Below are 57,671 nucleotides of genomic sequence, written 5' to 3' on the forward strand. Positions count from 1 at the left end.
ACGCCGGGCCACCGCGCGGCGGATCGCGGCCGGCGGCGCCGCCCATGCCGGCGCGTCGGACGTCCGGCGCACGCCCGCGCTGTCGGAAGAAAAGCGCATCGCCGCGCAGCGCATCGCCCACGAGCTGGTCGCGCGCATCGGCACCCTGCAGGCGCTGGGGCTGGGCTATCTGTCGATGGACCGCGCCACCCCGACGCTGTCGCCGGGCGAGCTGCAGCGGCTGCGTCTGGCGACCCAGATCCGCTCCAATCTGTTCGGCGTGGTGTACGTGCTCGACGAGCCCACCGCCGGCCTGCATCCGGCCGATGGCGAGGCGCTGCAGCACGCCCTGGACGAGCTCAAGCGCGCCGGCAACAGCGTGTTCGTGGTCGAGCACGATCTGGAGATGATGCGCCGCGCCGACTGGCTGGTGGACATCGGCCCCGACGCCGGCCAGCACGGCGGTCGGGTGCTCTACAGCGGCCCACCGGCGGGGCTGGCGCAGGTGCGGGAGTCGCGCACCGCGGCCTATCTGTTCGCGCAGGATGGCGCGCCAGGACGCGCGCCGCGCGTGCCGCTGGGCTGGCTGGAGCTGCGCGGCGTCCACCGCAACAATCTGCACGGCCTCGACGCGCGCATTCCGCTGGGCGTGTTCGGCGCGGTCACCGGCGTCTCCGGCTCGGGCAAGTCCAGTCTGGTGAGCCAGGCCCTGGTGGACCTGGTATGCCGCCATCTGGGCCACGAACCCGAGTCGGAAGCGGCCGACGGAGACGCCCCTCGGCCGGATGCGGTGGAACCGACCGCCGGCAGGATCGCCGCCGGCGCCGACGCGGTGCGCCGCCTGGTCGTCGTCGACCAGAAACCGATCGGCCGCACGCCGCGCTCCAACCTCGCCACCTACACCGGGCTGTTCGACCATGTGCGGCGGCTGTTCGCCGGCACCCGGCAGGCCAAGGCGCGCCGCTACGATGCCGGGCGGTTCTCGTTCAACGTCGCCAAGGGCCGCTGCGACACCTGCGAGGGCGAAGGCTTCGTCAGCGTCGAGCTGCTGTTCATGCCCAGCGTGTATGCGCCCTGCCCGACCTGCCATGGCGACCGCTACAACGCCAAGACGCTCGAGGTGCGCTGGCAGGGCCGCAACATCGCCGAGGTGCTGGCGATGACCGTGGAGCAGGCGCTGGCGTTCTTCGAGGCCGAGCCGGCGGTGGAGCGCCCGCTGGCGCTGCTCCAGGCGATCGGCCTGGGCTACCTGCGCCTGGGCCAGCCCGCGACCGAACTGTCCGGCGGCGAGGCGCAGCGGATCAAGCTGGCCACCGAGCTGCAGCGCGGCCGGCGCGGAGGCACCCTGTACGTGCTCGACGAGCCCACCACCGGCCTCCACCCGCTGGACGTGGACCGGCTGATGGCGCAGCTGCATGGCCTGGTCGACGCCGGCAATACCGTGCTGGTGGTGGAGCACGAGATGCGCGTGGTGGCCGATGCCGACTGGGTGATCGACATCGGCCCAGGCGCCGGCGAGGACGGCGGCCGCGTCGTCGCCGAAGGGCCGCCGCGCATCGTGGCCGCCGCCGCGGGGAGCCGCACCGCGCCGTACCTGCGGCAGGCGCTTCGATAGCGGCGCGGCACGCGCGAGGCCAATGCGCCCGCCCGGCCTCACGCTGCCGGCACCCGCCGAAGCCTTCAATGGCGTCCGACGGTCGACGAACCGGAGAACCGCGTGCCCCAGTCCCCAGCAGCACCCGCCCTGCTCGATGCGATCGTGGTGGGCGCCGGCCCGGCCGGCCTGACCGCCGCCACCTACCTGCGCCGGTTTCACCGCGACTGCCTGGTGCTCGATGCCGGCGACAGCCGCGCGCGCTGGATTCCCGAGAGCAACAACTGTCCCGGCTTTCCGCAGGGGGTCGCCGGCGACGAGCTGTTGCGGCTCATGCGCGAACAGGCGCAGAAGTTCGGTGCGCGCTTCGAGCACGCCGAGATCGACGCGATCGGGCGCGAGAAAGGCGGCCTCGTGCTCTCCGCCGGTCCGCGGCAGTGGCGCGCGCGCTGCGTGATCCTGGCGACCGGGGTGGCCGACACCCTCCCGGAAGCGTCCTGGACCGGCGACGCGGTGGCCTGCGGGGCGCTGCGCCTGTGCGCGGTCTGCGACGCCTGGGAGGCCACCGACAGCCGCATCGGCGTCTACGGCCCGCTGGCCGGCATCGCCGCGCACGGCCTGTTCCTGCGCAGCTACTCCGAACACGTGACCTTGCTGCCCACCGACGCGGACAGCGGTACCGACGAGGGCGCTGCCGAGGCCCTGCAGCAGGCGCGGGACGCCGGCATCGCGATGCTGCCTGCCGGCGGCAGCCTCGAATTCGACGGCGAGCGCTGCAGCTACCGCAGCCCCGACGGCACCGCGACGGGGTTCGACAGCGTCTACCCCTACCTCGGCGCGCGCACCAGCGCCGGCATCGCCGCGGCGGCCGGAGCCGAGCTGACCGACGATGGCACCCTGGTGGTGGATGCGGGGCAGATGACTTCGGTGCCCGGGCTGTACGCGATCGGCGATGTGGTCAGCGGGCTCAACCAGGTGTCGGTGGCGGTGGGGCAGGCGGCGATCGCCGCGACCCGGATGCACGAGCGCCTGCCGTTCGCGCCGCGCGTGGCCGGAGACGCGAAGTGAACCCGGCCGCCGGCAAAGCGGCCACGCGCTCCTGGACCGGACCCGGCCGCGCGCAGGATCGCGACCGCCCGCCCCACCCGGCCGCGGGGCCACGCGGCCACGGGTGCGCCGCAACGAAGGACCGCCGATGCGCATCGGCCTGATCTCGGATACCCACGGGTTGCTCCGACCCGAAGCGCTCGCGTTCCTGCGCGGCAGCGACCACATCGTGCACGCGGGCGACATCGGCGCGCCGGAGGTCCTGGACGCGCTGGCGGACGTCGCGCCGCTCAGCGCCATCCGCGGCAACGTCGACTCGGGCGCATGGGCCGCCGCGATCCCGGAGACGCTGCGGCTGGAACTCGGCGGCACCCGCCTGCTGGTGCTCCACGACCTCAAGCAGCTCGAGTGCGATCCGGCCGCCGAGGGCATCGAGGTGGTGGTGTCCGGGCATTCGCACCGGCCGCGGATCGAGGAACGCGGCGGCGTGCTGTACGTCAATCCCGGCAGCGCCGGCCGGCGCCGCTTCAGCCTGCCGGTCAGCGCCGCCGAGCTGGTGGTGGCGAACGGAAAGCCCACACCCCGCATCGTCGAGCTTCTGTAGGAGCGCGCCATGCGCGCGAAAGCCGGCGCGGTCGGCCAGGTCCGGGATCACCGCCGATCCGGCCGGAGCCGATCACGCACGCCCAGCCTCTATCGCGTCGATCCTCCGGCCGCACCGGAGCCGGCGCCGTCGCCCGCGCCGGCGGGCGCCTCCGGCACGTACACCATGCGGCCGTCGGCCAGACGGTAGGCGACGCCGGCCTTGGTGCCCTCGCCCTCGCCGATCTCGCCGCTGGACTGGTACTCGCGCAACTCCTCGCCGTCCTTGACCAGCATCCGCATGTCGGCCTGGCCCGGGTTCTCGATCACCATCACCGACTTGTCGGAAAACGGATTCAGTGGATTGCTGACGATGACGATCATCAGCACCGCGATCACCACCAGGAACAGGTCGACGAGGTTGACCACCGACAGGATCGGATCGTCGTGTTCGTCGGTCTCGAGGAATCGCATCAGGCGACAGCCCCGTCCTGCACCGACTGCGCGCGCTCGATCGCCACCAGCTCCTGCAGCAGCCAGCGCCGGCGCACGGTCAGGACCAGGAACGCGATCGAGGCGCTGACCAGGGCGAGGATCACCGAGGAGAACGCGACCACCAGATGCTCGCCGACGCTCGCCGCCTCGTTGCGGGTCAGCGCCATCAACGCCGGGCCCATCGGGATCATGGTGGCGACCAGGCCCAGCATCGGCGCGCTGCGCGCGGTGATCCGCAGCCATTCGAGCTGGCGCATCACCCACAGCTCCATTTCCGCCGAACTGGCGCCGGTGGCGGCGTGGTGCGCGGCCAGCGCGGAGCGGTAGCCATGGCCGCGGCGCTGCCACGCCTCGACCGCGAACGCCCCCAGAGCGATGAAGCTGTAGACCAGCGCCAGCACGACGAGCACCAGCACCGGGACCAGGAAGACGTGCGCGAGGTGGTAGAGGGCGGATTCGAAACCGTTCATGGGGAGCTCCGGGAAAGACGGGGAAGACGGGCCTGGCGCCAGCCGCCGAGGCCGGCGCAGGCGAGCAGCAGCAGGCCACCGAGCCAGGGCTGCCAGGGCGGTTCGGCCGACGCGGCGCGCACGACCTCCTGCATGACGCGGCCGCGCACGGTGGCCGGCTCGGCGGGATCCGCGGGGTCTGCGGTGGGGGGCTCCGGATTGGCGTCGGGCGCCAAGGCCTCCGCCCGCGTGGGCGGCTGGGCCGCCGCCGGCCGCGGCATGCCCGGGTCCAGCCCGAAACCGCCCGCGACCTGCTCGATGAATTCGCGGGTGATGCGCGCGCCGGCATCGGCGCCGAGTTCGGCGGTCAGCGCCTGCCAGCGCTGCGCCAGCTCGCGGCGGGTGCGCTCGTCGGCCTGCCAGTAGCCCTTGCGCACCGCCTCCATCATCCGCTCGATCAGCTGCGCCTGCGCGGTCGGATTGTGCTGTTCGAACCAGGCGTCGATGCCGAGTTCGCGTTCGTCGCGCACGTAGGTCTCGTGCAGCGCCTGCCACTGGTCGGCGCGCACGGTGCCGGGCGCGGTGGCCTGCCAGCCGAACAGGTTGTTGGCGACGTCGAGCACCTGCAGCGTGCCGGCGTAGCCCTCCTGCTGCATGGCGCCGATCCACTGCGGGTTGAGGTAGCGGCTGCGCAGCTCGGCGGACAGGAACTCGGCGGCGGTGGTGGTGCGCGCCGTCGCGGTGCGCAGGTCGCTGACGTACAGCGCCGGCGTGCTGCCGTCGACCTCGCGCATCGCCATCGACAGCCCGCCCATGTACTCGAACACGTGGTCGGTGTTGAGCACGCCGTACACGTTCGAGGAGCGCGGCAATACCACGCCATCGGTGCCGGCGAGATGATCGGCCAGCAGGTTGGCGTCCCCGCCGCCGGACGCGCCCCAGTCGCCGCCGCCGTAGCCGTACTGCATCCGCGCCAGGAACTGCGCGGCCAGCGGCGCCTCGTCGTCCCAGCCGGTCGAGTCCATCACTTGGTCGGCCAGGTCGGTGCCGTAGTCGCCCGGGGCGTTGCCGAACATCCGCAGGCGGGAGAATTCGGACGCGCGCGCGGCATCGACGCCGCGCGCCACCAGCGCCGCCGCGATCCTGCGGCTGTTGGCGGCGATCGCGTTGCCGGGCTCTTCCAGGCGCGCCAGCTGCTGCAGGGCCGCGTCGAGCTTGTGCATGAATCCGTCGAACTGGTCGCGATAGCTGCCGGTCACCTGCACCACCACGTCCACGCGCGGGCGCCCCAGCTCGGCCTGCGGCACGATCTCGATCCGCTCGACGTCGCCGCCCGCGCTCCATACCGGGCGCAGGCCGGCCGCGTGCAGCACCTGCGCTTCGACCACGCCGAGGTGGCGCACGGTCTCGACCGACCACATCACGAAGGCCAGCTTGTCCGGCGCGGCGCCATCGTGGGTCTGGCGATGGGCCGCGAGCAGCTGCTCGAAGGCCTCGCCGCCGGCCTGCCAGGCCGCGCGGGTCGGGATCCGGTCCGGATCGAACGGATACAGGTTGCGACCGCTGGGCACCTCGGGATTGCGGACCGGATCGCCGCCCTCGCCGGGCCGCACGAAGCCGCCGCGCAGGCCTGCCAGCAGCGCCTTGATCTCGCCGGTCTGGGCCAGGCGGCGGTCGCTGGCGATCGCGCGTTCGACCTGTTCGCGCAGCGCCGGATCGCCGATCCGCTGCGGCGGCTCGCCGTCGCGCAGATAGCGCCGCAGGAACCGGTACGGCTCGCTCTCCTGCAATCGGGCGAAGTCCTCGGCGAAGACTTCCTGGGGATCGAGGCCGAGCGCGGCGTAGTAGTCGTCGCCCAGCTGCTGCATCACCGTCGAGAGGCGGTGCTCCGGCGCCGCCGGGGTCCCGAACACGTGGAGGCCGAGCGGGATGGCGCTGCGCGCGAGCTGGTGCAGGTGGTCGTGCAGCGCGACGAAGAACTGCTCGAAGTCGGCATCGATGGCGGCCTCCTGCCAGCCGATGTCGGCGTGCAGGTTGCGGGCGATGGCGGCGTCGCGCAGGCGGCGCATCGCGGCCTCGCGCACCGGACCCGGCTCGGTCATCTGGTATTCGTGCACCAGGTGGTGCAGATCGCGCAGTTCGTCGTAGAGGCCGGCCGGCGCGAACGCCGGGGTCTGGTGGCTGACCAGCACCGCGCGGCCGCGGCGCTTGGCCTGCACCGCCTCGCCGATGTTGTCCTGGATGTACGGGTAGAACACCGGCAGGTCGCCTACCACCAGGTTCGGCCAGTCGAAGGCCCACAGGCCGCGGTCCTTGCCCGGCAGCCATTCCTGGGTGCCGTGGGTGCCGAAGTGGATCAGCGCGTGCGGGTCGTGCTGCTGGCGCAGCCACAGGTAGGTGGCCAGGTAGGCATGCGCCGGCGGCACCGCGCCGTCGTGGGTGGCGGTTCCGTACTCGCCGGCGCGCGGCGGCTGCGGCAGCACCGCCAGCCCGCCGAGCCGCCAGCGCGGGATCGCGAACGCGCGTACGCCGTCGACCGTGATCACCGCACGGCTGTCATCCGGATCGCCCCAAGTTTCCAGCAATGCCTCGCGCTGCCGGGCCGGCAGCGTCCGCAGCCAGCGCTCGTAGGCGGCCAGCGGCAGGGTGGCGGCGAGATCGCGCTCGACCAGGCCGGGCAGGGTCTCGGGCCGGTACCAGCCGGCGAGCATCGCCTGGCCGGCTTCGATCACCTGCGCCTCCGTGGACGCGTCGACCGGATATTCGGCAGCGGCGAGCGCTGCGGTCACGTCGGCCACGCTGCGCGGCAGGTTGAGCTGCGAGGCCGACAGGTTGCGCTCGCCGTGCGGGTAGTTCCAGAACATCAGCGCCAGGCGCTTGTCGGCGGCGGCCGTCGCGCGCAGCCGCGCCAGCGACGCGAGTTTGTCGGCCAGCAGTTCGACCTGCTCGGGGATCGGCACCGGCTCGCCGTCCTCCACCGCGGCCAGCACCACCGGATCGCTCATGCCCCAGCTCTCCGGCACCGCCAGCAGGGTGGCCATCGCCGCCGCGCTCATGCCGCTGGCCTCGCCGCGCCAGGATTCCACGGTACTGCCACGCGCGGTGGACGCGATGAGTGCCGGTACGTCGAGGGCGGTGAAATCGCGCAGGCGCCGCTCGCCGTTGCCCAGGTGGGTGAGGTTGACCAGGGCGGCGATGTCGGTGTCGCGCAGGCCGTCGATCAGTCCGTCCGGATCGTTGCGCTCGAACCAGAGCGTCACCGGCACCAGTCCGCGCGCCTCGCTCGCGGCGATCAGCGCGTCGACGTCCCTGAGCTGCATCGACGAGAGCGCGTGGCTGGAGATCACCAGGGCGACGCGCGCGCCATCGGCGTGGCCGCGTTGACGCTGCCAGCCAAGATAGTCGTCCAGGCTCGAGAACGGCTCGGCGGCCTCGGGGTGATAGTAGCCGGTGGCCGGCATCGGCACCGGCGGCGGCACCGACGCGAGCGCCTCGTCGCGGTGCCAGCGGCCGAGCCAGTCGAGCATGCGGCGGAAATTGGTTTCGCCGCCCTGCTGGTAGTAGCCGGCCACCTGCCGCGCCTGCGCGGGTTCGATTCCGTCGAAGCCGAGCGGGCCGCCGCCGATCGCGATCCACGGCGTGCCGAGCTCGTCGAGCGCCGGCGCGATCAGCGCGCGCACGCGCTCGGCATGGCTGGCCACCGGCGTGTCGACGATCACCAGCCCGCTCGCGGCCAGCCAGTCGCGCGGCTCGCCGGGCGGCGGCCGGTCGACCGACAGGTACTCGAACCGCACGCCTTGCGTGCGTCCCCACCGATCGATCTTCAGCGTCTTGCCGGGTAGGGTGAAGTCGGTGGTGACCACGGTGACCCGCAGCGGTTCGGCCGCCCGCGCCGGCCCGGAACACGCCAGCACGACCACCAACAGCAGCCAGCGCAATGCATCGGCCACGTCAGAAGTCCAGGTCGAAGCCGAGGTAGTAGCTGCGCCCCCGCTGCGGGTAGGGATACTGCAGGTCGATGCTGTCCTGGCGCGCGTCGCCGATGTTCTCGACGCCGCCGCGCAGGGTGAGCGCGCTGCCGATGCGGTAGCTCAGGTCCAGCGCGTACAGCGTATCGGCAGGCACCTCGATCGCCGGGCCGCGGCTGGGGTACTCGAGCTGGCTGCCGATGTATTCGGCGCGCAGCCGCGCGGTGAACGCGTCCACCGGGGTCCACGCCAGGGTCGCGGCGCCGCTGTGGTGGGAGCGCATCTCCAGCTTGCGGTCGGCGTCCTCGTCGCGGGCGTCGAGGTAGGTGTAGTTGCCTTCCAGCGCCAGCGTGGCGGTCAGATCGACCGCGCCGGCCAGCTCGATGCCGGCCAGGTGCGCGCGGTCGACGTTGCGGTAGGTGCGGATTTCCATCACCCCCGGCTGCCCGCAGCGCTCCACGCAGACGATCTCGATCAGGTCGCGCAGGCGATTCTCGAACGCGGTGGCCTGGGCGTGCCAGCGTTCGCCGCGGTACTGCGCGCTCAGCTCGTAAGTGGTGCTCACTTCCGGGCGCAGTTCGGGGTTGCCGAACAGTTCGAGCAGGCCGGCGATGCTGGCGTAGTACTCGGGCGACAGCTGCTTCAGCGTCGGCGCCTTGAAACCGCGGCCGGCGCCGCCCTTGAACACCCAGCCATCGCGCTCGTGCACCAGATAGGCGCGCGGGCTGTGCTGCCCGCCGAAACGCTGGTGACGGTCGTAGCGGTCACCGAGCACCAGCTCCCAGCCGTCGGCCAGTGCGATCTCGTCCTGCAGGAACACCGCGCGGTGGATGGTCTGGTCGCTGCCGGCGGTGTTGACCAGCACGTCCTCGAGGGACTCGCGGCGCCATTCGCCGCCGACGGTGACCCGGTGGCGCTCGCCGAACGTGCGCGCCAGGTGCCCGTCGGCGATCTCGTCGCGCAGGTGCTGCGGTCCGGTCGGATTGCCGGGGGCGCGGTGGTTGATCTTGTCGAGGCTGGCGCGGCTGAGCCGCAGCCCGCTTTCGCCCCAGCCCCAGCGTCCGCGGTGCGACAGCGCCCACTGTTCGCGATCGACCTCGTCGCGCGATTCGTAGATGTAGGGATTGCTGCCGCTCTGCAGGCCGTGGCGCACCCGCTCCTCGCGGCCGCCCAGCCAGCGCAGGTCGACGCGGTGGAACTCGCCCGGGGTCCAGCTCAGGGTGGCGCTGCCGCTGTCGGCGTCGCGCGCCTCGCGGCGGCTGGTGCCCGGGACCAGCGGATCGGGCGTCTCGTCGATCCGGCTGCGATCGGCCACCATGCTCAGGCCGAGCGTGTCCGCCACCAGCGGACCGCCGGCGTAGACCGCGAACTGCCGGCGGGAGCCGCCGTCGGCGGCCGGCTCACCGGCGTTGGCGCGCAGGCTGCCGCGCCAGGCGTCGGTGGCGCTGCGGCTGATCACGTTGACCACGCCGCCCAGCGCGTCCGAGCCGTACAGCGAGGACATCGGCCCGCGCACGATCTCGACCCGCTCGATCGCCGCGGCCGGCATCCAGCCCAGGTCGTAGTCGCTGTGGGCGATCGCGCCGATCGAGCTGTTGACCCGCATGCCGTCGAGCAGGGTCACGGTATAGCTGGGGTCCATGCCGCGCACGCTGACGCCGCGCCGGTCCAGGCCGATGCCGCTCAGGCCGATGCCGGGCTCGCCGCGCAGCGCTTCGGCCAGGTCGTAGACCGGCCGCGCCGCCAGCTCCTCGCGGGTGATCACCGACATCGAGGCCGGCGCGGTGTCCAGAGTGCGCTCGCTGGCTGTGGCGGTGACCACCACTGCATCGAGGTCGGTGGCGCCCGGGGCCGCCGAAGTCTCGGCGGAGGCATGGCCAGCCAGGGCGGCGGCCAGCACGAGGATAGAGAGGGGGAAACGACGAATGGTGCTGGAGCGAGCTGCGACGTGGGCGAAGGGCATCAAAGGGCCGGGCAATCATGAGTGATGTTATAATATATCGCTAATCTGCCCCGAAGGGGATGCGGGCGAAGGGCGAACGTCATACCCCCGAAAAGGCATGCCCCAATCCGGACATGGCGCTCGAACGGAGTAACCAGACGCCCGCCCTGGACTCAGGCCTTCCAACGCCTCGGGGGGCGGCCGTACTCGGCGAACTCCTCCACCTCGAACGACGCGCGAGCCATTCGGCCGGCTGGCCGATCTCCAGCGCTTCGGTCGCGGGCGTCGGCGGCGGGACTGGCACCCGTCGCAACCGTGGCGAGACATGGCGACCGCGTTCCGGCCGGTGCCGGCCGGCGCGGCCGGCGGATGCACGACGGAGGCGGGCTTCCTGCTACACCTGCGTGCATGACCAGCCTCGGCCGCTGCTACGTCTACGTGCTGCCCTGCACCTGGGAGGACCACTGCAAGGTCGGTTTCTCGCGCGACCCGCTCGGCCGCATGCAGGGCCTGCACCGGCGCTGGTTCGAGTTCTTCGACCTGGCCGGTGCCGCGCTGGTGGAAACCGAGACCGTGCGCGACGCCCGCGACCTGGAGCTGGAACTGCGGCGGCCGCTGGCCGCGCACCGGGCGCCGGCACCGCTGACGGTGCGCAAGCAGGCCGCCGGCCACACCGAATGGCTGCGCGGCGCCGCGCAGCCGCTGCAGCGCGCGGTCGCCGATCTGGCGCGGCGCGGCCACGTAGTGCACGCACCGCCGAACGAGTGGCTGCGCACCGCCCTGCACGCGCGCAGCGACCAGCTCTACGCCTGGACCCTGGCCCAGCTCTCGCCGGACGAACTGCAGCGCCTGGCCGGCCCCACGCCCACCCAGCAGCTGGTGCGCGACACCCTGGACGCGTATGCGGCCCTGGAGATCGAGGTGGAACCGCTGCTGCCGACGGAAGTGCTCGGCTGGTACCGCGGGAGCTGAGGCCTTGCCCCCGATCGCGCGGTGCTGGGATCCCGCTCCGGGATCGGGTTCGGCCGCCGGTGCTACCGGCGAGGTCGCCGGCAGGCGCGGGTGCCGCTATTCGGCGCCACGGCGGTAGTAGGCGCGCGAATCGCCCTGTTCGACGCTGAGCGCCCGCACCTTGCCGTGCGCGTCGCGGTGGAATTCGTACTGGAGGGTGGCCGCGGCGAAGCGGGTGGGGGACAGCGGCTGCAGGGTCCGCGGTTCGTCCTCGTCCGGCAGCCGGATACGCATCGCGCCGTCGGCGATCGCGACTTGGACCGTGTCGGTGTCGAAGGAGTCGGCCAGGTTTCCGCGATGATCCATCGGCGCCGCGGCGTCCAGCCGATAAATCCCGACGTAGTCGGCATAAATGGGCGCATGCAGATCCAGGTCGACGGTACGGACCAGCGGATTCACGCCCAGCCCGATCGCATCGGAGAGCGCGTTGCGGATCTCGCGGTGCAGCGCGTAGCCATTGGCGCCGTTGGTCAGGATCGCGAAGCCGTCGCCCGTTTCGAGATATCCCTCGATCCACGCGTGATAGCTGTCGTTGGCGCCGCCGTGGTGAAAGATCCGGGTGGCGCCGGCGCCCTCCAGCCGCGGGCCCAGGCCGTGCGGGCTGGGCGCGACTTCGGTCATCATCTGCCGGGCGAGCGGTTGCGGCAGCAGCCCGTCCGCGCCGCGGTAACTCCGGATCAGCGCGCCGACGAAGGCGCCAAGCTCGTTGGCACTGGTCCACAGGCCGGAGGCGGCCTGCTCGGGGAATGCTTCCCAGCCGCGCGGCAGGGCGGTCGGCGCGCCGTCGCGGTCGTGCGCCCGGGCGATGTTGCCGCGCTCCGCCGGCAACGGGCTGAGGAAGGTGCTGCGATGCATGCCCAGCGGATCGAAGACCTGCGCACGCGCGACCGTCTCCAACGGCTGGCCGGTGACGTCCTCGATCACCCGTTGCTGGACCATCGTGCCGCCGCCCGAGTAGTCCACCTTCAGGCCCGGCGCGTGCTGCAGGCGAATGGGCGCGTTCTTCGCCGGCGACGTACCGTCCAGGATCTCCGGCAGGCTCGGCAAGGGCTCGCCGGGCAGGAAGTCCTTGAAGCCATGCACCGTCAACCCGGCGGTGTGCGACATCAGCATGCGCAGCGTGACCGGCGCGTTCGCGACGCCCGGCAACGGCGCGACCCGCCACCCGCGCAGGTCGTCGTTGACGTCGCGGTCGAGGTCGAGCCTGCCGTCGGCGACCAGCCGCAGCGAGGTGGCCGCAGTGGCGATCTTGCTGATCGAGCCGACCGAGAACAGGGTGTCGGCATCGACGGCCTCCTGCGTGCCGGCCCGGCGCACGCCGAAGCCCATCGCCTGCATCACCTGGCCGTCTTTCAGCACCGCGATGGCCACGCCCGGCACGCGGTGGTGCGCCATGCGCGCCTGCAGCGACCAGCGCGGCAGGGGCTCGCCGACCTTCATCAGGTTCGAGCGCAGGCCGTGGGTCAGTACGGCTTGCAGCCCGACCGGTGCAGGCTCGCGTTCGCGGTCCTGCGCCTGCACGCCGGCCGCGGCCACCAAGGCGCAGGCCGCCATCAGCGCCGGGAGGATCCCGGCGTGCATGCTCGTTTTCATTGCGGGATCCCTCTGGTGGACGCTGCGGACCTGCGGACCACTGCGGCCGGGCGGCCGGTCAGCCGTTGCCCGGCACCGCGCCCCGGCCGATCAGGTACTCGCGCACCTCGCGGCCGCGCGCTTGGTTCAGGGGCGAGCGCCACTGGCCGAAGTCGGCGCGCACACCGAGGTTGACGTCGGCGCCGTGCGCGACCAGGCGCTCCACCACCGGCAGATGCCCGTGGCGCGCTGCATTGATCAGCGCGGTCTCGTCGCCCGGGACGATGGCATCGACGCTTGCGCCCGAGTCCAGCAGCAGCGCCACGGCTTCGCGGTGCCCGCCCATCGCCGCCATGATCAGCGGATTGCCATCGCCACGCGCCGGGCGGTTCACGTCGGCGCCCATGCGCAGCAGCGCGGTGATCATCGGCAGGTCGCCGGCCCTGGCGGCGGCGATCAGCGCGGTGCCGTCGCCGGGCACCACGGCATCGATGTCCGCGCCGCGCCGCAGCAGCGCCCGTACCTCGTCGAGGCGGCCACCGCCGGCCGCTTCCACCAGCAACCGGGCGTCGGCCATGCGCAGCGACGCGGGGACTTCGTCGTCCGGCGCGCCCATTCGCGGCGTGGCCGCCAACGTCAGCGTCACGCTCGACGCCAGCATCAGGCCGAACAGGAGCAGTGCGGGCTTGCCCCGCGGCGAAACAGCATGCTTGTCCATTTCCAGGAGTCCTTCTATGCGTTGGTGCAGGCCCGCGCGGCCGGCAAAGATGCCACTGGCCAGCACGAGGGGATCGGGAAGCAGTAGCGCCTGCTCGGCGCTGCGCAGCAGCGAGTTCGCGTAGTGCCGGCCCACGCCGGTGCGCGCGGCGGCGAACGCGTCGCAGGCCATCTCGCGCGCCAGGTCGAGCCGCGAAGCGATCAACCGCAGGAACGGGTTCCACCAGTAGACGGCGACGAGTACGTGCTGGACGAGCGACCACGCCATGTCGCCGCGCCGCACGTGCGCGATCTCGTGGCGCAGCACGTCGCGAAGCGCGGCCTCGGACAGTTCGGCCACCAACGCCCGCGGTACCAGGATGCAGGGGTGCGCCAGGCCGACCACCATCGGGCTACGGATGCCGGTGGACACCCGGACGGTGGCGTTGGCGGGCAGTTCGCTGCGGACCAGGCGCTCCAGGTGGGGCGAGCTGCGCGACGTATCGCGCAGGCGCCGCGCCCGATACCAACCTGCCCACAGGCGCCCTAGGCTCCAGAGCGTTCCCAACACCCACGCCAGCAGCACGATCGGCTGCAACCCTGCCAGCATTGCGCGCGTGGGCAGTGCATCGCCCGCCACGACGGATGCAACGGTGGTTGCGCGTGCTGCCGGCGCAATGGTTGCCAGCGGCGCGTTCGCCGTCGGGCCGGCTGTCGACGCGTCGCCCGGCAGCAGCACCGCCAGCGGCGAGACCGCCGCCAGCAGGAGAACGCAGAGCCACATCCACGAACGCGCCCGTGCGCTTGGCCGCCGCAGCCGGAAGACCAGCAGCGCCAGCAGCAGGAGCACCGCGCTCTGCCAAAGGTGCTGCACGCCGATGGCGACGACGACCTCCGGCCAACGATCGCTCATTTTCGCTTCCTCGGTCTGGGGGCGGCGTCCACCCGGTCCTGCAGGGCCTGCAGCTCGGCCAGATCGAGATCGTGTTCCTCGATCAGGTGCTGGGCCAGCACGTCGGGCGAGCCGCCGAAGAACTGCCGGAGCACATTGTTCAGCGCCTGCCGGCGCGCCTCGACGCGACTGATCGCGGCGCGGTAGACGAAGGCGCGGCCCTCGGTGCGATACGCCACCAGCCCCTTGCGCTCGAGCACCTTGAACATCGTCAGCACGGTGGTGTACGCCACCGGCTTCGTCTTCGACAGCTCCTCGGCCACCTCGCGCACCGAAGCCTCCTTGCGGGTCCAGAGCACCTCCAGGATCGCGCGCTCGGAGTTGGTCGGCGTGGGCGAGGTGGGGCGGGCCATCGGAGGGTCCTACTAATTCGTTAGTTGGTGGGCGGACGGTAGCGGAGCCGTGCGACGCTGTCAACTAAAGAACTAGTAGTCGCCCATCCGACATCGTCAGCCCTGGCGGACCCTCGGGCGCGACGCTCCGGGATCGCGCGGCCGCGCGGGCCGGGCGCGGGGTCAGGACACCGCGGCGCCGGGCGCCTGCTGCGGCTCCGGCGCGTCCGGATCGTTACCGCAGCTGACCAGAACCGGTTCCTCGATGGCGCCGGCGGCCTGCAGGTTGCGCAGCGCCAGGATCGCGGTGGCGCTGAGTTCGCTGCCCTGGCGGAGCAGCATGGTGCCGCGGGTGCTGGCGATGTCGCGCTCCACCCGCCAGCCCGGCATCAGCTCGCGGATACGCGCCAGCCGCGGGCCCTCGTGGATCCGCAGGCGCAGGCTGCCCAACGCCTTGACGATGTCGGCCGGGATTTCCGGTTCGAGCATGCGCACGCCCTCGATGGCGCTGGCCGCCGACTCCTTGCGCGACAGGCCGCGCACCAGATGCAGCGCGGCGCGCAGCAGTTGCGCGCCGCGCACGACTTCGTCGGGCTCGGTGTAGGGCGGCGGTGCGGCCTGGTAGCGGACGATCCGGGCCACGGCGCCCAGGCGCGGGATCTCGGCCAGCAGCCGATGCCCGACCTCCGGGTGCGATTCCACCAGCCGGCGCTCCTCTTCGGTCAGCTCGCCCCCGGCCAGGTCGCGCTGGAGCAGGTCCACGGGCACGCCCACGCAGCCGACATGGCTGAGCGAGGCGGCCACCCGCACCGCCCAGCTGTCGGTCCAGGCCAGCCTGTCGGCGACATGGGCGACGCAGGTCTGCAGCAGTTCGGAGCGGTGGAACGCGCCCGGCGCCACCATCGACAGCACCTCGGTGAGCATGCGGATGGTGCCGGCCAGCGTGGTCTCCAGCAACTCGCGCTCGACCAGGATGCGCCGGTGCAATCGCACCGCCTCGTGCAGGGTGGCGGTGAGCTCGTCGGTGGGGCAGGGCTTGCGCAGAAAGCGGAAGATGGCGCCTTGATTGATCGCGGCGATCGCCGACTCGGTGTCGGCCTGACCGGTCAGCAGCACCCGCACCGTGTCCGGGGCACGCTCGCGCGCCAGCCCGAGGAACGTCGCGCCGTCCATCGCCGGCATGCGCATGTCGGACATGACGACGTCGAACGGCGGTGCGCCCGCCATCGCCGCCAGGCCGGCCTCGCCTCCGCCGGCGGTCACCACCTCGAACTGGCCGAACAGGTTGCGCTGCAGCGCGGCGAGCAGGTTGGGCTCGTCGTCCACGCACAGGATCCGCGGCAGGGCCGTCTCGCTCACGACCCCACCCCTGCGGCCTCGATGGGCAGGCGCACCACGAACGTGGTGCCCGCCGCGGCGCCGTCTGCGGTTTCGAAGAAGAGCGCGCCGCCGTGCTTCTCGACCACGGTGGAATAGGCCATGGCCAGACCCTGCCCGGTGCCCTTGCCCACCGGCTTGGTGGTGAAGAACGGATCGAAGACCCGGGTGCGGATGGCTTCGGGGATGCCGGGGCCGTCGTCGGCGACGCGGATATCGACGTGGCGATCGCCGAACCGGCGCAGCGAGATCGCGATCCGGCCCTTGTCGCGCTCCCCGGGCACCAGACTGTCGGCGATGGCGTGCGCGGCGTTGACCACCAGGTTCAGCAGCACCTGGCCGATCTCGTCGCGCAGGCAGCAGACCTCCGGCACGTCGCCGGCGAAATCCGTCTCCAGTTCCGCCAGGTACTTCCACTCGTTGCGCGCCACGGTCACCGCGGTCTCGACCAGCGGACGCAGGTCCACGCGCTCCTTCACGCCCGCCGAGGGATGCGAGAACCGCTTCATCGCGCCGACGATCGTCGAGATCCGCTCCAGCCCCTCCAGCGACTGGTCCAGCGCCTCGGGCATCTGGCTGCGCAAGAAGTCGAAGCGAGTGCGGCGGACCGCGGCCTCGAACGCCTCCACCGGCGCTTCCAGGCCGCCGCGGCCGCGCGCGGTGTCGATCACCGCCAGCGCGGCGGCCAGCACCTCGTCGACGGCGTCCATGCCCTTGCGGACGAAGGCGACGTTGTCGCGCACGTACTGGGCCGGGGTGTTGATCTCGTGGGCGATGCCGGCGGCCAATTGGCCCACCGACTCCATCTTCTGCGCCTGCAGCAGCGCGGCCTGGGTCCTGCCCAGCTCGGTCAGCGCGCGCTGCAGCTCGTGCCGTTCCTCGCTCAGCTCTCGGGTCTTCATCGCCACGATCTTGCCCAGCGCGACGTTCTGCTGCAGGGTTGCCAGCGGCGAGGCGGCCGAGTCGTCGCGCGCGGTCACCCGCTTCTTCAGCACCGCGATCACCTTGTCGCGCGCGGCCAGCTTGCGCTGCAGGCCGGCCACGGTGGAGGCGGCATCCGTGGACGGCCCTCCCCCATCGGGCGTGTGGACTGGCGGCGCGGCAGCACGCTCCACGCTCACGCTCCGATCGCCACGCCGGTGAAGGTCTGGTTGACGTGCAGGCCGTTGAACTGCTCGCCGTAGGTGGAGAAACCGAACACGTTCTGGGCGGCCATGAACGCGCCCACGCGCCCGTCCATGCCGCTCTGCTCGAAGCCGACGCGGCGCAGGATGCAGTCGCAGCCGATCACCAGCGCCGGGTCGGGCACGCTGCGGCGCACCTCGGCGAACGCATGCTCCAGGGTCTGCATCGCATCCACCGCGCGCCCCACCGAGACCACCATCGCCTCGTCCACCGCGCAATAGCAGGTCAACGACAGATCGTCGTTGGCGCGCAGGATCGAGCGCACGTAGGGCTCGCCGGCGATGGTCAGCAACAGCGGATGGGTGGAGAAGACGGCGGCGTCCAGGTCGGCGACCGCCACGCCCACCGCTTCCGCATACGCCAGTGCCGCCGGCTCGCCGTCCAGCTCGAGGATCGTCCGCGTATCCGGATCCGCCCCGGTGACCACCAGCTCGACCTCGCTGGGCACGAAGTGCTGGAACTTGAAGATGGCGAAGGGGCTGCGGCACTCGAACAGCGCCAGCACCGCCGCATCGGAGAGGAAGCGGCCGTCGTGGTAGACGTGGGTGCGCTCGAACTTCAGGTTGTCGCCGGCCGAGCCGCCGATCAGCGGAATGTTGCCGGTCATCTGGTACAGCGCCGCGGCCAGGTGCTCCTCGCAGGTCGAGAGCCCGTCGACCAGCAGCAGCGCGAACCATTGCGCGGGCCGGGACTCGGTCATCGCCTGCACCGTGGCGGCCGCGACCGCCGCCTGCGCCTGCAGGTCGGACAACGGCGCGATCAGCAGCGGATGGACGTCGATGGCGCCGCCGCGCACGCCCGCAGCAAGGATGCCGCTGGCCTGGAACCCCCGCGCGCCGAGCTGACCGGCCGAGGTGCAGCCGAGCACCGGGCAGGCGAACGCGGCCTTGATCGCCGGCCCGAGCGCGTCGAGGTCGTAGTCCGGATCGCAGAAGAGCAGCACCGCATCGAGCGCCGCGTCGCCGAGCTGCGCGGCCAGGTCGCGCACGGCGGCGGCCGCGTTGCGGGACGAGGTCTCGGCATGGGTGACGCTGAGTGCCATCGACGGGTTCCGGGGTGTCCTGGAATCGATAGCGGCCGCGGCGGCCGGGGATTGAGCCGGGCTGGATCCGGCCCGCGCCCGCACGGCCCGTCTCTTTGCCCCCTCCCCTCGTTCCCGCCACAATACGGGGCTCGCATGCGCACCCGCTGCCAGCCGGCTGCCCGCGGCGGCCGGCCGCTGCGAACCCGGTTGCCCGTCCGCCCCGGCGCTCGCGGCGCGCCCTCCTTCCGCCTGCAGGAATCCCGACGCCCCATGTCCGATACCCCCAAGATCATCTACACCCTGACCGACGAAGCCCCCTACCTGGCCACCCAGTCGCTGCTGCCGATCGTCTCGGCGTTCGCCGCCACCGCGGGCGTGGCGGTGGAGACCCGCGACATTTCGCTGGCGGGCCGGATCATCGCCCAGTTCCCGGAACGGCTGACCGCGGAGCAGCGCATCGGCGACCACCTCGCCGAGCTGGGGAAGCTGGCCACCGCCCCGGAGGCCAACATCGTCAAGCTGCCGAACATCAGCGCCTCCGAGCCGCAGCTGAAGGCGGCGATCCGCGAGCTGCAGGGCCAGGGTTTCGACCTGCCGGACTACCCCGATGCGCCGAAGGACGACGACGAGCGCGACATCAAGGCGCGCTACGACCGGGTCAAGGGCAGCGCGGTGAACCCGGTGCTGCGCGAGGGCAATTCCGACCGCCGCGCACCCGCGTCGGTGAAGGGCTACGCGCGCAAGCATCCGCACCGGATGGGCAAGTGGAGCGCCGACTCGAAGACCCACGTGGCGCACATGGCGGACGGCGACTTCTACGGCAGCGAGCGATCCGCCACGCTCGAGCGCGCCGGCAGCCTGCGCATCGAACTGCGCCATGCCGACGGCGAGCGCACCGTACTCAGGGAGTCGGTGGCAGTGCAGGCCGGCGAGATCGTCGATGCGGCGGTGATGCGCCGCAGCGCGCTGTCGGCGTTCGTGGATGCGCAGATCGAGGACGCGAAGGCGCAGAACGTGCTGTTCTCGCTGCACCTGAAGGCGACGATGATGAAGGTCTCCGATCCGATCATCTTCGGCGTGGTGGTGGAACGCTTCTATCGCGAGGCGCTCGAGACGCACGCCGCCGCGCTGGCCGAGGTCGGCTTCGACGGCGACAACGGCATCGGCGACCTGTACGCCAAGCTCGACAAGCTGCCGGAAGACACCGGACAGCGGATCCGCGCCGACATCGACGCGCTGTACGCGCGGCGCCCGCGCCTGGCGATGGTCAATTCCGACAAGGGCATCACCAATCTGCACGTACCCAGCGACGTGATCGTCGACGCCTCGATGCCGGCGATGATCCGCGACTCGGGGCGGATGTGGAACGCCGACGGCGAGCTGCAGGACACCAAGGCGGTGATCCCGGACCGCAGCTACGCCGGCGTATACCAGGCCGTGATCGACGACTGCAGGGCCAACGGCGCGTTCGATCCGGCCACCATGGGCAGCGTGCCCAACGTCGGGCTGATGGCGCAGAAGGCCGAGGAGTACGGCTCGCACGACAAGACCTTCCAGGTCCCCGCCGACGGCACCCTGTGCGTGACCGACCAGGACGGCGAGGTCGTGTTCGAACATGCGGTGGAGGCCGGCGATATCTGGCGCATGTGCCAGACCCGCGACGCCCCGGTGCGCGACTGGGTGCGGCTGGCGGTGGAGCGTGCGCGCCTGAGCGCCACGCCGGCGGTGTTCTGGCTGGATGCGGCACGCGCCCACGACGGCCAGCTGATCGCCAAGGTCGAGGCGTACCTGAAGGACCACGACACCAGCGGCCTGGACATCCGCATCCTTTCCCCGGTGGAGGCCACCAGGTTCTCGCTCGAGCGCATCCGCCGCGGCCAGGACACCATTTCCGTCACCGGCAACGTGCTGCGCGACTACCTCACCGACCTGTTCCCGATCCTGGAGCTGGGCACCAGCGCCAAGATGCTCTCGGTGGTGCCGCTGATGTCCGGCGGCGGCCTGTTCGAGACCGGCGCCGGCGGCTCGGCGCCCAAGCACGTGCAGCAGTTCGTCGAGGAGAACCACCTGCGCTGGGATTCGCTGGGCGAGTTCCTGGCGCTGGCGGCGTCCTTCGAGCATCTGGCCGAGCGCTACGACAACGGCGCCGCGCGGGTGCTGGCCAGGGCGCTGGACCGGGCCAACGGCATGTTCCTCGACAGCAACAAGTCGCCCTCGCGCAAGGTCGGCGAGCTGGACAACCGCGGCAGCCACTTCTACCTGGCAATGTACTGGGCGCAGGCACTGGCGTCCCAGGACGAGGACGCCGCGCTGAAGCGGATCTTCGCGCCGTTGGCCGAGGCGCTGGCCGGGAACGAGGCGAAGATCGTCGAGGAACTCGACGCCGTGCAGGGCAGTGCCGTGGACATCGGCGGCTACTACCATCCCGACCTGCAGCGCGTCGCCCGGGCGATGCGGCCGAGCGCGACGCTCAACGCGGCGCTCGAATCTCTGCCGGCCGCCTGAGCGCGGCAGCGAGAGACGACGGAAGGCCCGGGCTTGCCCGGGCCTTCTTCATGGCGGCATGTCCATGACGTACCGGCGCGCACGGAGGTGGCGAATCCGCGCCTGCAGCGCTCGCGATGATCGAAGCGACGATTGCCGCGCCAACCGGTACGCCAGTCGAGACCATCCGACCGGTGCGCACGCCGGCCTTTCCCGACGCCATCACGGGCCCGGCTGCGCCGGGCGCTGTGCCGTCCGTCTGCTCAGCCCTTCACGCAGACCAGCTGGCGCAGGGTGTGCACCACTTCGACCAGGTCCGACTGCGCGGCCAATACCGCATCGATCGACTTGTAGGCGGCGGGCGACTCGTCGATGACCGCCTTGTCCTTGCGGCATTCGACGTGCGCGGTGGCCTCGCGGTGCTGCGCCAGGGTGATGTTCTGGCGGGCCGCGGTGCGGCTCATGACGCGACCGGCGCCGTGGCTGCAGCTGTGGAAGCTCTCGGCGTTGCCGCGCCCGCGCACGATGTAGCTGCGCGTGCCCATGCTGCCGGGAATGATCCCGAGCTCGCCGGCACGCGCGCTCACCGCGCCCTTGCGGGTGACCAGCAGCGCCTCGCCGCCATGGGTCTCCTTCTGCACGTAGTTGTGGTGACAGTTGACGGCCATCTTCTCCAGCTGGAACTTCGGCAGGCACTGGCGCAGCGCGTGCAGCACCCGCGCCATCATCGCTTCGCGGTTCTCGCGGGCGTAGTCCTGGGCCCACGACACCGCCTCGACGTAGTCGTCGAACAGCGGCTCGCCCTCCATGAAGAACGCCAGGTCCTTGTCGGGCAGGTGGAAGCCGAGGACGCGCTGCGCCAGCTGCTCGCGGGCGCGCTCGATGAAGTAGGTGCCGATGAGGTTGCCGGTGCCGCGCGACCCGGAATGCAGCATCACCCACACCGCGTCGGTCTCGTCCAGGCAGATCTCGATGAAGTGGTTGCCGCCGCCCAGGGTGCCGATCTGGCGGTCGAGCTTGTCGGTGCGGATGCGCCGGTGCTTCGCCTTGATCCCGTCCAGCCGCGTCGCCAGCCCCGACTGCGCGATGCGGGTCTCGATGCTGTCGGGCAGGCGGCGATGCTCGCCGCCGGGGCCGTTGCCGACCGGAACGCTGCGCTCGATCCCGGCGCGCAGCTGCGCCAGGCTGTCGGGCAGGTCGGAGGCGCGCAGGGTGGTGCGCACCGCGGCCATGCCGCAGCCGATGTCGACGCCGACCGCGGCCGGGATGATCGCGCCGCGGGTCGGGATCACCGATCCCACGGTGGCGCCCTTGCCCAGGTGCACGTCGGGCATCACCGCCACCCAGGGCCCGACGAACGGGATCGCGGCGATGTTCTGCAGCTGGCGGTGGGCCTGCGCCTCGAGCGGCACGCCGCGCACCCAGCCCTTGATCGGGGTGGCGCTGCCTTCGGCGTGCAGGAGCTCGTAGCCGGCCGGGGATGGGTTGTCGTTCGGGGTATTCATGGGGTTTGCCTTGATTCTAGGGAACGGGCGTGGAGGCCCGGTGTACCGGCCTGCGGGCGTCACCCTCGCCCTGCGCTCGTGCCGCAAATGGAGACGGCGAAAGGGCTGCGCGGCGGATCCTTCCGCCGCGCAGGGTCTACTTCAGGGTCACCAGCTGGTTCAGCACGCCGTCCAGGCCGCCGAACACGGTGAAGCGGTCGATCTTCTCGGTCACCTTCTCCAGCGCTTCGAGCTCCTTGAGGCGCATGAGGGTCGGGTTCTCCTCGATCAGCCTGGCGGTATTGAGCAGGGAACGGGTTGCGTTCGCCTCCTCGCGCCTGCGGATCACGTTGGCCTGGGCCGCCTTCTCCGCCTGCACCACGCTGTTGAGGATCTCCTTCATCTCGCCCGGCAGGATCACGTCCTTGACCCCGACGCCGAGCACCTCGATGCCGAAGCCGGTCACCTTGCCGCGCACGTAGCCGAAGATGTCGGCATCCAGCGAGGCCTTGTCGCCGAGCAGCTCGTCCAGGGTCCGCGCCGAAACCACCTTGCGCAGCCCGTATTGCAGCTCGCGGTAGAGCTGGTCGCCGAACTTCGCCACCTTCGTGCGTGCGGCGACCGGGTCGGTCACGCGCATCGTGGCGGCGAGGTTCACGCGCAGGCTCACCCGGTCGCGGGTCAGCAACTCCTGGCCGGACACCTCGACCGACTGCACGCGCAGCTCGATCACCTCGGCCGCCACGTTCTTCCGGAAGTTCCAGAAGGCCCAGGCGCCCGGCGCCAGCGTGCGCACCAGCCGGCCGTCGACGAACAGCAGACCCGCCGACTCCGCCGGCACGTCCACCGCCACCGCGACCTTCGCCAGGGCGCCAAGCTGGCGCAGCCGCGCCAGCACCTCGCGCGGCAGCTCCAGCGTCTCGGCCAGCGACACCCGCCGCACCTCGACCTCGACCAGGCCACGCCAGTACAGCCGGCGCGAACCCGGCGCGAGCACGTCCTCGAGCTTGCCGTTCTTCAGCACCAGGCCGACCTCGTCGACGCCGATGTCGGCGAGCACGAAGGTCTCGCCCAGCCGCCCGCCGAGACGCGCGACCAGCGCATCGACGTCGTGCCCGGCGTACTCGGGCGCGGCGATGGCGAAGGTCCGCACCTCGATGCGGTCGAGCGGATCGAACCAGCGGTAGACGCCCGCGGCCAGCACCCGCTGGAATTGACGGTTGCGATACACCAAGCCGCGCTCGCCGTCGCCGATCACGACCCTCTTGGTCCAGAACATGGCATTGCTCCTGGTTGGCTCTGGTGGTCCGGCCCACGTGTTGTTCCGCCGCGCGCGCGGGGCCGGTTTGCGCGCACGGGCACTCGCGTGCGTTTGGTGTGGGCGCGATGCGGCGGCGACACCTGTCGTCCTGATGCGCGTCGTCGCGACTGCCGTCGCTCCCACAGGGGACCGGCACTGGTCCGGCTCCCCGGAGTGCGGGGCACCTGCCCCGCAACCCCGTGGTTCGGTGATGGAAGCGCCCCTGACGCCGCTACCGCGGTTCCGTCGCGCCCTTCGCGCGGGGACCGGGCGTTCGCTCGCGATCGCGATGAACTGCGATCGCAGGTTCCTGCCCGGCCCGCGCGCGTCGGGGGCGGCGGCCCGGCGACAGCACCGCTGCGACGTTCCGTTGCGCGTCACGCCGGAGCGTGCCGCCTGGCGAAACGCCGCACGGGGCGCTTCCTGGTGTGGACTTGCGTCCGGTTGTCATGACTAAACAGGTCATGGTTGGAGCGGGACTCGAACCCGCGACTCCCGGTTTCATGGACCGGTGCTCTACCCGACTGAGCTATCCAGTGGCTGACGTGCCGGACTCGAACCGGCAACCTGCGGGTCGCCCCGCTGCTCTACCAATTGAGCCAACGTCATCGCGAAGCATCGCCTCCCGGTCCCCGGCATACGCCACGGCAGCGCCGCGCGCACCGGACGGGCATGCGAGCCCGTACCGCTGGGGACCGTTGCAACCATGCTTCGCATTGGCGCCTCGTCGAAGGCGCCAATCCGCTGCGCGACCGCTCCGCCCGCCGCCCGCGCCCGGCATTCGGGCGCAGCACGCGATGTGCCTGGTTGCGGCGTCTTCCTGTCTCGGGCGTGGCCGGCCCGGATGCCTGGAAGTCGGATCGCTCGCGCGAATACTGCCGTGTACTGCCGCTGCTCCTGGTGCGGACGCGCAACGAAAAACGCCCCCGGTGCAAGCATCCGAGGGCGTCTGCGTTCCTCGGAGATCGGGGCGACCGATCTCCCTGGCGAGGAGGTCAGTCGATGAAGGTGCCGGCCACTGGCCGCACGCATTCCGCACGCAGCGCGCGCGGATGCGCTGCGCGCTGAGTGCGCGACAGGCGGCGTGACATGGCGATATGGGCGTGGAGTTTCATCGGGATTCGCAGTCGATGTTCGATCGCGGGATGGCGAAGGCCGCGCACTCTATCCATGCCGCGGGCAATGCGCAAGTGTTTTCTTCGCACGTCGACGAACGGCCGGCGCACGGGATCGAACGGCGGCCTTGCGGATGTCGCGTCCATGGGGCGCTCTTACAGCCAGTGCACAATACTTTCGGGAGCGGCGCGTACGACTTCAGGCGATCCGCACCAGGCGCTTGCCGAAGTTCTCGCCGCGCAGCAGGCCGATCAGGCCCTGCGGCGCGTTCTCCAGGCCTTCGACGATGTCCTCGCTGTAGCGGATCCTGCCTTCGCGCAGCCATGCGCCCATCTCGCGCAGGAACTCGGGATAGAGCTTGTTGAAGTCGAAGACGATGAAGCCGCGGATGGTCAGCCGCCGGGCCAGCGCCAGCGCCATCAGCTGCGGTAGCCGATCCGGGCCCGGGGGCGGCGCGCTGTCGTTGTAGTGCGCGATCAACCCGCATACCGGCACCCGCGCGAACTCGTTGAGCAGCGGCATCACCGCGTCGAGCACGTGGCCGCCGACGTTCTCGAAGTACACGTCGATGCCGTCGGGTACCGCCGCCTTCAGCTGCGCGGCGAAATCGTCGGCGCGATGGTCGAGGGCGACGTCGAACCCGAGGTCGTCGCGCAGGTGCGCGACCTTGCGCGAACCGCCGGCGATGCCGACCACGCGCGCGCCGTGCAGCTTCGCGATCTGGCCGACGCTGGCCCCGACCGGGCCCGATGCGGCGGCAACCACCACGGTTTCGCCGGCGGCGGGCCTGCCGATCTCGCGCAGCCCCGCATAGGCCGTGAAGCCCGGCATGCCGTACACGCCGAGCGCGGTGGTGAGCGGCAGGTCGTCGGGGTCGAGCTTGCGGCGCAGGCCGTCGCCGTCCGCGACGGCATGGGTCTGCCAGCCGCCCTCGGCCAGCACCAGGTCGCCGGGAACGAGGGCCGGATGCAGCGACTCGACCACCTCGGACACGGTGCCGCCCTCCATCACCGCGCCCACCTCGATCGGCGCCACGTAGGAACGTCCGGCGTTCATGCGCCCGCGCATGTACGGGTCGAGCGACAGCCAGCGGTTGCGCAGCAGCACCTGGCCCTTCCCGGGCGCGGGAAGCGGAGCACGCTCGATGCGGAAGTCTTCCGCGACGGGTTCGCCCTTCGGGCGCGCGGCGAGCAGGATGCGGGTGTTCTCGATGGTCATGGCGATCGTGTCCGGCAGGGAGAGGTGCACCATAGCGCCGCCCGCGCCGCGTGCGCCCCGTTCCCCGGCAATGCTGCGTTTCGATCGCGCAACGCCGGACGCGTGCCGGACTGGGCGCGTTGCACGGTCGGCTGCAAATCGAGTTGCACGGTCCGTGCGCTGCGGCGCACTAACGGCCGCGGCCCGATTGGCGCTAGGCTGGCCGCCCCTAGGATCGGAGTCCGCCGATGAAGCGCACCCTGCTCGCCGCCCTGCTTCCCGCCCTGCTCGTCGCCTGCGCCGCCGAGAACGAGGCGCCCGCAACCGCAGCCCCGGCCGCCACGGCCGAAACCCCGACGCCGGCACCCGATGCCGCGATGGACAGCGCCGCCGAACTGGACCGCGTGCTGGCCGGCGACTGGCGCACGCCGGAGTTCGCAGCCCGAGACCGCTACCGCCACCCGAAGGAAACGCTGTCCTTCTTCGGCATCACCCCCGACATGACCGTGGTGGAGATCACCCCGGGCGGCGGCTGGTACACCGAGATCCTGGCGCCCTATCTGCGCGGCGCCGGCACCTACGTCGCCGCGGTGGTCGATCCCGCCAGCCAGGAAGAGGAGCGCTCGCGCGACTACTACGCTCGCGCGCGCGACGGCCTGCGCGAGCGTCTCGGCGGCGAGCCCACCGAGGTCTATGGCGGCGCCACCCTGGTCGAGTACGATCCGGCGGCGCCGCGCTTCGGGGAGGACGGTTCCGCGGACGCCGTGCTGACCTTCCGCAATGTCCACAACTGGATGGGCAACGGCACCGCGGAAGGGATGTTCCGGGGCTTCTTCGAGGTGCTCAAGCCGGGCGGCGTGCTCGGCGTGGTCGAGCACCGCGCGGACCGGGAGCTGCCCGCCGACGATGGCTCCGGCTACGTGGCCGAACAGACCGTGATCGCCCTGGCCGAAGGCGCCGGCTTCCGCCTGGTGGACCGCAGCGACGTCAACGCCAACCGCGACGACACCAAGGACCATCCCAACGGCGTATGGACGCTGCCGCCGTCCAACAACCACGATGAGGCGGACGCCGACAAGTACGCCGCGATCGGCGAGAGCGACCGCATGACCCTGCGTTTCGTCAAGCCCGAGTGAGCCGCACCGCGTCCGGCTACCCGCCGCTGGCGGCGGGTAGCCGGACGCAAAGCGGTGTACGCTTCGCCCCGCGCGGATACCCGCGCCCATCCATCCATAAAGGGGGCTCCATGCGTATCGCTCGTTCACTGATCCCGTTCGCCATCGCGGCAATGGCCGCGGTCCCGGCCGCCGCCGCCGAGCCGCTGCCCCCGGGGCGTACCGTGGAGGGCACGCTGCGCGCGGAGGACCGGCCGGCCGACAACGGCGGGCGCAGCCACGACTACACCCTGCAGCTGACCGAAGGCCAGTTGGTGGCGATCAGCGTCAAGTCGACCGACTTCGATCCGGTAGTGATCCTGTTCGGGCCCGACAACGAGCGCGTCGGCGAGAACGACGACAAGGAGGGCGGCGGCACCGACTCGCTGCTGGTGACCTCGGCGCCGTCCACCGGCAAGCACACGGTGCGGGTCAACTCGTTGCCGATGGGCGACGGCCACCTCGGCAAGTACGCCGTGCGCGCGGTGGTGATCAGCGACGACTGAGCCGGCGCCACGGCCGCGGTGCTGATCGCGTTCAACAAGCCGTACGGGGTGCTGTGCCAGTTCACCGACCGCAGCGTCCCGGTGCGCCCGACCCTGGCAGGCTTCGGCCTGCCGCCCGGCGTCTATCCCGCCGGGCGCCTGGACCACGACAGCGAGGGCCTGCTGCTGCTCACCGACGACGGCGCGCAGGCGCACCGCATCACCGACCCGCGCCACAAGCTGGCCAAGACGTATTGGGCGCAGGTGGAAGGCTCGCCGCAGCCGGAACAGCTGGCGGCGCTGCGCGGCGGCGTGGCACTGCGCGACGGCCGTACCCGGCCGGCGGATGCCGCGGCGATTCCCGCACCGGTCCTATGGCCGCGCGATCCGCCGGTCCGGTTCCGCAAGACCGTGCCGGATGCCTGGTTGGAGCTGGTGCTGCGCGAGGGCCGCAACCGCCAGGTGCGGCGCATGACCGCGGCGGTGGGCCTGCCGACCCTGCGCCTGGTGCGGGTCGCGATCGGCCCCTGGCGGCTGTCCGGGCTCGCGCCCGGTCAATGGCGAACGCTGTCTGCTAAGCCGCTGACGATGAACGATTAAGTTTCTTGAAGACCGGATCGGCAAAGCTGCACGCGCAAGTCGTCCGGGCGCGGTCGATTCTGCTAACTTGGCAGCGATTCGCGTTCATGAAAGTGATGCCATGGGCAAGGGCGCTACCGCTTCGGGTCGGATCCTCGTCGTCGACGACCAGCCTGCAAACCTGCGGGTGGTGGGCGCGCTGCTGTCGCGCAACGGCTACGAGGTGCTGGATGCCGGCGATGGCGAGCAGGCCCTGCGCATCGCCTCCGAGCAGCTGCCCGACCTGATCCTGCTCGACGTGCTGATGCCGGGCATGGACGGGTTCCAGGTGCTCGGCGAGATCAAGCAGCGCGAGACGCTGATGCGGTTGCCGGTGGTCTGCCTGACCGCGGCGCGCGACCGCGAACAGCTGCTGCGCGCGTTCGATGCCGGTGCGGTGGACTACGTGACCAAGCCGTTCCTTCCGGAGGAGCTGCTGGCGCGGGTCAGCGCGCACATCGGCCTCAAGCTCACCCGCGACCGCCTGGAACGGGTGGCGCGCGAGCGCCAGGAGCTGGTGAACCTGGTGGCGCACGATCTCAAGAACCCGCTGAGCAGCGTGCTGTTCGCGATCGACATGCTGCGCGGCGGCGAGGTGCGCGAGGATCGCGTGCCGCGCTACCTGGAGACGATCCAGGACAGCGCCAACGATGCGCTCGGCTATATCCGCCGTTATCTGGAGGCGCAGCGTGCCGCGCGCGAGGGCGCGCCGGTGGCGGCGGCGGCGGCGCTGCCTGCGGTGGCGGGGTGGCTGGAGCGGCGTTACGCGCTGCAGTTCGAGGCACGCGAGTGCCGACTGGCGGTGGTGCCCCCGCAGGAGGACATGGCGGTGGCGATCGACCCGCTGGTACTGCGGCAGGTGGCAGAGAACCTGGTCACCAACGCGATGAAGTACGCGCCGCGCAGCGACCTGGAGATCGCCTGCCGCCGTGGCGCCGACGGTTTCCTGCAGATGGTGTTCGAGGACCGGGGCCCCGGCATCCCGGCGGCCAAGCAGCGGCAGCTGTTCCGGCCCTTCGTGCGCCTGCACGACGGGCAGGCGATGCCCGGCGACACGTCGAGCGGCCTGGGACTGTCGCTGGCCAAGCAGATCGTCGACGACGCCGGCGGCCAGCTCTGGTACGAGGACCGCGAGGGCGGCGGCGCGCGCTTCGTGATCGAGCTGCCCGAGGCGCGCGTCCCGGCCTAGGCGCGCTGGTCCGTTCCGCCGTCCGGCCAGACGGCCGCTGCCGTTCCCGTTCCCGATCGTCGCGCTCAGCCTTCGCTGCCGTCCTCGCTCGTGCCGCGCCGACGCGCGCCGGCACGCCGGGTGGTGGTCTTGCGCGGCCGCGACGGACTGGCGCGCCGGGCCTCCACGCGCTTGGACTTGCCCTCGAGGGTGTTGCCCTGGGCGTTGCCGTTCTGCCTGCGATGGCGCATCGCATAGAGCAGCAGCCCCGCGCCCGCGGCGGCGACCGCGGCGGCCACGGTGACGGCGGGGTTGCGGCGCACCAGCTTGCCGGCGGTCCTGGCGCTGGCGCGCGCTGCGCCCAGCGCCATGCCCGCGCGCAGCCAGGTGCCGGCGCCGGGCGGGATGGAACGGCGGACGCCGTCGCCGACCTGGCCGGCGAGCTCCAAGGCCTTGCCCTGCAGGATATCGAGCTTGCTCATCGGGAACCCCTTTCTCTGCACGGATGCGATAGTCGCGACCGCCGCAGTATCGAAGCGCGGGCGTGGCGGCTGCGTGAGCGGCGCGGCGCGGCGCTGAACGCGGACCGTCCGGCTCAGCCGCGCGGTCGTGCGCGATGGGTGGGGACGGCGCTCCACGGGTCCTCCGGCCATGGGTGCTTCGGGTAGCGACCCTTCATCTCGCGGCGCACTTCCGGCCAGGTGCGCTCCCAGAAGCCGCGCAGGTCGCGGGTGACCTGCAGCGGCCGGCCGGCCGGCGACAGCAGGTGCAGGGTCAGCGGCACGCGGCCGTCGGCGATGCGCGGGGTGTCGGCCAGGCCGAACAGTTCCTGCAGCTTGACCGCCAGCACCGGCGCCGCGTCGTGCGCGTAGGCGATGCGCCGCTGCATGCCCGAGGGCACCGCGATCCGCTCAGGCGCCAACGCGTCGATGCGCTCGCGCAGCGACCAGTCGACCGATGCGCGCAGCGCCGCCGACAGCGCCGCCGCATCCAGGCCGTCGAGGCGGGCGAGACCGGCGAAGGCCGGGCGCAGCCAGTCGTCGAGGCCGGCGAGCAGGGCCGCATCCGAGAGGTCGGGCAGGCCCAGTTCCGGCATCCATTCGCGCAGGCAGCGCACGCGTTCGCGCCATTGGCCCAGGCCCTCGCTCCACGGCAGCGCCTGCAGGCCGAGATCGCGCACCGCGGCGGTCAGCGCCGCGGCGGCCTGCTGCGGGTCGACGTGGCCGCCGGGGCGGACATCGAGCACGATCCCGTCGAAGCGCCGGATCCGCTCGGCCACCAGCGCGCGCCGCACCGGATCCCAGCGGGTCTCGTCGGCCTCGCGGAAGTGCGCGGCGAACCCGGCGCGCAGCACCGCCTCGTCGGCCGGTGCGGCGCGCAGCAGCAGCGCATCCTTCGTCTCGAAGCGCAGGTCGGTGGCGACCAGCCACGGCTCGCCGTACAGCGCGCTGTCGTCGAACAGCCGCGCCATGCGGCCGTTGGCGAGCTGGTAGCGGCGCGGGTCGCCGGGATGTTGGCGGGCGATGCGGTCGGGAAACGCATGCGCGAGCAGGTCGCCGAGCGCATGGGGCGGGACGTGCTGCGGCGGCGCGGAAGGCGCGCCCAGCCGCCGACGCCATTGCCTGGCGGCAGCGTCGATCGCCGCCAGCGCGCCGCGATGGGCGTCGGTCGGCGCACGGCCGGCGCGAAACGCGGCCAGGGCCTGCCAGCGCGCGGACAGGGCGTCCGACCGCGCGCGCAGCGGGTCGCGCGCCTCCAGCAGCGCCACCAGGTCGCAGGCCAGCGCGCCGCGCGCGCCGTCCTGTGCAGCCAGCAGCATCGCCGCCAGCCGCGGATGGGTGCCGAGCGCGAGCATGCGGCGCCCGGCGGCCGTGACGCGACCGTCGTCGCCGAGCGCATCCAGGCGGTGCAGCAGATCGCGCGCCGCGGCCAGCGCACCGGCTGGCGGCGGGTCGGGGAAGCGCAACGCAGCACTGCCCCAGGCCGCCAGCTCCAGCGCCAGCGCCGCCAGCTCCACCTGGGCGATCTCCGGCCGCCGCTGCGGCTCCAGCCGTTGCGACTGCGGCCACAGCCGGTAGGCGAATCCTTCGGCGACGCGGCCGGCACGGCCGGCGCGCTGGTCGGCCGAGGACTGGGCGATGGCGACCACGTCCAGACGCGAGAAGCCGCTGCCGGGGTCGTGGCGCGGCTCGCGCGCCAGTCCGGTGTCGACGACCAAGCGCACGCCGGGCAGGGTGAGGCTGGATTCGGCGACGTTGGTGGCGAGCACCACGCGGCGGCGGCCGTCGGGTGCGGGCTGCAGCACCCGCGACTGCTGTTCGACCGGGAGCTCGCCGTGGAGGGCGAGGACTTCGACGGCACCGGTCGCGGGCTGCGTCCGACTCCCGGCCCGGGGGCCGGGGGGCGCTTTTCCCTCGGTCGGCGGATCCTGCCCCGACCCGGGCGCCGGCCATCCATGGCCGGCTTGCCGCGACACCCCCCGGTCCCCGGTCCCTCGGGCCGGCATCGAGTCTGCGGGACCCGAGACCAGGGAAGTCTGCAGCTGCGCCTCCAGCCGGTCGATCTCGCGGCGCCCGGGCAGGAACACCAGCACGTCGCCGGGATGTGCGTGCAACGCGTGCTCGACGGCACGGCGGGCCTGATGCTCGATCGCCTCGTCGCGGCGCGCGGGGAAATGCGCCACCTCGACCGGGAAGCTGCGACCGGCGCTGGCGAGCCGCGGCGCGTCGAGCCACTGCGCGAGCCGCTCGCCGTCCAGGGTCGCCGACATCACCACGATGCGCAGGTCCTCGCGCAGGCCGGCCTGCACGTCCAGCGCCAGCGCCAGGCCCAGGTCGCCGGCCAGGTGGCGCTCGTGGAACTCGTCGAACAGCAGCGCGCCGATGCCCTCCAGCATCGGATCGTCCTGCAGCATGCGGGTGAGGATGCCTTCGGTGACGACCTCGATGCGGGTCCGGGGGCCGATCTTGCGCTCGAAGCGGATGCGGTAGCCGACGGTCTCGCCGACCGCTTCGCCGAGCTGCTGCGCCATGAAGCCGGCGGCGGCGCGCGCGGCGACGCGGCGCGGCTCGAGCATCACGATGCGGCGCCCGGCCAGCCAGCCGGCGTCGAGCAGGGCCAGCGGCACCTGGGTGGTCTTGCCGGCGCCGGGCGGGGCCTCGAGCACCAGCCGCGGATGCGCGGCAAGGCTGCCCGCGATCCGCGGCAGCAGTGCGGCGATCGGAAATTCCACGGCGGCGCTCACCTCGAAAAGGCCGGCGCCGCGACGGGAAGCGCCGGCGCAAGGGTTTCCCCCGGTGTCGGCGGTCGCGGGCGGCCGATAGATTCGGAAGCCGCCATCACACCACAGGACGCCACCGATGCGGAATCCCCGCGCCCGCCGCGCTGCCCGCGCGCGCCGCCACGCGCCCGCAGCAGCGCTCGGCCTCGCGCTGCTGCTGTGCGGCACGCCGCTTTTCGCGGCGGTGTTCGTCAACGAACTGCACTACGACAATGCCGGGGCCGACAGCGGCGAGGCGGTCGAACTCGTCGCCACCGCGGGCGAGGATCTCGGCGGCTACCGGCTGTACCTCTACAGCGGGGGCAGCGCCCCGGGCAGCGCCGCCAGCTACGGCAACCGCGCGGTCCCCTCCGGCCAAGCCGCCAGTTGCGGGGCGAGCGTCCGCATCGCCACCGTCGCCTTCCCCGCCAACGGGTTGCAGAACGGGCCGGCGGACGGCATCGCCCTGGTCGATGCCCAGGACCGGGTGGTCCAGTTCATCAGCTACGAGGGGACCCTCACCGCCGCAGACGGTCCGGCCGCGGGCACGACCAGCGACAACCTGCCGGTCTCCGAGGGCGGCGCCGATGCCGCCGGCCTGTCGCTGCAGCTGCAGGGCCACGGCAACGCCGCGGGCGACTTCGCGTGGGCGGGCGCCGCGCCGGCGAGCTTCGGCGATTGCAACGGCGGGCAGACGTTCGGCGGCGGGGGCGGCAACGACGCGCCGCGGGTCGTGGCCACCACCCCGGCCGATGGCGCCACCGGATTCCCGGCGGCGGGCGATCTGGCGGTCGCGTTCAGCGAGCCGGTGGTGCTGGCCGCCGGTGCGCTGCGCCTGGCATGCGCCGTCTCCGGCACGGTACCGCTGGACCATGCCGGCAGCGGCGACGCCTTCGCCGTTTCCACCGCCACCGCTTTGCACGGCGGCGAATCGTGCACCCTGACGGTGGCCGCCGCCGCGGTCAGCGATCAGGACGGCGCGCATCCCGATGCCGACCTGCAGGTCGGGTTCACCGTGGCCGGCGGTGGCGGCGACAGCGGCGGCTACTACGGGCGGGTCAACCCTTCCAGCCCGGAACAGCTGCGCTGTTCGCTGCACCACACCATCCGCGGCCACACCGCCTATCCCTACAGCGGTGGCGGCACCGACACCTGGGCGATCCTGGAGATCGCCGACGAGGATCCCGCCGACCCCGGCCGGGTACGCGACGTGTACCGCAACGGCAGCTATGCCAAGGGCGACGCGCGCGCCGGCACCGGCAGCGGCGCGACCTACAACCGCGAGCACACCTGGCCCAACTCGCTGGGCTTCGGCAGCCGCACCGGCGACCGCGGCCTGCCCCACGCGCCCTACACCGACGCGCACATGCTCTACCTCAGCGATACGGACTACAACGCCGCGCGCGGCAATCGCCCCTTCGCCGACTGTCCGGCCAGCGCCAATTGCGGCGAGCGCCCGACCGAGGCGAACGGCGGCGTCGGAGGCGGCAGCGGCAGCTATCCCGGCGATTCCAACTGGGTGCGCAGCCCCGACGGCAACGGCGGCGCATTCGAGGTGTGGGGACACCGCAAGGGCGACATCGCACGCGCGGTGATGTACATGGCGATCCGCTACGAAGGCGGCGCCGATCCCGTCACCGGGCAGTCCGAACCGGACCTGGAGTTGACCGACGACCGCAGCCGGATCGTGGTCACCTCCGGTTCGCCGGCCTACATGGGCCTGCTGTCGACGCTGCTCGCCTGGCATGCCGCCGACCCGCCCGATGCCGCCGAGCGCGAGCGCAATCAGGTGATCTACAGCTTCCAGGGCAACCGCAATCCCTTCATCGATCATCCGCAGTGGGCCAGCGCCGCGCTGTTCGCCAGCGCCGCACCGGCCACCTGCGCGTTGCTCGATTGAGCGGCGTCGCGGCGACAATCCCGTAGGAACGGCCCATGGCCGCGAAAGCCGCGGGAATCTCCGGCGGGATTTGCGGTGATTCCCGGCATGGCCAGCCGCGCCGGCTTTCGCGCGCATGGCGCGCTCCTACAATGGGCGCCCCTGGAATCCGCGACCGCCCCCATGCAGCTGATCGACATCGGCGCCAACCTCACCCACGACAGCTTCGATCGCGACCGCGACGCCGTGCTGGCGCGCGCGCGCGCCGCCGGGGTCGCGCGGATGGTGGTGACCGGCGCCAGCCGCGAGCATTCGCCGAAGGCATTGGCGCTGGCCCGGGCGCATCCGGGCGTGCTGTACAGCACCGCCGGCGTGCATCCGCACCACGCCGCCGAGTACACGGACGAATGCGACGCCGAACTGCGCGCCCTGCACGCCCATCCCGAGGTCGTCGCCGTCGGCGAATGCGGCCTGGACTATTTCCGCGACTTCTCGCCGCGGCCGGCGCAGCGCCGCGCGTTCGAGCGCCAGCTGCAGATCGCCGCGGACACCGGCAAGCCGCTGTTCCTGCACCAGCGCGACGCCCACGCCGACTTCGTGGCGATCATGCGCGGGTTCGAGGGCCGCATCGGTCCAGCGGTGGTGCACTGCTTCACCGGCGGCCGCGCCGAGCTGTTCGAGTGCCTGGACCGCGACTGGTACATCGGCATCACCGGCTGGCTGTGCGACGAGCGCCGCGGCGCGCACCTGCGCGAACTCGTGCCGAACATCCCCGCGCATCGACTGATGGTGGAAACCGACGCCCCCTATCTGCTGCCGCGCACGCTCCGGCCGATGCCGAAGGACCGCCGCAACGAACCCGCGTTCCTGCCGCACATCGTCGCCGAGCTGGCGCGCGATCGCGGCGAGGCCCCCGCCGCGATCGCGGCAGTCACGACCGCTGCGGCCGAGACGTTCTTCCGCTTGCCCCGGGCAGCCGCCAGCTGAGGCCGCCAGGTTCAGCCGGACTGCGGGGTCGCCATGGCCTCCAGCTCCCGCAGCTCCTTGCAGGACTCCTCGAGCTGCGCGGCGGACGCGCCGTCGAGCTGGCGGCCTGCCTGGGCGTGGGCCCAGTCGAGCACCGCCATGAAGTCGTCCGGGTCGACCCCCAGCGTCTCGCTGGCGCGGCGCTGTTCGGCGCGCGCCGTCACGGGGTCGTCGACCGAGGGATGGTCGCAGGCTTCCGCCAGCGCGAACATGCTGCCGCCGATCTGCGCGGCCGAGGCCCAGGTGTGGGGGTGCCCGTCGGCGGTCAACCCGACCGCGGGCATCTGCTCGTTGGCCGGTGCCGGCGCGGGGTAGGCGTCCGGCTGCATGGGTTCCGCTTCGGCCTGGGCCTGCGCCGGGTCGGCGCTGGCATCGGCCGGGGCATCGAGCGTCGCGGACCCGGCCTGTTCCTCCACCGGCTGCTCGCCGCTGCAGGCGGCTGTGCCGATGACGAGGGTGGCGAGGAAGGCGAGGCGGAACAGGGCTACCGGCTTGGCTGCGGGCACGAAGAACTCCTTGGATGATCCCGGCGGTCTCGAAGGACGCCAGGTGCGAACTGGCGACGCGCGGGCGTGGAAGGCAGGCCATTGTAGCCGCGCCCCCCGCACCCGCCATCCGCGATCGCCGGATCCGCGATCCGGCGCCACCGCCCGGCCTCAGAGATCGACCCCGAAGCCGATGCCGCCCGACCGCTCGCCGCCGCTGAAGGCGCCGCCCAGCGAGAACGAGGCGCGCTGGCCGATGCGCTTGCCGTAGCCGATCGACAGCGCCTGTTCGCCGCCATGGAAGCCCGCACCCACCGCAATGCGGCCGCGCGGGCTGCTGCTGCCGGCGGCGTTCATCGCCATGTTGAGCATCGCCGCGCCCATCGCCCCCTGACGGTCGATGCGGCGATTCTGCCGATGCAGGCGGCCGTCGACCTCGAGGAAGCGATCCTCCAACGCCTCCATTCGCCCGTTGATGGAGGCCGGGTCGAAGCCCGTCAACCCGGCGATCTGCGTGTCGGTATAGGCATTGGCCGCCGTCAGCGTCGCCGCATCGCCGGCGTCGGCATGGGTTTGCGCGGCGCTCAACGTGGCGGCATCGCCGGCGTCCACGTCGGTGCGGATCGCCGCCTCGCGGTTGTCGGTGTAGGCGTTGGCGGCGGTACCGCCGGTGGCGACCGCGGTGTCGGTGTAGGCGTTCGCCGTGGCGAGCGTCGACTGCAGCTGCTCGAGGTTGACCGCGTCGGTCGCCTGGGTGCCGGCCGCCACATTGACGATCTGGCGCCCGCTGACCGCGGTTCCGACCGAAACGGTGCCGTCGCGCTCGGCGACCGAGCCGTAGCCCAGCGCCACGCTGCCGACCGCCGTGGCCTGGCTGCTGTTGCCGAGCGCGGTGCTGCCGAAGCCGCTCGCTTGGCTGGTGTGGCCGAGTGCGGTGGCGGCATCCGCGCTGGCGCTGGAGACCGCGCCGAGCGCCGTGCTCTGGGCGCCGCCAGCCGAGCTGATCGCACCGAACGCCGCCCCCTGGCTGCCGGCGGCGCTGCTGAAGTACCCGACCGCGGTGGCGTTGGCGCCGGCAGCGGTGCCGGACACGCCCAGCGCCGTTGCCCCCGCACCGCTGGCCAGGCTGTTGGCGCCGAACGCCGCCGTCTCGCGATCGGTCGCGCGGCTGTTGTAGCCGGCGGCCGCGGCGTACTCGCCCTGTGCCAGCGCCGAGCGGCCGGTGGCGACGCTGAAGTCGCCCTCGGCGGCGCTCGAGTCGCCCAGCGCGAGGCTGCTGATCCCGAGCGCATGGCTGTCGACGCCGATCGCGGTGGTACGCGTGCCCTCGGCGTGGGCCCGCAGGCCGCCGGCGACGCTGCCGGTGCCTTCGGCGCGGCTGAGCGTGCCGGCGGCGATACTGCTGTTTCCCGTGGCGAGCGCCGTCGCGCCCAGCGAAATGCTGTTCTCGCCCGATGCACGGGCGCTGTTGCCGATCGCCACCGCGTTGAGGCCTGAGGCGACGGTACGCTCCTCGATGTCGACGGCGTCATCGCCATCGGTATCCACCCACCCGCCCATCGCGACCGCACCGACGCCGGCGGCAATCGCATAGCCGCCCGTGGCGACGCTTCCGGCCAGGTTGGCGACCGTGCCCGCACCTAGTGCGGTACTCAGGCGCCCGCTGGCCTCGGCGCTGGCTCCGATCGCGGTGGCCGCCTGTGCAGTGGCTCCGCTGGCCATCCCGAGCGACGTGCCGGCAAAGCCGCTGGCGATGCTGCCGGTACCAACCGCCGTGGCATTCGCGGCAGCCTGCGAACCTTGACCGCAAGCCAGCGTATCGGCATCGGCATCGACGACGGCGCCGCCGGCACCACCACTGCTCAGTTCGCAGGTTTCGCCGGCCCAGGCCGTGCCGGCCAGCAGGCCGAGGCCCAGGACCAGCGCCGCGGACAGCGGATGACGATTGCAGGACGTTTTCATGATCTTCTTCCCGTGTGCATGAGGCCGGAAGCGGCCGGCCGAACCCCTGTCGCGGTCGCGTGGCGTCTGCCCGCGATCCGTTCCTGGCCATGCATCCGTATTTCGGGGGCGCCGATGGCCAAGCCCTGTTCAAACCTGCGGCGGGCCGACAGGGCCCGGAAGGCCTTCCGGGGTCGGTGCCGCGGTTCGGGTCAGCGCATTGCGCGATGCAGCTGCGCATTCACCGGATGCGCCAGCAGGTCGGCCGATCGCAGCAGTTGCCGCGCCTGAGCCCAGGTCGTCCGCGCCCGCTCCGTGTCACCCAGTGCTGCCAGCGCTTGGCCGCGCCACAGCAGATGCTCGGCGACCTCGGCGGCATCGCCCGGCGGAAGTGCGGCATCCAGCTCCGCCGCGCGTTGCAGATGCAGCAGCGCCTGGCGCGGATCGCCTTCGCGCAGGGCGCAGTACCCGACCACGGCATGGGCTTCGGCGGCGTGCACCAGGCCGTGGCCGTTCATCTCGCGCGCCAGCGCCAGCGCCTGTTCGCGGGTCTCGGGCGGCATCGTCGGCAGCGCCCGATCGCAGGCGAGGCGCAGGGCGCTCGAGGCCGCCATCAGCCGGTTGCGGGCGCCCGGCCCACCGTCGGCCTGCAGCACCGGCATCGCGGCGCGCAGCAGCACTTCGGCCTCCGCGGCGCGGCCCAGGCGCAGCAGGTCGCGCGCGCGCCACAACCGGCTCTTGGCCTGCTCCTCGCGGTTGTCCGGTTCGGCCTCCTGCAACAGGCGGTCCCACTGGTCGCGCGCCTGCAGCGCCTGCTGGTAGCGCCCCTGCCGGTAGTACAACAGTTCCAGTTCGCGCCAGGCCGCGAGCATGGAGCCGCGCGGCTTGTCGAAGATCCGTTCGTAGTCGGCGAGGCTGGCGACCAGACCGGCTTCGGCCTCGGCGAAACGCCCGAGGTGCGACAGTGCGCCGGAACGGTTGAGGGTGAGCGTCGCGGGATGGACGTGCGCCTCGCCGAACACGCGATGGCCGAGATCGATGGCCTGGTCGTAGTAGCCCAGCGCCTTCTCGTACCCGCCCGCCTGGTGGTGGCCGGCGGCCACGGCGGCGACCACGAAGAAGCGCTCGCGCTCGCTGACGTCGTCGCGGCCGCCCAGGATGGCCCAGGCCCGCTCGCTGTCGCGCAGCCGCGCTGCGCCGTCCCCGCGATGCATCTGCAAGGTGGCACGCTGGCGATAGGCGTAGGCCAGTTCCGTCGAGTCCGGCGCCGAGCGCTCCAGCTGCGCGATGGCTTCGTCGAACAGCCTGTGCGATTCGTCCTGGTCGACGGCGGCGAGGCTTTGCGCCAGGTCGGCCTGTGCCGCGGCGTAGACCGCTGGCCGCCGCAGCCGCTGCGGGGCGCGCAGCTGCAGCAGGCGGCGGCGCAACTCGACGTGCTCGGGCAGGTCGCGCTGGTAGTAGACCTCGGCGATGGCATCGAGGAACTCGGCCTCGGTTTCGGGATCGTCCCTGAAGCGCTCCGGCAGCTGCTCGACCGCCGCGGCCAGCAGTTCCGCCGTCGTCGGCAACTGCTCGCGCGGCTGGCCCGGCGCAGTGGTGCGGAACAGCTCGAACAGGAAATCCCTGATCGCGTTGGAACGCGCCAGCGCCTGGGCGGTGCGCTGTTGCGCTGCCTGCGCCAGGGCCGCCTGTTGCCGCGCCTGCTGCGCCTGCCACAGCGTGCCGGCGATGCCGGCGGCCAGCGTCAAGGCAAGCAACGCCGCGGCGGTCACGCCCAGCCGGTGCCGGGCCGCGAAGCGCCCCGCGCGGTAGCGCAGGCTCTGCGGACGCGCGCGGATCGGATGGCGGCCGCGCCAGCGCCGCAGGTCTTCGGCCATCGCCTCGACGCTGGCGTAGCGCTGCTCGGGCAGCCTGGCCAGCGCCTTCATCACGACCGTGTCGAGATCGCCGCGCAGGCGCCTCACCCACAGCCGCCGCGTGGGCGAAGGCCAGTCCGCATCGCGCTGCACCGCCCGCGACGGCGGCAGTGTCTGCGTGTCGACGCCCTGCGCGCCCTGCGGCCGCGGCGACTGGCCGGTGAGGATCCGGTACAGCAGCGCGCCCAGGCCGTAGACGTCCATCGCGGTGCTCGGCGGTGCGCCGAGGAACTGTTCCGGTGCGGCGTACTCGGGGGTGAGTGCGCGCAGGGCGGTCGCGGTCCGCTCCGCTTGCCGGTCGTCGTCGAGGCGGGCGATGCCGAAATCCAGCAGCTGCGCATGGCCGTCGTCGTCGACCAGCACGTTCGACGGCTTGATGTCGCGGTGAATCACCAGGCTCCGGTGCGCGTGGGCCAGCGCGTCGGCGACGCGCAATACCAGGTCGATACGCTGCTCGACCTCGAGCCGGCGCTGTTCGCACCAGGCGTCGATGCGCACGCCATCGATCAGCGCCATCGCCAGCCAGGGGGTGCCGTCCTCGGCGATGCCGGCATCGTAGAGCGGGACGATGCCCGGGTGGCGCAGGCGCGAGAGCAGCTGCTGTTCGCGCAGGAAGCGCTCGCGGCCGCCGCCGGCAAGCGCGCCCAGGGTGAGCACCTTGACCGCCGCCTGTTGCCCGACGGGCGGCTCCGTGGAAACGGCGCGATAGACGACGGCCATGCCGCCGCAGCCGATCTGCTCGAGCAGGCGCCAGCGCCCGAGGCGGCGGTCCTTCAGCGCATCGGCGGCATCGGCGGCGGCCAGCCCGAGTGCCGGCGCGCTCTCGAGCGGACCGCTTTGACAGTCGTGCGCCGCCAGCAGACGCTGCACCAGCGCCCGCACGCCCTCGTCGAGCGTCGCCGCTGCCAGCGCCGCCGCGCGCCGTTCCGGTGGCAGGTCCAGCAGGCGGTCGAGAATCCGGTCCGCCTCGCGCCAGGCCGCCTGCTGTCGTGCATCCACTAGGGCGTGTCGAGCAGGGCGTACAGGAAGGCGCGGGCGCGCTCCCACTCGCGGCGCGCGGTGCGCGTGGAGATGCCCAGCAGTTCGGCGATCTCGGCGAACTCCAGGCCGGCGAAGTAGTGCAGTTCCACGACCTCGCGCTGGCGCTGCTGCAGCTCGCCGAGCGCCTCCAGGCCCTCGTGCAGGGCCAGCACCTGGTCGGACGCGGCGTCCATCGGCAGGCCCTCGGTGAGCGTCACCGCCACCTGGCCGCCGCCGCGCTTTTCGCTCTGGCGGCGGCGGGCATGGTCGACCAGGATCCAGCGCATGGCCTTGGCCGCAGCGGCGAAGAAGTGATGTCTGTCGGTGACCGACAGCGGTTCGCCGGTGGTCGCGCGCAGGTACAGCTCGTGCACCAGCACTGTGGGCGTCACCGTGTGCTCGCCGCCGGCCAGCCGCGAGGCGGCCAGCCGCCGCAGTTCCGGGTAGAGCTGCTCGAACACTGCGGACAGCCGCTCCGGATCGCCGGCCCGCGCCTGCACCAGCAGTTGGGTGATCGCCTCCCCGCGCACGCTGCCACCCCGGTTCCTGCCTCGGGCGCCATACTACCCCCGGCACGGCCTGCAGGGCGCGGTCGACCTCGATGGGAGGGAAGCGGGGGGCGGTCGCGACGCGCCACCGGTCGTCGCGCGCGTCCGGCCGAGCCAGACGCTGCGACGAGTCTGAAAAAAAAGGCCCCGCGATCAGCGGGGCCTTGTCGGGGCGTTCAAGCAGGGACGCTCAGTAGAACTTCCACTCGAAGGCCAGATGGTAGCGGCGGCCGAGGATGTCGTAGTTGCCGATTCCGGCACCGAAGCCCGGGAACGGCGGATCCTCGTCGAGCAGGTTGCTGATCGCCAGGCGCAGCTGGCCATTCTCATTGAAGCGGTAGCTGGCTCCGCCGTTGAGCAGCCAGTAACTGTCCACCCGCAGGATGTCCCGGGTTTCATCCGTGTCGAGAATGTTGAACGCCGCTCCGCTCTGGTAGTTGGCGGACAGATTCAGGCCGACGTTGCCACGTTGCCAGTTTCCCAGCAGCTGGTATTGCCGTTTCGAGGTGCCGATTTCGTCCACCGCCGGGTTCGGGCTGGTTCCAGTGTTGTCGACGGTGAGCTCCTGCGGAAAATAACCAAGCAGCCCGACGCCGAACTGACCGAAGCGTTCGGTATCGAATCGGTAGCGGATCTCGGCCGAGTAGGCCTCCATATCGAAATAGCGGCCGTTGACGAAGCCGCTGACGAAGGTGGTCGCCTGGCCCGGATCCGAACTTCCCGGGGCGTTGCGGGTGATCTGGCTGCAGAACGAATTGGCGTTCGGGACATCGGCCACGTTGAAGTCTTCGTTGTCGAGGCAGGCCGAGGCCAGTTGCGTGGCCGTCAGGTTGGAGATCACGGACTCGATCTCGATCTTGTAGTAGTCCGCGGCGACGGTCAGCCCTTCGAGAAACGACGGTGCCCAGGTGAAGCCGTAGGTGATCGAATCCGCGCGCTCGTTGTCGAGATCTGGATTTCCGCCGGAGATGCCCTGGATCGAGGCGCCCGCCGCGGTCGAGGTGAAGGAGCTCAACCCGTAGTAGTCGAGGAATGCCTGGCAATTGCGCTGGCGCGCGTCCGGGTTCGGTCCGCCGTTGATGAAGCGGGAATCGCAAGGGTCGCCGGTAACGAACTGGAACGATGTGGCCTGCGGCAGGAACAGCTCGGTGATGGCAGGTGCACGGATGGAGCGGGTGAAGTTGCCGCGCAGCTCCAGGTCGTTGGCCGGCTTCCACTGCAGACCATAGGTGTAGGTGTTGGCGCGGTCGTTGATCGTGTTGTCTACCGTCCGATACTTGCCGACGAGCTCGAGCTTCTTCAAGCCCGGCAGTTCGCTGTCCGGATTCACCAGCGGGAGCACGATCTCACCGAAGAACTCGTCGGTGGTGAACTCGCCGTTCAGCGGCGTGATCGGGACCGAACGCCCCAGTCCCTGTTCGAGGAACGCACCCGGATCGAAGAGGCCGCTTTCCTTGCGGCGCTCGTAGCCGATGTTGTAGAGCAACGGTCCGCTCCAGAGTTCGAGCAGGGTGCTGGATATGTTGAGGTTGAAGACTTCCTGTTCCAGCAGTGCCTGCGACTCGGTGAGTTCGGTCACATATCTGCGTGCCGCCTCGCTGGGGCGCCCGTCGCCGAACATGTCGAGCGGTACGCAATCGGGATCGGCCACCGGTGTCCCTCCGCCCGGGATCACCAGGCCCGGGATGGCCGTCGGCGAACACACCGGCTGGCCCTGCGCGTTCGTGGTCACGTTCAGGGCATTGATGAATTTCTGCTGGTCGAGCGAGGTGCCGAAGAACCGCGAGTCGCTGCGGCCATAGTTGTAGGAGCCTTCCCAGTAGAAGATCCGCTCGCCGAGTTCGAAGCTGCCCTCCAGGCCCGCGACCACGCGACCCAGGTCGGTGGTGCTGCTGGCGTTGTTCGTGACCAGGTCGCGCGAGGCCTTGGAGAGGTTGAATTCCGAAACCCCCAGTTCCGCGAGGGTCGCCTGCGCCTGTGGCGTCAGCATCGGATGATCGCTCGGAAACCGGATCATCTGGCTCAGGCCGCCGAACAGCGGGGCGTTGTACATCCACTGATCGGTCAGTTCGGTGCCCTTGGCGGAATAGAAGGTCCCCTCGAGGAAGACGTCGACGTAGTCGGTCAGCCCCCAACGCATGGTGGTGTTGAAGGTGTTGCGCTCGACGTCCGATGTCAGCTGCCCCGCTTCGACCAGATTCAACCCGTCGCCGCCGCTCGCGTCGACTGCCGAGAAGGCGCTGCCTGGATCGTAGGGCACCAGGCTTCCGCCACTGTCGAACGCGAGGACCGTCTCTCCGTCCGGTCCGAATCCACCCGGGATCAGGTTGGCCGATCCGGGCCGGAACGGACCGGTGTCCACCGGAGAGATGAGCCCCCCGAACGGCGTGGTCCAGATGCGGCGGTTGCGGATCAGCACGCCGTTGGGGATTCCGTCGCCGCTGCCGGTGTTGTATGGGATGTCGGGATTGTAGCGGCCGTCGGTGGCGGCCGAACGCCCCGGAAACACCGCGCCGATCACGTCGGCCAGCGGGTTGGTGGTGTTGAAATAACCCGCCGCGAAGAAGTCGCGCTCCTTCTGGAGGACGCCCTGCACCTTGTCGTAGGACATCGAGAAGGTGACGTTGCCGCGCCCGTCTCCGAAGTTGTGCCCGAACAGCGCATAGCCGTTGTAGCGCTCGTTGTCGCCCCGCTCCGTCACGCCGTAGCTGAGGCCTGATTCGACGCCTTCGTAGTCCTTGCGCAGGATGACGTTGACGACGCCGGCGATGGCATCCGAGCCGTAGGTCGGGGCGCCGCCAATCGCGAGGTTCTCGATGCGCTCGACCATTGCGGTCGGGACCACGTTCAGGTCGACCTGGATACCCGGCGCGGCCGGCCCGAACAGGGTGGGCGGATTGCTGGAGACGAAGCGGCGTCCGTTGACCAGGGCCAGAGTCCGGTTGCTGCCCAGACCGAAGCGATCCACGAAATTGACGCCGACACCGAAAGTGGCCTGCCCGCCTTCGGGAGTGATGCCGACGCCGAAGCCCGGGATTTCGTTGAGCGCGTCGGCGATATTGGTCAGGCCGCGTTCGTCGATGTATTCGCGTGACACGACGGTGGCCGGCTCCAGCGTGTCGAAGCCGGCCCGGCGAATGCGCGAACCGGTGACGATGATGGCATCGAGCTGGGTCGCTTCGGCGGTTTCGTCGGTGCCTGGCGACGGCTCTGGTTGCTGGGCGTAGGCCGGCGAGGACAGTGCAAGGGCGACTCCGAGAGCAAGCACACTGCGGATCCGGGAACGGCCCCCGATATTTTGGATGACGATCATGTTTCCCCTCCCTGAATTGGCACCCCGCATCACGGAAGTTTCGGATCCGGGATTCCTATTCTTTACTCCTTAAACGAAGCGCTAACAAGCGCTGGCGCTCCTTCCTGCAGCGAATGTGCACATCTCGACTTTTGGATACCCGACTCAAGCCGGCAGTGAGAACCGCGGCGCTGCGGCGGAAGTTTTCCTTGTCCACCGCTTAACCGCCTGCCGGCGTCGCCGACAGGCGGTCGTGCAGCCCAGTGGCGCGCGAATCGCAGTGGTCGGGGACGCCGGTCGACGACGTATGAAAGGTGCCCGCCGGCGATCGGCGGTCTATCGTCAGCTGCGCAGGCCGACGCCGCGCTTGAGCAGCCACAGCCCGAGCGCCGCCAGCGCCGCCACGAACAGCAGCATCAACGTGTAGGCGGTCCACAGCGGCACGTCGCTCTGGCCGAGCAGGCCGTAGCGGAACGCGTTGACCATGTAGAAGATCGGGTTGGCATGGGTGGCCGCCTCGGCCCAGCCGGGCAGCAGCTGCACCGAATAGAACACGCCGCCCAGGTAGGTCAGCGGGGTGAGGATGAAGATCGGCACGATCGCCACGTCGTCGAACTTCTTCGCGTAGACCGCGTTCACGAACCCGGCCAGGGCGAAGATGGTCGCGCCGAGCAACACGGTGGTGAAGGTCACCAGCGGATGCGGAATACGCACGGTGGTGAACAGCATGGCGATGCACAGCACGATCGCGCCCACCGCCAGCCCGCGGGCGACCGCACCGGCGACGTAGCCGGACAGCACCACCCAGGCCGGCATCGGGCTGACCAGCAGTTCCTCGACGTGGCGGCCGAACTTGGCGCCGAAGAAGCTCGAGGAGATGTTGCCGTAGCTGTTCTGGATCACGCTCATCATCACCAGGCCGGGGACGATGAAGGCCATGTAGCTGACCCCGCCCATTTCGCCGATCCGCGCACCGATCAGGCCGCCGAAGATCAGGAAGTACAGGGTCATGGTGATCGCCGGCGGCACCAGGGTCTGCGCCCAGATCCGCAGGATCCGCGAGATCTCGCGGCGCACGATGGTGCCGAGCGCGACCAGGTTGCGCTGCAGGGTGGTGGGCCCGCGGGCCGCCGCGCCGCTCATGCGCCGCGCTCCGCCACGGTCGGCGCCTGCGCCGGCGGCGCGCCGGCCTCGCCGGTCAGACGCACGAACAGCTCCTCGAGGCGGTTGGAGCGGGTGCGCATCGAGCGCACCCGCACGCCGGCGGCGTCGAGCGCGGCGAACACGCGGTTGAGGTCCATCGCCCGCGGCAGTTCCACGTCGAGGGTGTGCTCGTCGGTGGCCTGCAGCCCGACCCCGGGGATCGCCGGTAGCGGCGCCGGCGGCGGACCCTCGATGTCGAGCACGAAACCCTCCACGTCGAGCCCCGCCAGCAGGGTGCGCATCGGCCCCTGCTCGATGATCCGGCCATGGTCGATGATCGCCAGGTTGCGGCACAGGCTCTCCGCTTCCTCGAGGTAATGGGTGGTGAGGATGATGGTGGTGCCGGCAGCGTTGATCTCGCGCAGGGTGCGCCACATGCCGCGGCGGATCTCGATGTCGACACCGGCGGTGGGCTCGTCGAGGATCAGCAGCCGCGGCCGGGTCATCATCGCCCGGGCGATCATCAGTCTGCGCTTCATGCCGCCCGACAGGGTGCGGCTCATCACCTGGGCCTTGTCCCACAGCTGCGCGGCGCGCAGCTCCTGCTCGGCGCGCACCAGTGCCTCGCGGCGCGGGATGCCGTAGAAGCCGGCGTAGTTGACCAGGATGTCGAAGGGCTTCTCGAACAGGTTGAAGTTGATCTCCTGCGGCACCAGGCCGAGCAGGCGCATCGCCGCGTCGCGGTCGCGCGCGAGATCCACGCCGAACACCGACACCTCGCCGCTGGTCTTGTTGACCAGCGAGGAGACGATGCCGATCAGGGTGCTCTTGCCGGCACCGTTGGGGCCGAGCAGGGCATAGAAGTCGCCGGGGTCGACGTCCAGCGACACGCCCTTGAGCGCCTCGACGCCGCCGGCGTAGGTCTTGCGCAGCTCGCGCACCGACAGCGCCGGCGCGGTTTCCGCTGGAATCCGGGACATTCGTGATTGCCTGTGCCGCGAGCCGCGCGGCGAATCCCGGTATTATAGGCGGCCGCGCGGCGACGCCTGCGCGACGTTGCGTTGCGCGGCCGCTCCCGCCGGCCGCTGCGACGTTCCGCCCGCGATCGCCGCCGCGTCGCGCATCTCATTCCTTCGCGGCCTCCGGCCGCACGAGCCGGTACCCCGTGGCCATCCAGCACTTTCCCCTCAAGCTCGTCGACCGGCGCATGCTCGCGCCCGGCATCGCGCACCTGAGCTTCGTGCGCAGCGACGGACAGCCGCTGGACTTCATTCCGGGCCAGTTCGTGCAGGTGCATTTCCAGTACGCCGACGGCAGGCCGACCAAGCGCAGCTACTCGCTGGCGACGGTGCACGACCATGCGCTCGGCCCCGGCGAGGCGGTCGAGATCGCGGTGAGCTACGTGCCCGGCGGCGCCGCCACGGCGCTGTTCGAGGGCCTGCCCGAGGGCGGCGAAATCGACGCGAGCGGTCCGTTCGGGCGGTTCTGCCTGATGCCGGCCGACGCCAACCGGCGCTACCTGCTCATCGCCACCGGCACCGGGGTGACGCCGTACCGGGCGATGCTGCCGCTGCTGGAGCGGGCGATGGCCGAGCGCGGCGTCGAAGTGGTGCTGCTGTTCGGCGCGCGCAGCCCGGCCGAGCTGCTGTACGGCGAGGAGTTCCGCGCCTTCGCGGCGAACCATCCCGGCTTCCGCTTCGTCCCGTGCTTTTCCCGCGAGCTGCCGGCGCCGGGTTCGGCGCAGACGCACGCCGACGTGCGTCACGGCTACGTACAGCAGTTCCTCGACGAGTTCGCACCCGATGCCGAGGGCGACATCGCCTACCTGTGCGGCAACCCGAACATGGTCGACGCCTGTTTCGAGGCGCTGAAGGGCCACGGACTGCCGGTGGCGCGGATCCGCCGGGAAAAGTACGTCAGTAGCAAGTAGCGCGTGGCGGCGGGCCTTCCGGCATGCGCAGCGCGCACGGGTCCCTCTCTTCGGAACCGCTTGCAACCGGGACGGCCGGAGCGGCGCGTGCGCGCTCTTCATGGGAAGCGACTTGCGGCTGGAGGTGAGCGGGCCCGCCCGCAACGCCATGCATGCGATGTCGCGGCAGAGCCGATCCGGGCCGGTTCCGGCGACGTGTCAAGTCAGCTTGACATCCGCCCCGCCCTGCGCCAGTCTGCCTGTCAAGCATCCTTGACATCACGGCCATGCAGACTGTCGCCCGCAAACATCTCAAGCAGGAATTCCTCCCGGCCATGGCGGCCTATGCCCTGGTGCTGATCGCGAGCGTGTCCGCACTCCGCCATGTCGACGCGATCGCGCTGCGCTCGGCGCTCGCGCTGCTGCCGCTGGTTCCGATCGGGTTCGCGGCCCGTGCCATGCTGCGCTACGTCCGCGCCTGCGACGAGCTGCAGCGGCGGATCGAACTGGAAGGCATGGGGATGGGGGCGCTGCTGCTGTGCCTGTGCACGTTCGCCCTGGGCCTGCTGGGTTCTGCCGGAGTGCTGCGCCTGGACGGCACGGTGGCGCTGATCTGGATCATGCCGGCGTACGTGCTGCTGTACGCCGTCTGCAAGTGCGTGGCTGCGCGGCGCTACCGGTGAAAAGCAGGGTCCGTGCGCTGCGCGAGGCGCAAGGCTGGTCACAGGCGCAGCTCGGCGAGCGTCTAGGCGTTTCAAGGCAGACGGTCAATGCCATCGAGACCGGCAAGTACGACCCCAGCCTGCCGCTGGCGTTCCGCATCGCCCGCGCGTTCGGCGGGTCGATCGAATCCATTTTCCTGTTCGAGGACGAGGCATGAAAACGAGGTTGATCCTACCGATGCTGCTGGCCGCGGCGCTGCTCGCCGGCTGCGAGGCCGGAGCTCCGGCCGGCGCCGCAGGAGAGGCCGCCGGTGCGCGCCGGTTCGGAACCCTGAGCCTGCGGCCCTGCACGACCGGCAGCGACGCCGCCAGGGTCGAGGCGTTTTGCGGCGCCCTCGAAGTGCCGGAGAATCGCTCCGCTCCGGAGGGCCGGCGGATCGACCTCGACATCGCGGTGCTGACGGCGAGCGGCCGCGGCGGCGCGGCGGAGGATCCGGTGTTCTTCCTGGCCGGCGGCCCGGGGCAGGCCGCCACCGAGGTAGCCCCGCAGATCGGCCATGCCCTGCGCGAGGTCCGCAGGCAGCGCGACATCGTGCTGGTGGACCAGCGCGGCACCGGCGGCTCCAACCCGCTCGACTGTCGCGACGCCGATGGCGCCACGATCGAGCTGGACGGTACCGAGCTGCCCGACGTGGAGTCGCTGGTGGCCTTCGCGCGGCGTTGCGCGGCTTCGTTGGAGGGTCGCGCCGATCCGCGGTTCTATACCACCGCCGAGGCGGTCGCGGATCTCGAGGCGGTGCGCGAGGCGCTGGGGGCCGAGCGCATCAATCTGGTGGGCGGCTCCTACGGGACCCGCGTGGCGCAGCAATACGCCGCTCGCCACCCCGAGCGCGTGCGCAGCATCGTGATCGACGGCGTCGCGCCGAACGACCTGGTCATCGGTGGCGAGTTCGCCCACACCTTCGAGGACGCGCTGCGCCTGCAGTCGCAGCAGTGCGAGCGGTTGCCGGCCTGCCGCGAGCGTTTCGTCGCCGACATGCGCGCGCAGCTGCGCACGGTGATGGCGCAGCTGGAAGCGGCGCCGGTCGAGGTCGAGTACCGCGATGCGGCCACCGGCGAGAGCCGCCGCGACACGCTGACCGCGGACACCGTCACCGGTCTCGCCTTCATGTTCTCGTACGCCCCCCAGACCGCTTCGCTGCTGCCGCTGGTGATGGACGAGGCCGACCAGGGACGGTACGCGCCGTTGATGGCGCTCACCCGGATGATGGGCGAGCAGGTCGGCGGCCAGATCAACCGCGGCATGCAGTGGTCGGTGCTGTGCGCGGAGGATGCCGACCGCTACCGCGCGGCCGACGCCGAGGCCGAAGACACCCTGCTCGGGCCGGAGGTGGCAGAGCTGTTCTTCGCGCCCTGCGCGGTGTGGCCGCACGGCGGCCGGGGCGAGGCGTTCAGCGCCCCGCTGCGGGGCGAGCTGCCTGTGCTGCTGCTGTCCGGCGAGCTCGATCCGGTCACGCCGCCGGCGTATGCCGAACGCGTACTGCAGGCGCTGCCCAACGGCCGCCACCTGGTGCTGCGTGGCCAGGGCCACGGCACCCTCGGTCTGGGCTGCGTGCCCAAGCTGCTGGCGCAGTTCATCGAGTCGACCGATGCCGGCGCGCTCGATGCCGAGTGCCTGGACAGCATGACCTACGTGCCGCCGTTCACCAGCTTCAACGGCTGGGACCCATAGCGCGCGAGTGGCGGCGGGCACGCCTGCCGCCGCGACCACCGGCCAGCCGCGCTCGCCGTTGCGATTCCCACCCCCCCCCCAATTCCCGACCACGGCCCATCCCATGATCACAGCCCAGCAACTGCACAAGGCGTTCAAGACCAAGACCGGCACGGTCAAGGCGGTGGACGGCGTCGATTTCAGCGCCGCGGACGGGCGCATCACCGGGCTGCTCGGCCCCAACGGCGCCGGCAAGACGACCACGCTGCGCATGCTCTACACGTTGATGCGCCCCGACAGCGGCGAAGTCCGCGTCGACGGCATCGATGCCGCCGCCGATCCGGCGGCGGTGCGCCGGATCCTCGGCGTGCTGCCGGACGCGCGCGGCATCTACAAGCGGCTGACCGCGCGCGAGAACATCGCCTACTTCGGCGAACTGCACGGGCTGTCCAAAGCCACCATCGCCGAACGTACCCGCGCGCTCTCGGCCAAGCTCGACATGGACGACATCCTCGACCGCCGGACCGAGGGCTTCAGCCAGGGCCAGCGCACCAAGACCGCGATCGCGCGGGCACTGGTGCACGACCCCAAGAACGTCATCCTCGACGAGCCCACCAATGGCCTGGACGTGATGACCACCCGGGCGATGCGCGAGTTCCTGCTGCGGCTGCGCGACGAAGGCCGCTGCGTGATCTTCTCCAGCCACATCATGCAGGAGGTCGCCGCGCTCTGCGATCGCATCGTCATCATCGCCAAGGGCCGCGTGGTCGCGGCCGGCAGCGCCGACGAGCTGCGCGCGCGCTTCGGCGAGGACAACCTGGAGGACGCCTTCGTCCGCGCCATCGGTTCCGAGGAGGGCCTGCAGGCATGAGCACGTACAACGTTTCCGCGATGCTGGCGGTGATGCGCAAGGAGCTGCGCGACATCGGCCGCGACCGACGCACCCTGGCGCTGATCCTGCTGATGGGCCCGCTGCTGTATCCGCTGCTGATGCTGGGCATGGGCGCGCTGGCCGAGAACCGCGCCAAGACCCAGCAGGACAAGCTGCTGGAGGTGCCGGTGATCGGCGCGGAGCATGCCCCGAACCTGATCGCCCACCTGGGCACGCTGGGCATTCGCGCGGTCGCGGCGCCCGACGACCTGGACGCGGCGATCGCGCGCCAGGACGTCGATGTCGCGATCGAGATCGGCGAGGACTTCGCCGCGGACTGGCATGCCGGACGCCCGGCGCGAGTGGAGATCATCAGCGACAGCACCCGCCGCAACGCCGAGGTCCCGGTCGCGCGCGTGCGCGGCGCGCTGGCCGCCTACGGCGACCAGGTCGGGGTGCTGCGGCTGATGGCGCGGGGGATCAGCCCGGCGGTGGCGCGGCCGCTGGCGCTGGGCAGCCGCGACCTGGCCAGCGACGAAGCGCGGCGCGGCATGCTGCTGTCGGTCCTGCTGCCCTACCTGCTGATCCTGTCGAGCTTTCTCGGCGGCGCCTACCTGATTCTCGACGCCACCGCCGGCGAGCGCGAACGCCAGTCGCTGGAACCGCTTCTGGCCACCCCGGCGGCGCGCGGCGCGCTGGTCTCCGGCAAGATCGCCGCGGCCTGCGCGCTCGGGCTGCTGTCGCTGCTGCTCACGCTGCTGGCGTTCAAGGCCAGCGCGCAGGTCGCCGAAACCGCGCGCATGCTCGACGTCAGCTTCCACGCCATCGCGCGCATGCTGCTGGTGCTCGTGCCGATGCTGTTGATCGGCACCTCGCTGCTCACCCTGCTGGCGGCCTCGGCCAAGAGCATGAAGGAGGCGCAGAGCCACATGACCTGGCTGATGCTGCTGCCGATGGTGCCCACGTTCGTGCTGATGGTGAACCCGGTGAAGACGCAGCTGTGGCAGTTCGCGGTGCCGTTCCTGGCGCAGAACCAGCTGCTGCTCAAGATCATCCGCGCCGAGGCGATCGCCCCGCAGGTCTGGGCGATCTACCTTGCTGCCAGCCTGGCGCTGGCGGGGCTGCTGTGGCTCGGCGCCGTGCGCCGCTACGGCCAGGAGAAGCTGGCGGTTTCGGGCTGAACGGGTCGCCGCGCCGGCGGTCCCGGGAAGCTTCCAGGCGCGGATACGAACACGCCCGGCCGGAGCCGGGCGTTCCTGGTGCGGATCGGCGGGCGCGGCCCGCGCGCCCTCAGCCGCCGGGCGAGAAGGCGATCGACCGGCGCGTGGTGATCGACTCGCCCACCGGCTCGAAACGCCAGCGGCGCACCGCCGAGACCGCTTCGCGATCGAAGACCCTCGGCGGATCGGCGCGCACCACGCGCGCGCTGCTCACCGAGCCGTCGGGCGCCACCGTGAACTCCACCAGCACCTCGCCCGACTGGCCGCTGCGCAGCGCCTCGACCGGATAGCGCGGCGCCGGGGTGCTGATCGCGCGCAGATCGGCGGCCGTCGGAGCCGCCGCCTGCTGGGCGGCGCGCTGCTGGGCGGCGCGCTGCTCCGCGGCACGCTGTTCGGCCGCACGCTGTTCGGCCGCGCGCTGCGCCTCGGCTTCCTGCGCCGCCGCCGCCGTGGCCGCGGCCTGGCGCTCGGCATCCTGCTGGGCGGCCAGGTCGCGGGCGGCCTGCTCCTGCTGCTGCTGTTGCTGGCGCTGGCGCTCCTGCTCCAGCTGCTGCTGGCGCTGTGCCTCCTGCTCGGCGGTCAACTGCTGCTGCGCGGTGCGCTGGGCCGCGGTTTCCTCGGCCGTGTCGATGCTGGCGGTGAGGCGCTGCAGCGCGGGGTGGGACTTGTCGGCGCGCTGGATCAGCGCCAGCAGGCGCCGGGCCTCCTCGAAGTCCTCCCGGTCGCGGCTCTGCTCGGTGGCGATGACGGTCATCGGCAGCAGGTCGGTCAGCGCGCTGGAGGCGCCGGCGTCGCCGGGCTGCCGCTCGCGCAGGCCGAGGTAGTACTCCATGGCATTGTCGCCGGCCGGCGCGTACAGGCGGCTCTCCTGGTAGGCGGTGGATGCCGCTTCGCGCAGGTCCTCCGCGCTCATCGTCGCGGTCTGGTCGACCTCCGGCCCCGGTTCCGCCTGGGCTGCCGGCGCGGTGGGCCCCGCGGCGGGCGACGCCGGCGGTTCCGCCTCGTCCCGGGAACAGGCCAGCAGCGCGCAGGCGAGCCCCGCGCCCACGGCCAAGCGATACCAATGCGGGCGCGAGCGCCCCTCGTGTCTGGAAACCATTGCCGAAACTCCCCCTGAGTGCGAAGACGCACGTATGCCTAGGACGCGACAGTGCAGGCCGTTTGTCAACACCCCATCTGCTGCGTTAGCGGCCGCGACCGTCATTTCCCGATGCAGAAGGTCGAAAAAATGTGACCGAGTAGATCGTCCGGCGCCACGCGTCCGGTGATCGCGCCGAGTTCGTCGTGGGCCGCGCGCAGCGCCTCCGCGGCCAGGTCGAGGGTCTCGTCGCGCAGCGCGACACGCGCCGCCGCGAGCTCCCGGGCGGCACGCCGCAAGGCCTCGACGTGGCGCGCGCGCGCGCTGAATGCGCCCTCCGCCGGCGCCCCGCCCAGGGCGGCCTGCCGCAACCGCTCGCCCAGCGCGTCGAGACCCGCACCGGTACGCGCCGAAACCCGCAGCACGTCCGGCGCCGGTGCCGACGCGCGAGTCCCGGGGTTGGGTCCGAGCAGGTCGGCCTTGTTGTGCAGCCACAGCCGCTGCGGCACCGCGGCGACCGCCGCCACCACGGCTGCCCGCCCGGCGTCCGGATCGCGCGCATCCAGCACCACCAGGGCCAGGTCGGCCTGGGCCAGTTCGGCGGCGGCGCGGCGCATGCCCTCGCGCTCGATCGCGTCGCCGCCTTCGCGCAGCCCGGCGCTGTCGACCAGGGTCAGCTCCACCCCGCCCACCCGCACCGTCTCGCGCAGCAGGTCGCGGGTGGTGCCGGCGGCCTCCGCGACGATGGCGCGGTCGCTGCCGGCCAGGGCATTGAGCAGCGAACTCTTGCCGGCGTTCGGGGGGCCGACGATCACCGCGTGCAGGCCGTCGCGCAGGCGGCGCCCGCGCTCGGCCGCCGCTCCCAGGTCCGCAAGCGCGGCGACCGCGGCGTCCACCGCCGCATGCAGCGCGGCGCCGCCCAGGGTGTCGAGCGGCTCGTCGGCGAAATCGATGCAGGCCTCCACCTGCACGCGCAGCGCGAGCAGCTGCGTCGCCAGCGCCTCGACGCGACGGGAGAACTCGCCGTCCAGCGAGCGCCGCGCCGCGCGGGCGGCATGGACGTCGGCGGCGGCGATCAGGTCTGCGACGGCCTCGGCCTGGGCCAGGTCGAGGCGGCCGTTGAGGAAGGCGCGCTCGCTGAACTCGCCCGGCCGCGCCGGCCGGGCGCCGAGTGCGCAGCAGCGCGCCAGCAGCTGCTGCAGCACCGGCTGGCTGCCGTGCGCCTGCAGCTCCACCGCGTCCTCGCCGGTATAGCTGGCGGGCGCGCGGAACAGCAGCGCGATGCCGTCGTCGATCGGCTCGCCGGCGGCATCGCCGAAGCGCACGTGGTGGGCATGGCGCGGGCGCAGGCTGCGGCCGCAGATCGCGGCGGCGATGGCGGGCGCGGCGGGGCCGGAAAGCCGGACCACGCCGATCCCCCCGGCTCCGGGAGCGGTGGCGACAGCGACGATCGTCTCGGTGCTCACGGTGCGTTGGCGGTCTGCGCTATCGGGGAGCCGGGACTGCGGCCGGACGACGGACGTGCCCCCGGCCGCAGCCGCAGAGGCGGCCGCTACCGGCGTTCCCGTCCGCCGCTGCCGCGGCGGCCGGGCTCACGCCTTCGCCGGCCGGTCGCTGTACTTGCGGATGAACCACCACTGCTGGGCGAGGCCGAGCAGGCCGTTGGTGACCCAGTACAGCACCAGGCCGGCCGGGAAGAAAATCATGATCGCGCCGAACACCACCGGCATCAGCTGCATCATCCGCTGCTGCATCGGGTCCATGCCGGTCATCGGCGTGAGCTTCTGCGTGGCCCACATCACCGCGATGTTGATCACCGGCAGGATGAAGTACGGGTCGCGCGCGGTCAGGTCCTGGATCCACAACATCCATGGCGCGTGGCGCAGTTCCACCGATTCGAGCAGCACCCAGTACAGGGCGAAGAAGATCGGCATCTGCAGCAGGATCGGCAGGCAGCCGCCGACCGGATTGATCTTTTCCTTCTTGTACAGCTCCATCATCGCCATCTGGAACTTCTGGCGGTCGTCGCCGTAGCGCTCCTTGAGCTGGGCGATGCGCGGCTGGAACTTGCGCATGCGCGCCATCGACTTGTACTGCGCCGCCGACAGCGGGTACAGCGCCGCCTTTACCACCAGCACCAGGCCGACGATCGCCCAGCCCCAGTTGTTGAGCAGGCCGTGCACCTTGTCGAGCAGCCAGAACAGCCACTCGCCGAGGAAGGCGAATATCGCGAAGCGCGAGTAGTCCACCGCGCGGTCGAGGCCGCGCACGCCCTGGGCGTTGATCTGCTGCACCAGCTTGGGCCCGACCCACAGGCGGGCGCTGGTGGCGGCCTGCTGGCCGGGAGCGACACTGACGCCCGGACCGACCTCGCGCACCAGGTGGCGCGGACCGTCGACGTGCAGAGAGATCGTGCTTTCGGCGTCGCCCTCGGGAATCCAGGCGCTGAAGAAGTGGTGCTGCAGGATCGCGATCCAGCTCTCGCTGGCCTGCAGGTTGAGCGGACCGTCGTCGGCGAAGTCGCCGAACGTTCGGCGGTCGTAGCCGTCGACGCCGCTGTACCAGGTGGCGCCGCTGAAGCTGAAGGACTCCGGATTGGTCATGCCGCGCTTGACCGAGGGCGGCACCCGCGTCAGCTGCCGGTAGACGAAGCCCTGCCAGGGCTGGCTGCCGGCGTTGACCACCGTATCGCGCACGTCGATCGCGTAGGAACCGCGGCGCACGGTGAAGGTGCGGCGGATGGTCACGCCGTCGGGGCCCTGCCACAGGAATGGGACGTCGACCTCGTCGGCGCCGGCGGCCACGCGGTGGACGCGCTCGCCGCCTTCCGGGACGAAACCGTTCTCGTGGGTGGGCGCGGCGCTGGCCTGGCTGACCCAGCCGCTCTGCGCCGCGTAGTAGCGCGCCGGGTCGCTGTCGAACAGCTTGACCGGCGGGCTGCCCTCGTCGCGGGTCTGGGGAAAGCCGAGCAGTTCGGCGTCGACCACGTTGCCGGCGCGCAGGGTCAGCTGCAGGACGTCGCTGATCACCGTCACCGCATCGCCGGCGGCGGCCGGCGCCGTGGCCTGCATGCCCGGCTCGGGCGTGGCGACCGACGACGGGGCTGCAGGCATTTCCGGCGCCGCGGGAATCGCGGCGGTGCCGCTGCCCCCCTCGGGGGCCGACGGCGTCGCGCCGGTCGCGGTTGCGGCGGACGGCGATGGCGGGGCCTCCGGCGCCGCGGCCTTGTCCCGGTTCCACTCCATCCACAGCAGCGTCGCCACCATCAGCCAGGCGAGGATCAGGAAGGTGCGGGTCTGGTTCATCAGGCGGGCAGGCTCATGCGCCGGAGCGGTCCGGCGTGGGGACGGTGGTCGGGTCGAATGCGGAGGAAGCGCGGGGCATTGTGCCGTCCGGGGGCGGCGGCGGCAACGCGCCCGCCCGCGTCAGCACCGCCACGAAGCCGGTGCGCAGCAGCGCCGACGCCGTCTTCGCGGCGGCCGGCCGCGCCACGACCACGTACGCGCCGGGCCGCAACTGCGGGCGCAAAGCGCGGAACTGTTCGCGCAACGCGCGCTTGATGCGGTTGCGCCCGACCGCGGTGGCGTCGACCTTGCGCGAGACCGCCAGGCCCAGCCGCGGCGGCGTGCCGTCGTCGAGCCAGTGCAGCGCCAGCAGCGGCGCGGCGGTGCGCCGGCCCTGCTTGAACACGCGGTCGAAATCGGCGCGCGCGCGCACCCGGGCCTGCTTGGGGAAGCCGGCGGTCATCGGAGGATGGAACCTGGGAACCGGGCCGCCGGCGGGGCGGCCACGCGGGCGACGGGTCAGGCCGTCAGGCGCTTGCGCCCCTTGGCGCGGCGGCGGGCCAGGATCTTGCGGCCGTCGGCGGTCTTCATGCGGGCACGAAAACCGTGGTCGCGCTTGCGCTTGAGGTTGCTGGGCTGATAGGTGCGCTTGGTGGCCATGGTGACGCTCTCGTGCAGGGACGCGACGGAAAGAACCGGCGATTCTAGCCGGCGGCCCGCATGACGGTCAACCAAGGCGGGACCGACCGACCGACGGGAAGGACCCGCGGCAATGGTGCCCCCGGGGGGGCAGTGGTAGTCTGCCCGATCACACCTTGCCCGCCCGCGCCGCGACGCCTGCCGTTGTCCGGCGCCTTTGCCGACGCTGGACGCAACACTCGATGGATGCATGGCCTCGCTGTCTCGAACGCCTCGAAGCCGAACTGCCGGCCGAGGACGTCCATACCTGGCTCAGGCCACTGCAGGCCGCGCGCCGCGACCACACCACCGTGCTCTATGCCCCCAACGCCTTCGTCCGCGACGAAGTCCGTGCACGCTATCTGGTCCGCATCCGCGAGCTGCTCGGTCACTTCGGCGACAGCGACGAAGTAGCGCTGGAGATCGGCTCGCTGCCGCGGGCCGCGGCGCTGGACACCCTGCCGGTGATGGCGCCGGCCGCACCGGCGGCCGAAGCCTTCCACGGCAATCTCGACACCCACTACACCTTCGACAATTT

Annotated in this window: 46 protein-coding genes and 2 tRNA genes (1 of these 48 running past the window's edge); 18 read left to right on the forward strand and 30 right to left on the reverse strand. The window is 71.6% G+C overall.

The window, feature by feature from the left end:
• From H0E84_RS00985 to H0E84_RS00995, 3 genes are all read left to right on the forward strand, one after another.
• A partial coding sequence (locus tag H0E84_RS00985; protein WP_180676760.1) for an excinuclease ABC subunit UvrA occupies positions 1-1,594 on the forward strand: 1,594 nt, incomplete at its 5' end.
• Between the two features lie 102 nt (positions 1,595-1,696).
• Positions 1,697-2,641, forward strand: coding sequence for an NAD(P)/FAD-dependent oxidoreductase (locus H0E84_RS00990; protein ID WP_345776244.1), 945 nt, complete (start codon positions 1,697-1,699; stop codon positions 2,639-2,641).
• A 127-nt stretch (positions 2,642-2,768) separates the two neighbouring features.
• Positions 2,769-3,224, forward strand: a complete 456-nt coding sequence (locus H0E84_RS00995) for a metallophosphoesterase family protein (RefSeq protein WP_180676761.1) — start codon at positions 2,769-2,771, stop codon at positions 3,222-3,224.
• A gap of 89 nt (positions 3,225-3,313) precedes the next feature.
• Here the strand turns inward: H0E84_RS00995 and H0E84_RS01000 are convergent, their stop codons facing one another.
• Genes H0E84_RS01000 through H0E84_RS01015 form a run of 4 tightly spaced genes read right to left on the reverse strand, consistent with a single transcriptional unit; the run spans position 3,314 to position 10,014 of the window.
• Positions 3,314-3,676, reverse strand: a complete 363-nt coding sequence (locus H0E84_RS01000) for a DUF2149 domain-containing protein (protein WP_180676762.1) — start codon at positions 3,674-3,676, stop codon at positions 3,314-3,316.
• Positions 3,676-4,167, reverse strand: a complete 492-nt coding sequence (locus H0E84_RS01005; protein WP_180676763.1) for a MotA/TolQ/ExbB proton channel family protein — start codon at positions 4,165-4,167, stop codon at positions 3,676-3,678. The genes H0E84_RS01000 and H0E84_RS01005 overlap by 1 nt, the downstream gene beginning before the upstream one ends.
• A complete protein-coding gene (gene cobN / locus H0E84_RS01010) occupies positions 4,164-8,096 on the reverse strand; it encodes a cobaltochelatase subunit CobN (protein WP_219339529.1) in 3,933 nt (1,310 codons plus the stop codon). Before cobN ends, H0E84_RS01005 begins: the two co-directional genes overlap by 4 nt.
• A gap of 1 nt (position 8,097) precedes the next feature.
• A complete protein-coding gene (locus tag H0E84_RS01015) occupies positions 8,098-10,014 on the reverse strand; it encodes a TonB-dependent receptor domain-containing protein (protein ID WP_219339530.1) in 1,917 nt (638 codons plus the stop codon).
• Positions 10,015-10,464: 450 nt separating this feature from the next.
• Between H0E84_RS01015 and H0E84_RS01020 the strand changes: the two genes are divergently transcribed.
• Positions 10,465-11,028 carry a GIY-YIG nuclease family protein gene (locus tag H0E84_RS01020; RefSeq protein ID WP_180676765.1) on the forward strand — a complete coding sequence of 188 codons (564 nt, stop codon included), beginning with the start codon at positions 10,465-10,467 and terminating at the stop codon, positions 11,026-11,028.
• A 96-nt stretch (positions 11,029-11,124) separates the two neighbouring features.
• Here H0E84_RS01020 and H0E84_RS01025 read toward each other — a convergent pair whose 3' ends face one another.
• The 6 genes from H0E84_RS01025 to H0E84_RS01050 all read right to left on the reverse strand — a co-directional run bounded on the left by H0E84_RS01025 (position 11,125) and on the right by H0E84_RS01050 (position 18,223).
• Positions 11,125-12,660, reverse strand: coding sequence for a serine hydrolase domain-containing protein (locus H0E84_RS01025; protein ID WP_219339531.1), 1,536 nt, complete (start codon positions 12,658-12,660; stop codon positions 11,125-11,127).
• A gap of 58 nt (positions 12,661-12,718) precedes the next feature.
• Positions 12,719-14,248 (reverse strand): M56 family metallopeptidase, encoded by a 1,530-nt coding sequence (locus H0E84_RS01030; protein ID WP_180676766.1) that lies wholly within the window; start codon positions 14,246-14,248, stop codon positions 12,719-12,721.
• Entirely contained in the window at positions 14,245-14,640 is a 396-nt protein-coding gene (locus tag H0E84_RS01035) for a BlaI/MecI/CopY family transcriptional regulator (RefSeq protein ID WP_180676767.1), read from the reverse strand. The genes H0E84_RS01030 and H0E84_RS01035 overlap by 4 nt, the downstream gene beginning before the upstream one ends.
• Before the next feature lie 162 nt (positions 14,641-14,802).
• The gene (locus tag H0E84_RS01040; RefSeq protein WP_180676768.1) at positions 14,803-15,978 is read right to left on the reverse strand and encodes a response regulator; all 1,176 of its coding nucleotides are present in this window, start codon (positions 15,976-15,978) and stop codon (positions 14,803-14,805) included.
• Positions 15,975-17,111 (reverse strand): ATP-binding protein, encoded by a 1,137-nt coding sequence (locus H0E84_RS20620; RefSeq protein WP_180676769.1) that lies wholly within the window; start codon positions 17,109-17,111, stop codon positions 15,975-15,977. The genes H0E84_RS01040 and H0E84_RS20620 overlap by 4 nt, the downstream gene beginning before the upstream one ends.
• Before the next feature lie 2 nt (positions 17,112-17,113).
• Positions 17,114-18,223 carry an FIST N-terminal domain-containing protein gene (locus H0E84_RS01050; RefSeq protein ID WP_180676770.1) on the reverse strand — a complete coding sequence of 370 codons (1,110 nt, stop codon included), beginning with the start codon at positions 18,221-18,223 and terminating at the stop codon, positions 17,114-17,116.
• A 252-nt stretch (positions 18,224-18,475) separates the two neighbouring features.
• Here H0E84_RS01050 and H0E84_RS01055 point away from each other — a divergent pair, with 252 nt between their 5' ends.
• Positions 18,476-20,710, forward strand: coding sequence for an NADP-dependent isocitrate dehydrogenase (locus H0E84_RS01055; protein ID WP_180676771.1), 2,235 nt, complete (start codon positions 18,476-18,478; stop codon positions 20,708-20,710).
• Between the two features lie 242 nt (positions 20,711-20,952).
• Here H0E84_RS01055 and H0E84_RS01060 read toward each other — a convergent pair whose 3' ends face one another.
• The 6 genes from H0E84_RS01060 to H0E84_RS01085 all read right to left on the reverse strand — a co-directional run bounded on the left by H0E84_RS01060 (position 20,953) and on the right by H0E84_RS01085 (position 25,840).
• On the reverse strand, positions 20,953-22,194 hold the full coding sequence (locus H0E84_RS01060; protein WP_180676772.1) for an RtcB family protein: 1,242 nt from the start codon (positions 22,192-22,194) through the stop codon (positions 20,953-20,955).
• 136 nt (positions 22,195-22,330) lie between these two features.
• Positions 22,331-23,452: a slipin family protein gene (locus tag H0E84_RS01065; RefSeq protein WP_180676773.1), complete on the reverse strand. Its 1,122-nt coding sequence runs from the start codon at positions 23,450-23,452 to the stop codon at positions 22,331-22,333.
• Between the two features lie 486 nt (positions 23,453-23,938).
• Positions 23,939-24,009, reverse strand: a tRNA-His gene (locus H0E84_RS01070).
• Between the two features lies 1 nt (position 24,010).
• Positions 24,011-24,081 (reverse strand) — tRNA-OTHER (locus tag H0E84_RS01075).
• A gap of 387 nt (positions 24,082-24,468) precedes the next feature.
• Positions 24,469-24,735: a hypothetical protein gene (locus H0E84_RS01080; protein WP_180676774.1), complete on the reverse strand. Its 267-nt coding sequence runs from the start codon at positions 24,733-24,735 to the stop codon at positions 24,469-24,471.
• A 52-nt stretch (positions 24,736-24,787) separates the two neighbouring features.
• Positions 24,788-25,840: an NADP-dependent oxidoreductase gene (locus H0E84_RS01085; protein ID WP_219339532.1), complete on the reverse strand. Its 1,053-nt coding sequence runs from the start codon at positions 25,838-25,840 to the stop codon at positions 24,788-24,790.
• A gap of 323 nt (positions 25,841-26,163) precedes the next feature.
• Here H0E84_RS01085 and H0E84_RS01090 point away from each other — a divergent pair, with 323 nt between their 5' ends.
• The 4 genes from H0E84_RS01090 to H0E84_RS01105 all read left to right on the forward strand — a co-directional run bounded on the left by H0E84_RS01090 (position 26,164) and on the right by H0E84_RS01105 (position 29,232).
• On the forward strand, positions 26,164-26,922 hold the full coding sequence (locus H0E84_RS01090) for a class I SAM-dependent methyltransferase (protein WP_425600442.1): 759 nt from the start codon (positions 26,164-26,166) through the stop codon (positions 26,920-26,922).
• A gap of 110 nt (positions 26,923-27,032) precedes the next feature.
• Entirely contained in the window at positions 27,033-27,446 is a 414-nt protein-coding gene (locus H0E84_RS01095) for a PPC domain-containing protein (protein WP_180676776.1), read from the forward strand.
• 18 nt (positions 27,447-27,464) lie between these two features.
• A complete protein-coding gene (locus H0E84_RS01100; protein WP_180676777.1) occupies positions 27,465-28,025 on the forward strand; it encodes a pseudouridine synthase in 561 nt (186 codons plus the stop codon).
• 100 nt (positions 28,026-28,125) lie between these two features.
• Entirely contained in the window at positions 28,126-29,232 is a 1,107-nt protein-coding gene (locus H0E84_RS01105; RefSeq protein WP_180676778.1) for a hybrid sensor histidine kinase/response regulator, read from the forward strand.
• 65 nt (positions 29,233-29,297) lie between these two features.
• On the opposite strand, the gene H0E84_RS01110 is transcribed toward H0E84_RS01105, so the two are convergent.
• Both H0E84_RS01110 and hrpB read right to left on the reverse strand, forming a co-directional pair.
• Complete coding sequence (locus tag H0E84_RS01110) at positions 29,298-29,693, reverse strand: hypothetical protein (RefSeq protein WP_180676779.1); 396 nt, start codon at positions 29,691-29,693, stop codon at positions 29,298-29,300.
• A 113-nt stretch (positions 29,694-29,806) separates the two neighbouring features.
• On the reverse strand, positions 29,807-32,443 hold the full coding sequence (gene hrpB / locus H0E84_RS01115) for an ATP-dependent helicase HrpB (protein WP_425600440.1): 2,637 nt from the start codon (positions 32,441-32,443) through the stop codon (positions 29,807-29,809).
• A 127-nt stretch (positions 32,444-32,570) separates the two neighbouring features.
• On the opposite strand from hrpB, the gene H0E84_RS01125 reads away from it, so the two are divergent.
• Entirely contained in the window at positions 32,571-34,370 is a 1,800-nt protein-coding gene (locus H0E84_RS01125; protein ID WP_180676780.1) for an endonuclease, read from the forward strand.
• Positions 34,371-34,532: 162 nt separating this feature from the next.
• Positions 34,533-35,336: a TatD family hydrolase gene (locus tag H0E84_RS01130; protein WP_180676781.1), complete on the forward strand. Its 804-nt coding sequence runs from the start codon at positions 34,533-34,535 to the stop codon at positions 35,334-35,336.
• A gap of 11 nt (positions 35,337-35,347) precedes the next feature.
• Here the strand turns inward: H0E84_RS01130 and H0E84_RS01135 are convergent, their stop codons facing one another.
• From H0E84_RS01135 to H0E84_RS01165, 7 genes are all read right to left on the reverse strand, one after another.
• Positions 35,348-35,881 (reverse strand): hypothetical protein, encoded by a 534-nt coding sequence (locus H0E84_RS01135; RefSeq protein WP_180676782.1) that lies wholly within the window; start codon positions 35,879-35,881, stop codon positions 35,348-35,350.
• A gap of 150 nt (positions 35,882-36,031) precedes the next feature.
• Complete coding sequence (locus tag H0E84_RS01140) at positions 36,032-37,822, reverse strand: YadA-like family protein (protein ID WP_180676783.1); 1,791 nt, start codon at positions 37,820-37,822, stop codon at positions 36,032-36,034.
• A gap of 191 nt (positions 37,823-38,013) precedes the next feature.
• Complete coding sequence (locus tag H0E84_RS01145; RefSeq protein ID WP_180676784.1) at positions 38,014-40,716, reverse strand: protein kinase domain-containing protein; 2,703 nt, start codon at positions 40,714-40,716, stop codon at positions 38,014-38,016.
• Complete coding sequence (locus H0E84_RS01150) at positions 40,716-41,267, reverse strand: ECF-type sigma factor (RefSeq protein WP_180676785.1); 552 nt, start codon at positions 41,265-41,267, stop codon at positions 40,716-40,718. The genes H0E84_RS01145 and H0E84_RS01150 overlap by 1 nt, the downstream gene beginning before the upstream one ends.
• 208 nt (positions 41,268-41,475) lie before the next feature.
• On the reverse strand, positions 41,476-44,598 hold the full coding sequence (locus H0E84_RS01155; RefSeq protein WP_180676786.1) for a TonB-dependent receptor domain-containing protein: 3,123 nt from the start codon (positions 44,596-44,598) through the stop codon (positions 41,476-41,478).
• A gap of 321 nt (positions 44,599-44,919) precedes the next feature.
• Positions 44,920-45,720, reverse strand: coding sequence for an ABC transporter permease (locus tag H0E84_RS01160; protein ID WP_180676787.1), 801 nt, complete (start codon positions 45,718-45,720; stop codon positions 44,920-44,922).
• The gene (locus tag H0E84_RS01165) at positions 45,717-46,700 is read right to left on the reverse strand and encodes an ABC transporter ATP-binding protein (protein WP_180676788.1); all 984 of its coding nucleotides are present in this window, start codon (positions 46,698-46,700) and stop codon (positions 45,717-45,719) included. Before H0E84_RS01165 ends, H0E84_RS01160 begins: the two co-directional genes overlap by 4 nt.
• Before the next feature lie 185 nt (positions 46,701-46,885).
• Here H0E84_RS01165 and H0E84_RS01170 point away from each other — a divergent pair, with 185 nt between their 5' ends.
• The 6 genes from H0E84_RS01170 (at position 46,886) to H0E84_RS01195 (ending at position 52,054) form a co-directional block, all read left to right on the forward strand.
• The gene (locus tag H0E84_RS01170; RefSeq protein WP_425600441.1) at positions 46,886-47,650 is read left to right on the forward strand and encodes a ferredoxin--NADP reductase; all 765 of its coding nucleotides are present in this window, start codon (positions 46,886-46,888) and stop codon (positions 47,648-47,650) included.
• A gap of 266 nt (positions 47,651-47,916) precedes the next feature.
• Positions 47,917-48,312, forward strand: coding sequence for a hypothetical protein (locus tag H0E84_RS01175; protein ID WP_180676789.1), 396 nt, complete (start codon positions 47,917-47,919; stop codon positions 48,310-48,312).
• Positions 48,309-48,509 (forward strand): helix-turn-helix domain-containing protein, encoded by a 201-nt coding sequence (locus H0E84_RS01180; protein WP_180676790.1) that lies wholly within the window; start codon positions 48,309-48,311, stop codon positions 48,507-48,509. The genes H0E84_RS01175 and H0E84_RS01180 overlap by 4 nt, the downstream gene beginning before the upstream one ends.
• Positions 48,506-50,023 carry an alpha/beta hydrolase gene (locus H0E84_RS01185; RefSeq protein WP_180676791.1) on the forward strand — a complete coding sequence of 506 codons (1,518 nt, stop codon included), beginning with the start codon at positions 48,506-48,508 and terminating at the stop codon, positions 50,021-50,023. The genes H0E84_RS01180 and H0E84_RS01185 overlap by 4 nt, the downstream gene beginning before the upstream one ends.
• Positions 50,024-50,126: 103 nt before the next feature.
• The gene (locus tag H0E84_RS01190) at positions 50,127-50,873 is read left to right on the forward strand and encodes an ABC transporter ATP-binding protein (RefSeq protein ID WP_180676792.1); all 747 of its coding nucleotides are present in this window, start codon (positions 50,127-50,129) and stop codon (positions 50,871-50,873) included.
• Positions 50,870-52,054: an ABC transporter permease gene (locus H0E84_RS01195; RefSeq protein WP_180676793.1), complete on the forward strand. Its 1,185-nt coding sequence runs from the start codon at positions 50,870-50,872 to the stop codon at positions 52,052-52,054. The genes H0E84_RS01190 and H0E84_RS01195 overlap by 4 nt, the downstream gene beginning before the upstream one ends.
• Before the next feature lie 109 nt (positions 52,055-52,163).
• On the opposite strand, the gene H0E84_RS01200 is transcribed toward H0E84_RS01195, so the two are convergent.
• From H0E84_RS01200 to rpmH, 5 genes are all read right to left on the reverse strand, one after another.
• Entirely contained in the window at positions 52,164-53,192 is a 1,029-nt protein-coding gene (locus H0E84_RS01200; protein ID WP_180676794.1) for an energy transducer TonB, read from the reverse strand.
• A 101-nt stretch (positions 53,193-53,293) separates the two neighbouring features.
• A complete protein-coding gene (gene mnmE, locus H0E84_RS01205) occupies positions 53,294-54,637 on the reverse strand; it encodes a tRNA uridine-5-carboxymethylaminomethyl(34) synthesis GTPase MnmE (RefSeq protein ID WP_180676795.1) in 1,344 nt (447 codons plus the stop codon).
• Between the two features lie 126 nt (positions 54,638-54,763).
• Positions 54,764-56,476: a membrane protein insertase YidC gene (gene yidC / locus H0E84_RS01210; protein ID WP_180676796.1), complete on the reverse strand. Its 1,713-nt coding sequence runs from the start codon at positions 56,474-56,476 to the stop codon at positions 54,764-54,766.
• A gap of 13 nt (positions 56,477-56,489) precedes the next feature.
• On the reverse strand, positions 56,490-56,918 hold the full coding sequence (rnpA, locus tag H0E84_RS01215) for a ribonuclease P protein component (RefSeq protein ID WP_180676797.1): 429 nt from the start codon (positions 56,916-56,918) through the stop codon (positions 56,490-56,492).
• A gap of 56 nt (positions 56,919-56,974) precedes the next feature.
• Entirely contained in the window at positions 56,975-57,115 is a 141-nt protein-coding gene (rpmH, locus tag H0E84_RS01220) for a 50S ribosomal protein L34 (RefSeq protein ID WP_013536759.1), read from the reverse strand.
• A gap of 221 nt (positions 57,116-57,336) precedes the next feature.
• On the opposite strand from rpmH, the gene dnaA reads away from it, so the two are divergent.
• Positions 57,337-57,671 carry the 5' portion of a chromosomal replication initiator protein DnaA gene (gene dnaA, locus H0E84_RS01225; protein ID WP_180676798.1) on the forward strand. The gene runs 985 nt beyond the window's last position, so 335 of the gene's 1,320 nt are visible here — the first part of the coding sequence; its start codon is at positions 57,337-57,339; its stop codon lies beyond the right edge, outside the window.

Source organism: Luteimonas salinisoli, from assembly GCF_013425525.1.
GTDB lineage: Bacteria > Pseudomonadota > Gammaproteobacteria > Xanthomonadales > Xanthomonadaceae > Luteimonas > Luteimonas salinisoli.

Coding starts and splice junctions, on each gene's coding strand:
- H0E84_RS00995 (WP_180676761.1), top strand. CDS start 2,769: ATGCGCATCGGCCTGATCTCGGATACCCACGGGTTGCTCCGACCCGAA.
- H0E84_RS01000 (WP_180676762.1), bottom strand. CDS start 3,676: ATGCGATTCCTCGAGACCGACGAACACGACGATCCGATCCTGTCGGTG.
- H0E84_RS01005 (WP_180676763.1), bottom strand. CDS start 4,167: ATGAACGGTTTCGAATCCGCCCTCTACCACCTCGCGCACGTCTTCCTG.
- H0E84_RS01020 (WP_180676765.1), top strand. CDS start 10,465: ATGACCAGCCTCGGCCGCTGCTACGTCTACGTGCTGCCCTGCACCTGG.
- H0E84_RS01025 (WP_219339531.1), bottom strand. CDS start 12,660: ATGAAAACGAGCATGCACGCCGGGATCCTCCCGGCGCTGATGGCGGCC.
- H0E84_RS01030 (WP_180676766.1), bottom strand. CDS start 14,248: ATGAGCGATCGTTGGCCGGAGGTCGTCGTCGCCATCGGCGTGCAGCAC.
- H0E84_RS01035 (WP_180676767.1), bottom strand. CDS start 14,640: ATGGCCCGCCCCACCTCGCCCACGCCGACCAACTCCGAGCGCGCGATC.
- H0E84_RS01050 (WP_180676770.1), bottom strand. CDS start 18,223: ATGGCACTCAGCGTCACCCATGCCGAGACCTCGTCCCGCAACGCGGCC.
- H0E84_RS01055 (WP_180676771.1), top strand. CDS start 18,476: ATGTCCGATACCCCCAAGATCATCTACACCCTGACCGACGAAGCCCCC.
- H0E84_RS01060 (WP_180676772.1), bottom strand. CDS start 22,194: ATGAATACCCCGAACGACAACCCATCCCCGGCCGGCTACGAGCTCCTG.
- H0E84_RS01065 (WP_180676773.1), bottom strand. CDS start 23,452: ATGTTCTGGACCAAGAGGGTCGTGATCGGCGACGGCGAGCGCGGCTTG.
- H0E84_RS01080 (WP_180676774.1), bottom strand. CDS start 24,735: ATGGACGCGACATCCGCAAGGCCGCCGTTCGATCCCGTGCGCCGGCCG.
- H0E84_RS01085 (WP_219339532.1), bottom strand. CDS start 25,840: ATGGTGCACCTCTCCCTGCCGGACACGATCGCCATGACCATCGAGAAC.
- H0E84_RS01090 (WP_425600442.1), top strand. CDS start 26,164: ATGGACAGCGCCGCCGAACTGGACCGCGTGCTGGCCGGCGACTGGCGC.
- H0E84_RS01095 (WP_180676776.1), top strand. CDS start 27,033: ATGCGTATCGCTCGTTCACTGATCCCGTTCGCCATCGCGGCAATGGCC.
- H0E84_RS01105 (WP_180676778.1), top strand. CDS start 28,126: ATGGGCAAGGGCGCTACCGCTTCGGGTCGGATCCTCGTCGTCGACGAC.
- H0E84_RS01110 (WP_180676779.1), bottom strand. CDS start 29,693: ATGAGCAAGCTCGATATCCTGCAGGGCAAGGCCTTGGAGCTCGCCGGC.
- H0E84_RS01125 (WP_180676780.1), top strand. CDS start 32,571: ATGCGGAATCCCCGCGCCCGCCGCGCTGCCCGCGCGCGCCGCCACGCG.
- H0E84_RS01130 (WP_180676781.1), top strand. CDS start 34,533: ATGCAGCTGATCGACATCGGCGCCAACCTCACCCACGACAGCTTCGAT.
- H0E84_RS01140 (WP_180676783.1), bottom strand. CDS start 37,822: ATGAAAACGTCCTGCAATCGTCATCCGCTGTCCGCGGCGCTGGTCCTG.
- H0E84_RS01155 (WP_180676786.1), bottom strand. CDS start 44,598: ATGATCGTCATCCAAAATATCGGGGGCCGTTCCCGGATCCGCAGTGTG.
- H0E84_RS01160 (WP_180676787.1), bottom strand. CDS start 45,720: ATGAGCGGCGCGGCGGCCCGCGGGCCCACCACCCTGCAGCGCAACCTG.
- H0E84_RS01165 (WP_180676788.1), bottom strand. CDS start 46,700: ATGTCCCGGATTCCAGCGGAAACCGCGCCGGCGCTGTCGGTGCGCGAG.
- H0E84_RS01175 (WP_180676789.1), top strand. CDS start 47,917: ATGCAGACTGTCGCCCGCAAACATCTCAAGCAGGAATTCCTCCCGGCC.
- H0E84_RS01185 (WP_180676791.1), top strand. CDS start 48,506: ATGAAAACGAGGTTGATCCTACCGATGCTGCTGGCCGCGGCGCTGCTC.
- H0E84_RS01190 (WP_180676792.1), top strand. CDS start 50,127: ATGATCACAGCCCAGCAACTGCACAAGGCGTTCAAGACCAAGACCGGC.
- H0E84_RS01195 (WP_180676793.1), top strand. CDS start 50,870: ATGAGCACGTACAACGTTTCCGCGATGCTGGCGGTGATGCGCAAGGAG.
- H0E84_RS01200 (WP_180676794.1), bottom strand. CDS start 53,192: ATGGTTTCCAGACACGAGGGGCGCTCGCGCCCGCATTGGTATCGCTTG.
- yidC (WP_180676796.1), bottom strand. CDS start 56,476: ATGAACCAGACCCGCACCTTCCTGATCCTCGCCTGGCTGATGGTGGCG.
- rnpA (WP_180676797.1), bottom strand. CDS start 56,918: ATGACCGCCGGCTTCCCCAAGCAGGCCCGGGTGCGCGCGCGCGCCGAT.
- rpmH (WP_013536759.1), bottom strand. CDS start 57,115: ATGGCCACCAAGCGCACCTATCAGCCCAGCAACCTCAAGCGCAAGCGC.